The 57,415-nt window shown below is 64.8% G+C and carries 54 protein-coding genes and 1 pseudogene; 32 read left to right on the forward strand and 23 right to left on the reverse strand.

The window, feature by feature from the left end; translation table 11 throughout:
* The 4 genes and pseudogenes from IEY60_RS33835 to IEY60_RS33850 all read left to right on the forward strand — a co-directional run.
* Positions 1-150 (forward strand): annotated as a pseudogene (locus tag IEY60_RS33835) (IS5/IS1182 family transposase); the annotation flags it as partial.
* Positions 151-216: 66 nt separating this feature from the next.
* Positions 217-636, forward strand: coding sequence for a hypothetical protein (locus tag IEY60_RS33840; protein WP_189034628.1), 420 nt, complete (start codon positions 217-219; stop codon positions 634-636).
* Positions 637-694: 58 nt separating this feature from the next.
* Complete coding sequence (locus tag IEY60_RS33845) at positions 695-2,731, forward strand: hypothetical protein (RefSeq protein ID WP_189034629.1); 2,037 nt, start codon at positions 695-697, stop codon at positions 2,729-2,731.
* 73 nt (positions 2,732-2,804) lie between these two features.
* Positions 2,805-3,539: a transposase gene (locus IEY60_RS33850; protein ID WP_189034683.1), complete on the forward strand. Its 735-nt coding sequence runs from the start codon at positions 2,805-2,807 to the stop codon at positions 3,537-3,539.
* Positions 3,540-4,206: 667 nt separating this feature from the next.
* Here the strand turns inward: IEY60_RS33850 and IEY60_RS33855 are convergent.
* From IEY60_RS33855 to IEY60_RS33875, 5 genes are all read right to left on the reverse strand, one after another.
* Entirely contained in the window at positions 4,207-4,365 is a 159-nt protein-coding gene (locus tag IEY60_RS33855; RefSeq protein WP_229740364.1) for a hypothetical protein, read from the reverse strand.
* A gap of 3 nt (positions 4,366-4,368) precedes the next feature.
* A complete protein-coding gene (locus IEY60_RS33860; protein ID WP_189034630.1) occupies positions 4,369-5,283 on the reverse strand; it encodes a WD40/YVTN/BNR-like repeat-containing protein in 915 nt (304 codons plus the stop codon).
* 230 nt (positions 5,284-5,513) lie between these two features.
* Complete coding sequence (locus IEY60_RS33865) at positions 5,514-5,909, reverse strand: FAD-dependent oxidoreductase (protein WP_189034631.1); 396 nt, start codon at positions 5,907-5,909, stop codon at positions 5,514-5,516.
* 124 nt (positions 5,910-6,033) lie between these two features.
* Positions 6,034-7,905: an acyl-CoA synthetase gene (locus IEY60_RS33870; protein WP_189034632.1), complete on the reverse strand. Its 1,872-nt coding sequence runs from the start codon at positions 7,903-7,905 to the stop codon at positions 6,034-6,036.
* Entirely contained in the window at positions 7,902-8,768 is an 867-nt protein-coding gene (locus IEY60_RS33875) for a fumarylacetoacetate hydrolase family protein (RefSeq protein ID WP_189034633.1), read from the reverse strand. The genes IEY60_RS33870 and IEY60_RS33875 overlap by 4 nt, the downstream gene beginning before the upstream one ends.
* 101 nt (positions 8,769-8,869) lie before the next feature.
* On the opposite strand from IEY60_RS33875, the gene IEY60_RS33880 reads away from it, so the two are divergent.
* From IEY60_RS33880 to IEY60_RS33895, 4 genes are all read left to right on the forward strand, one after another.
* Positions 8,870-9,436 (forward strand): TetR/AcrR family transcriptional regulator, encoded by a 567-nt coding sequence (locus IEY60_RS33880; protein ID WP_189034634.1) that lies wholly within the window; start codon positions 8,870-8,872, stop codon positions 9,434-9,436.
* A 90-nt stretch (positions 9,437-9,526) separates the two neighbouring features.
* Positions 9,527-10,042 carry a VOC family protein gene (locus IEY60_RS33885; protein ID WP_189034635.1) on the forward strand — a complete coding sequence of 172 codons (516 nt, stop codon included), beginning with the start codon at positions 9,527-9,529 and terminating at the stop codon, positions 10,040-10,042.
* The gene (locus tag IEY60_RS33890) at positions 10,039-11,685 is read left to right on the forward strand and encodes an FAD-dependent monooxygenase (RefSeq protein ID WP_189034636.1); all 1,647 of its coding nucleotides are present in this window, start codon (positions 10,039-10,041) and stop codon (positions 11,683-11,685) included. Before IEY60_RS33885 ends, IEY60_RS33890 begins: the two co-directional genes overlap by 4 nt.
* Before the next feature lie 9 nt (positions 11,686-11,694).
* On the forward strand, positions 11,695-15,225 hold the full coding sequence (locus IEY60_RS33895) for an indolepyruvate ferredoxin oxidoreductase family protein (RefSeq protein ID WP_373291806.1): 3,531 nt from the start codon (positions 11,695-11,697) through the stop codon (positions 15,223-15,225).
* A 20-nt stretch (positions 15,226-15,245) separates the two neighbouring features.
* Here IEY60_RS33895 and IEY60_RS33900 read toward each other — a convergent pair whose 3' ends face one another.
* Positions 15,246-16,412 (reverse strand): MFS transporter, encoded by a 1,167-nt coding sequence (locus IEY60_RS33900; protein ID WP_373291807.1) that lies wholly within the window; start codon positions 16,410-16,412, stop codon positions 15,246-15,248.
* Positions 16,413-16,542: 130 nt separating this feature from the next.
* Here IEY60_RS33900 and IEY60_RS33905 point away from each other — a divergent pair, with 130 nt between their 5' ends.
* Both IEY60_RS33905 and IEY60_RS33910 read left to right on the forward strand, forming a co-directional pair.
* Positions 16,543-16,920 carry a MerR family transcriptional regulator gene (locus tag IEY60_RS33905; RefSeq protein ID WP_189034639.1) on the forward strand — a complete coding sequence of 126 codons (378 nt, stop codon included), beginning with the start codon at positions 16,543-16,545 and terminating at the stop codon, positions 16,918-16,920.
* Positions 16,921-16,956: 36 nt separating this feature from the next.
* Positions 16,957-17,796, forward strand: coding sequence for an alpha/beta fold hydrolase (locus IEY60_RS33910; protein ID WP_189034640.1), 840 nt, complete (start codon positions 16,957-16,959; stop codon positions 17,794-17,796).
* Between the two features lie 107 nt (positions 17,797-17,903).
* Here the strand turns inward: IEY60_RS33910 and IEY60_RS33915 are convergent, their stop codons facing one another.
* Positions 17,904-19,388, reverse strand: a complete 1,485-nt coding sequence (locus IEY60_RS33915) for an amidase (RefSeq protein ID WP_229740366.1) — start codon at positions 19,386-19,388, stop codon at positions 17,904-17,906.
* A gap of 266 nt (positions 19,389-19,654) precedes the next feature.
* Here IEY60_RS33915 and IEY60_RS33920 point away from each other — a divergent pair, with 266 nt between their 5' ends.
* Genes IEY60_RS33920 through IEY60_RS33930 form a run of 3 tightly spaced genes read left to right on the forward strand, consistent with a single transcriptional unit; the run spans position 19,655 to position 22,231 of the window.
* Positions 19,655-21,094, forward strand: a complete 1,440-nt coding sequence (locus IEY60_RS33920) for a UbiD family decarboxylase (RefSeq protein WP_189034641.1) — start codon at positions 19,655-19,657, stop codon at positions 21,092-21,094.
* 40 nt (positions 21,095-21,134) lie between these two features.
* Complete coding sequence (locus IEY60_RS33925; protein WP_229740367.1) at positions 21,135-21,605, forward strand: hypothetical protein; 471 nt, start codon at positions 21,135-21,137, stop codon at positions 21,603-21,605.
* Positions 21,602-22,231 (forward strand): non-oxidative hydroxyarylic acid decarboxylases subunit B, encoded by a 630-nt coding sequence (locus tag IEY60_RS33930; protein WP_189034643.1) that lies wholly within the window; start codon positions 21,602-21,604, stop codon positions 22,229-22,231. The genes IEY60_RS33925 and IEY60_RS33930 overlap by 4 nt, the downstream gene beginning before the upstream one ends.
* Here IEY60_RS33930 and IEY60_RS33935 read toward each other — a convergent pair whose 3' ends face one another.
* The 5 genes from IEY60_RS33935 to IEY60_RS33955 are packed head-to-tail and all read right to left on the reverse strand — an operon-like array spanning position 22,232 to position 26,063.
* The gene (locus tag IEY60_RS33935; RefSeq protein WP_189034644.1) at positions 22,232-23,128 is read right to left on the reverse strand and encodes a LysR family transcriptional regulator; all 897 of its coding nucleotides are present in this window, start codon (positions 23,126-23,128) and stop codon (positions 22,232-22,234) included.
* An 8-nt stretch (positions 23,129-23,136) separates the two neighbouring features.
* Positions 23,137-23,958, reverse strand: a complete 822-nt coding sequence (hcaB, locus tag IEY60_RS33940) for a 3-(cis-5,6-dihydroxycyclohexa-1,3-dien-1-yl)propanoate dehydrogenase (RefSeq protein ID WP_189034645.1) — start codon at positions 23,956-23,958, stop codon at positions 23,137-23,139.
* Positions 23,959-24,010: 52 nt separating this feature from the next.
* Positions 24,011-24,217 carry a dihydrodiol dehydrogenase gene (locus tag IEY60_RS33945; RefSeq protein WP_189034646.1) on the reverse strand — a complete coding sequence of 69 codons (207 nt, stop codon included), beginning with the start codon at positions 24,215-24,217 and terminating at the stop codon, positions 24,011-24,013.
* Complete coding sequence (locus IEY60_RS33950) at positions 24,214-24,747, reverse strand: 3-phenylpropionate/cinnamic acid dioxygenase subunit beta (protein WP_189034647.1); 534 nt, start codon at positions 24,745-24,747, stop codon at positions 24,214-24,216. Before IEY60_RS33950 ends, IEY60_RS33945 begins: the two co-directional genes overlap by 4 nt.
* Positions 24,744-26,063: an aromatic ring-hydroxylating oxygenase subunit alpha gene (locus IEY60_RS33955; RefSeq protein WP_229740368.1), complete on the reverse strand. Its 1,320-nt coding sequence runs from the start codon at positions 26,061-26,063 to the stop codon at positions 24,744-24,746. The genes IEY60_RS33950 and IEY60_RS33955 overlap by 4 nt, the downstream gene beginning before the upstream one ends.
* Before the next feature lie 289 nt (positions 26,064-26,352).
* On the opposite strand from IEY60_RS33955, the gene IEY60_RS33960 reads away from it, so the two are divergent.
* Complete coding sequence (locus IEY60_RS33960; protein ID WP_189034649.1) at positions 26,353-29,634, forward strand: protein kinase domain-containing protein; 3,282 nt, start codon at positions 26,353-26,355, stop codon at positions 29,632-29,634.
* On the opposite strand, the gene dmpG is transcribed toward IEY60_RS33960, so the two are convergent.
* The 8 genes from dmpG to IEY60_RS34000 all read right to left on the reverse strand — a co-directional run bounded on the left by dmpG (position 29,590) and on the right by IEY60_RS34000 (position 37,143).
* A complete protein-coding gene (dmpG, locus tag IEY60_RS33965) occupies positions 29,590-30,657 on the reverse strand; it encodes a 4-hydroxy-2-oxovalerate aldolase (protein WP_189034650.1) in 1,068 nt (355 codons plus the stop codon). The genes IEY60_RS33960 and dmpG overlap by 45 nt on opposite strands.
* Positions 30,654-31,568 (reverse strand): acetaldehyde dehydrogenase (acetylating), encoded by a 915-nt coding sequence (locus IEY60_RS33970; RefSeq protein WP_189034651.1) that lies wholly within the window; start codon positions 31,566-31,568, stop codon positions 30,654-30,656. The genes dmpG and IEY60_RS33970 overlap by 4 nt, the downstream gene beginning before the upstream one ends.
* Entirely contained in the window at positions 31,565-32,356 is a 792-nt protein-coding gene (locus tag IEY60_RS33975; RefSeq protein WP_189034652.1) for a 2-keto-4-pentenoate hydratase, read from the reverse strand. Before IEY60_RS33975 ends, IEY60_RS33970 begins: the two co-directional genes overlap by 4 nt.
* Positions 32,353-33,186 carry a carbon-nitrogen hydrolase family protein gene (locus IEY60_RS33980; RefSeq protein ID WP_189034653.1) on the reverse strand — a complete coding sequence of 278 codons (834 nt, stop codon included), beginning with the start codon at positions 33,184-33,186 and terminating at the stop codon, positions 32,353-32,355. The genes IEY60_RS33975 and IEY60_RS33980 overlap by 4 nt, the downstream gene beginning before the upstream one ends.
* Positions 33,183-34,379 carry an oxidoreductase gene (locus tag IEY60_RS33985; RefSeq protein ID WP_189034654.1) on the reverse strand — a complete coding sequence of 399 codons (1,197 nt, stop codon included), beginning with the start codon at positions 34,377-34,379 and terminating at the stop codon, positions 33,183-33,185. The genes IEY60_RS33980 and IEY60_RS33985 overlap by 4 nt, the downstream gene beginning before the upstream one ends.
* A 10-nt stretch (positions 34,380-34,389) precedes the next feature.
* Complete coding sequence (locus IEY60_RS33990; RefSeq protein ID WP_189034655.1) at positions 34,390-35,082, reverse strand: DUF2848 domain-containing protein; 693 nt, start codon at positions 35,080-35,082, stop codon at positions 34,390-34,392.
* Between the two features lie 48 nt (positions 35,083-35,130).
* Positions 35,131-35,991 (reverse strand): IclR family transcriptional regulator, encoded by an 861-nt coding sequence (locus tag IEY60_RS33995; RefSeq protein ID WP_189034656.1) that lies wholly within the window; start codon positions 35,989-35,991, stop codon positions 35,131-35,133.
* Between the two features lie 336 nt (positions 35,992-36,327).
* Positions 36,328-37,143, reverse strand: a complete 816-nt coding sequence (locus IEY60_RS34000) for a 2-keto-4-pentenoate hydratase (protein WP_229740370.1) — start codon at positions 37,141-37,143, stop codon at positions 36,328-36,330.
* A 215-nt stretch (positions 37,144-37,358) separates the two neighbouring features.
* Here IEY60_RS34000 and IEY60_RS34005 point away from each other — a divergent pair, with 215 nt between their 5' ends.
* The 11 genes from IEY60_RS34005 to IEY60_RS34055 all read left to right on the forward strand — a co-directional run bounded on the left by IEY60_RS34005 (position 37,359) and on the right by IEY60_RS34055 (position 47,024).
* The gene (locus IEY60_RS34005) at positions 37,359-38,120 is read left to right on the forward strand and encodes an alpha/beta fold hydrolase (RefSeq protein WP_189034657.1); all 762 of its coding nucleotides are present in this window, start codon (positions 37,359-37,361) and stop codon (positions 38,118-38,120) included.
* Positions 38,117-38,767 carry a pyroglutamyl-peptidase I gene (locus IEY60_RS34010; protein ID WP_189034658.1) on the forward strand — a complete coding sequence of 217 codons (651 nt, stop codon included), beginning with the start codon at positions 38,117-38,119 and terminating at the stop codon, positions 38,765-38,767. Before IEY60_RS34005 ends, IEY60_RS34010 begins: the two co-directional genes overlap by 4 nt.
* A 28-nt stretch (positions 38,768-38,795) precedes the next feature.
* Positions 38,796-39,641 carry an alpha/beta fold hydrolase gene (locus IEY60_RS34015; protein WP_229740371.1) on the forward strand — a complete coding sequence of 282 codons (846 nt, stop codon included), beginning with the start codon at positions 38,796-38,798 and terminating at the stop codon, positions 39,639-39,641.
* A 140-nt stretch (positions 39,642-39,781) separates the two neighbouring features.
* Positions 39,782-40,636, forward strand: a complete 855-nt coding sequence (locus tag IEY60_RS34020; protein ID WP_189034659.1) for a VOC family protein — start codon at positions 39,782-39,784, stop codon at positions 40,634-40,636.
* A 54-nt stretch (positions 40,637-40,690) separates the two neighbouring features.
* Complete coding sequence (locus tag IEY60_RS34025; protein WP_189034660.1) at positions 40,691-41,926, forward strand: NAD(P)/FAD-dependent oxidoreductase; 1,236 nt, start codon at positions 40,691-40,693, stop codon at positions 41,924-41,926.
* 14 nt (positions 41,927-41,940) lie between these two features.
* The gene (locus tag IEY60_RS34030) at positions 41,941-42,273 is read left to right on the forward strand and encodes a non-heme iron oxygenase ferredoxin subunit (RefSeq protein WP_189034661.1); all 333 of its coding nucleotides are present in this window, start codon (positions 41,941-41,943) and stop codon (positions 42,271-42,273) included.
* Between the two features lie 112 nt (positions 42,274-42,385).
* Complete coding sequence (locus tag IEY60_RS34035; RefSeq protein WP_189034662.1) at positions 42,386-43,684, forward strand: aromatic ring-hydroxylating dioxygenase subunit alpha; 1,299 nt, start codon at positions 42,386-42,388, stop codon at positions 43,682-43,684.
* Positions 43,681-44,253 carry an aromatic-ring-hydroxylating dioxygenase subunit beta gene (locus IEY60_RS34040; protein WP_189034663.1) on the forward strand — a complete coding sequence of 191 codons (573 nt, stop codon included), beginning with the start codon at positions 43,681-43,683 and terminating at the stop codon, positions 44,251-44,253. Before IEY60_RS34035 ends, IEY60_RS34040 begins: the two co-directional genes overlap by 4 nt.
* Before the next feature lie 72 nt (positions 44,254-44,325).
* Positions 44,326-45,498: an acyl-CoA dehydrogenase family protein gene (locus tag IEY60_RS34045; protein WP_189034664.1), complete on the forward strand. Its 1,173-nt coding sequence runs from the start codon at positions 44,326-44,328 to the stop codon at positions 45,496-45,498.
* A gap of 64 nt (positions 45,499-45,562) precedes the next feature.
* The gene (locus IEY60_RS34050) at positions 45,563-46,453 is read left to right on the forward strand and encodes a VOC family protein (protein WP_189034665.1); all 891 of its coding nucleotides are present in this window, start codon (positions 45,563-45,565) and stop codon (positions 46,451-46,453) included.
* A 10-nt stretch (positions 46,454-46,463) separates the two neighbouring features.
* Positions 46,464-47,024 carry an NADPH-dependent FMN reductase gene (locus IEY60_RS34055; protein WP_189034666.1) on the forward strand — a complete coding sequence of 187 codons (561 nt, stop codon included), beginning with the start codon at positions 46,464-46,466 and terminating at the stop codon, positions 47,022-47,024.
* 106 nt (positions 47,025-47,130) lie between these two features.
* On the opposite strand, the gene IEY60_RS34060 is transcribed toward IEY60_RS34055, so the two are convergent.
* A complete protein-coding gene (locus IEY60_RS34060; protein ID WP_189034667.1) occupies positions 47,131-47,931 on the reverse strand; it encodes an SDR family NAD(P)-dependent oxidoreductase in 801 nt (266 codons plus the stop codon).
* 193 nt (positions 47,932-48,124) lie between these two features.
* On the opposite strand from IEY60_RS34060, the gene IEY60_RS34065 reads away from it, so the two are divergent.
* The 3 genes from IEY60_RS34065 (at position 48,125) to IEY60_RS34075 (ending at position 50,569) form a co-directional block, all read left to right on the forward strand.
* Complete coding sequence (locus IEY60_RS34065) at positions 48,125-49,321, forward strand: aromatic ring-hydroxylating oxygenase subunit alpha (protein ID WP_189034668.1); 1,197 nt, start codon at positions 48,125-48,127, stop codon at positions 49,319-49,321.
* Positions 49,311-49,793, forward strand: coding sequence for an aromatic-ring-hydroxylating dioxygenase subunit beta (locus IEY60_RS34070; RefSeq protein WP_229740372.1), 483 nt, complete (start codon positions 49,311-49,313; stop codon positions 49,791-49,793). Before IEY60_RS34065 ends, IEY60_RS34070 begins: the two co-directional genes overlap by 11 nt.
* A 575-nt stretch (positions 49,794-50,368) precedes the next feature.
* Entirely contained in the window at positions 50,369-50,569 is a 201-nt protein-coding gene (locus tag IEY60_RS34075; protein ID WP_189034669.1) for a hypothetical protein, read from the forward strand.
* Positions 50,570-51,081: 512 nt separating this feature from the next.
* Here IEY60_RS34075 and IEY60_RS34080 read toward each other — a convergent pair.
* Positions 51,082-51,429 carry a histone-like nucleoid-structuring protein Lsr2 gene (locus IEY60_RS34080; RefSeq protein WP_189034670.1) on the reverse strand — a complete coding sequence of 116 codons (348 nt, stop codon included), beginning with the start codon at positions 51,427-51,429 and terminating at the stop codon, positions 51,082-51,084.
* 614 nt (positions 51,430-52,043) lie between these two features.
* Positions 52,044-52,556, reverse strand: coding sequence for an SMI1/KNR4 family protein (locus IEY60_RS34085; RefSeq protein ID WP_189034688.1), 513 nt, complete (start codon positions 52,554-52,556; stop codon positions 52,044-52,046).
* A 62-nt stretch (positions 52,557-52,618) separates the two neighbouring features.
* On the opposite strand from IEY60_RS34085, the gene IEY60_RS34090 reads away from it, so the two are divergent.
* From IEY60_RS34090 to IEY60_RS34105, 4 genes are all read left to right on the forward strand, one after another.
* Positions 52,619-53,074 (forward strand): DUF6283 family protein, encoded by a 456-nt coding sequence (locus tag IEY60_RS34090; RefSeq protein ID WP_189034689.1) that lies wholly within the window; start codon positions 52,619-52,621, stop codon positions 53,072-53,074.
* A gap of 543 nt (positions 53,075-53,617) precedes the next feature.
* The gene (locus tag IEY60_RS34095) at positions 53,618-54,118 is read left to right on the forward strand and encodes an integrase core domain-containing protein (RefSeq protein ID WP_268241507.1); all 501 of its coding nucleotides are present in this window, start codon (positions 53,618-53,620) and stop codon (positions 54,116-54,118) included.
* Between the two features lie 379 nt (positions 54,119-54,497).
* Positions 54,498-55,673: a 3-hydroxy-9,10-secoandrosta-1,3,5(10)-triene-9,17-dione monooxygenase oxygenase subunit gene (hsaA, locus tag IEY60_RS34100; RefSeq protein WP_189034672.1), complete on the forward strand. Its 1,176-nt coding sequence runs from the start codon at positions 54,498-54,500 to the stop codon at positions 55,671-55,673.
* 597 nt (positions 55,674-56,270) lie between these two features.
* On the forward strand, positions 56,271-57,194 hold the full coding sequence (locus tag IEY60_RS34105; protein WP_189034690.1) for an amidohydrolase family protein: 924 nt from the start codon (positions 56,271-56,273) through the stop codon (positions 57,192-57,194).
* The last annotated feature ends 221 nt before the right edge of the window (positions 57,195-57,415 follow it).

Below are 57,415 nucleotides of genomic sequence, written 5' to 3' on the forward strand. Positions count from 1 at the left end.
TCTCACCGTAAAGTCCGTGCCCGTGTCGAGCATGCCTTCGCCCGGATGAAGACCTGGAAGGTCCTACGCGACTGCCGCTTACGTGGTGACGGGGTGGGTGTCGCGATGGCTGGGGTAGCGACTCTGGCCAACCTCGCCCACGCTTATTGATTCCTGGCCGGTGGACCTCTCGCCGTCAACAACTCAGACTTACGGGACAACCCTTAGGCTTCCGCCATGGCAACCAAGGATCAGCAGGTCAGGCATGTGGCCGAGGGGACAGCACTCGGCGTGCTGGCTCATGGCATCGAAGCGGTGACCAGCGCGAAGTTGGAGTTCGAGCTGGCATTCGAGGCAGCCTGGCGGCGGTGGTCACGCGCTGGCGAGTTCCCCAGCATCAGCGGCCCCCACGCGGGCAACCTCTTTTGGCTCGGTGTTCAGAAGTCCGAACGGCGACAAGGCCCTCGTGCCGCCTGGGATACAGGCCAATGGTCAACTCCCTACGTGGTACTACGAGACTGGACGGTTGAGGAGTGCCTCGACCTCCACGCGGATGAGCTGGCGACGGTTGACGACTGGAAGGCGCTCGGACAGCTGTTCGTCGCCGGGTTTACCTTTGGGCATATCAGGTACGCCGAAGACGGCGTCGCACGATAGCCCCGTCGGGTGCCAAATCCGTTAGCTCCTTGCCGGACTCCGGCGCTACAGTCGGCGCATGACGCCTCGACTGGGTGGGTTCCCAGAGGAAGAAGCTTTCGGCACGGACCAGGTATGGCTTCCCGAGCAAGCCACTGGCAGACACGGAACAATTCGGTCATCTCTGCCGCCCGGGCCTGAACGAGAAGCGCTGCTGCAAGAGATCATGGCAGCGCTCAGGGAACAGGCCAGCGATCCAACCGCGCTGGTAGCCGAGCTTCGGGATCTTGTGGCGGGTAAGGATCTAACGCAGCTGATCAATGCCGTTGCGGTGCCTGCAAGCATGTCCCTCATCCCTGATGTTGACTCTGGTGCACTTGATGACGGCCCACATACATGGAACTGGGCTGCCAAGATCGAATACCTTATGGGAATTGCACTGTCCGTGGATAGTTCGGGGACCGAAGATTCTCTCCGCGCTGTCGTTGAGCAGGTCGTATCACTAGTTGGCGCTATCTTCGAGGCGGAAGAGGCTCGGATCTTTATTGATTCGATCGATGAAGCCGACGACGATGGAGCCGAACTTGGGTTCGCTCGTATGCAGCTGCAAATGGAGCACCTGTCCGATCGAATGCCTGGGTACGCGGTCCACATGGAGAAGGTCGATACCGAGGTTTTCAGTCGGCATCGTCAGTATTATATCGACGCTCTGGGATTCAACCCGGCCGACGTCATGCGAATAACTAGACAGCATTCACAAGCAGTACGAAAACGTTTTTACTCTGCGATGGCCTCTCTTCGAGCAAGCGTTGATGCGGGCGGCGAAGCGGATATATCGGCCGTTATTGATGGTTTGAATGCGGCAAGCATTTGGACTGCTGAGGCGGTTGCAGAGTCGACCGGTTCCGATGTCGGCGAGATTCGTGCCATGTTGGACTTCTTCTCTGCAACTTATGAATGCCAGCCGGATTTCCGTTTGCCTGGCGATGACAATATTGTACGCAGTCGGCCGTGTATCACTCTCGGCGAGGGACAGTATCTCGTCCCCGACCCATGGGCGTTGCCAGCTGCGCTTCATGACCGTTTGGCGACCGATCCTAAGACGGCAACCTATGACCCGGTCAAATACCATAGACATAGGCAGCTGGCGCACGAACGCCTGGTAGAAGCCGCGTTAGCGCGAATATTCGGCAAGGCGCATGTCCATGCAGGTCAGTACTACACTTCTACTGCTTACGGCGACGGTGAGATAGATGCTCTGGTCTCCGGGGAATGGCCATTAGTCGTGGAAGCCAAAGCGCACAGTTTGACTGAGGCTGGACGAAGAGGCAGGCGTGACAGGGTCCTGTCGCGAGTGGATGACATGCTCGGGAAGGCCCTAGATCAAACAGATCGAGCAACCACCTACATTCTCGACGAGGGTGGCCGAGAGTTCTCTTTGAAGAAAGGTGGCAAAATGCGTGAGATTTTGCCATCGACAGTTTCTGGTGTCACATCAATTGTCGTGACGTTCGAGCGCATGGATCCAATCGCGACGTATGGTGCAGCTATCGCCGGTTCGGCCAAGCGTCCGACGTGGGTTCTGGGCGTAGGTGACCTTCTTGTGGTCGCCGATCTCTTGCCGGATCCGGCAGCTTTCCATCACTATGCACGACTACGAGCAGCGATGGCTGACGATCGCGTAATTGCGGCCTGTGAGTCGGATGTTCTTGGCAGCTACTTCTATGACCGCGTGCAACCCCTACTTACCCAGGAGGGCGGTGACCAAGTTCTTCGTGTAGTCGGCTACGCCAGCGGGCAAATTAACCGGTACTATACGAATCTTGAAATGGGACTACCAGCCGCCGAAGCACCGACAACTGGCGTGCCTTCCGATATCGCCGTCGCACTGAGCGCCACCGTCGATAACGTAGGTTGGGCCGGATGCACTCAAGCGGTTATGTTGGCGGAACCGAGTACCTGGACCAAGTGGGGGCGCTTTACGCGCCGACACAAGGGTAAAGGGGAATTCAAGGCCACTGAAAGGCTGACCATTACGACGAGTGAGGACCAGTCGGCTGTCGAAGCCCTTGACGGCATTTCCCTGCTTCGTGTAGGTCGAGCGAATTCGGGCTAAGGGCTGTCCCGTAAATTGTTGAGCAGCAGTGGGTATCGTGTCTGCGGTGGTGATCTCGGCGGCTGATCCGGTGATGGTGGAGTTGTTCTCCGGGCTGCGGCCACGCACGTTCGCTCGCCTGATCACCCGGCTGCGGCGCGAAGGCGCCGACCAGCCGTTGCGGGGCCGGCCGTGGGGATTGTGTTTCGAGGACCGGGTGCTGCTGGTGGCCACGTATTGGCGGACGAATCTGACGATGCGGCAGCTCGCGGCGGTGTTCGGGGTGTCGAAGTCGTCCGCGGGCCGGGTGATCGAGGACCTGGGACATGTGTTGGCGCTACGACCCCGGGTCCGGTTCCCCCGTGGTGCGGTGCTGATCGTGGACGGCACTTTGGTCCCGACCCGGGACCACGAGGTAGCCGCGCCGAGCAAGAACTACCGGTACTCGACCAACCATCAGGTCGTCATCGACGCCGACACCGAACTCGTCGTCGCGCTCGGACGACCGTTGCCGGGCAACCGAAACGACTGCCGTGCCTGGACCGAGTCCGGTGCCGCCGAGGCATGCCGCAACACGGTAGTGATCGCCGACGGCGGCTACCAGGGAACCGGCCTGATCATCCCGCACCGCCGGGCACCCGGTGTCGAACTGCCGGAATGGAAACAGGCCCACAACAAGTCCCACCGCAAGGTCCGTGCCCGCGTCGAGCACGCCTTCGCCCGGATGAAGACCTGGAAGATCCTGCGGGACTGCCGTCTACGCGGTGACGGGGTCGTTGTCGCGATGGCCGGGGTAGCCACCCTGGCCAACCTCGGCCACACCCACTGACATGGGTGTATGGGCCGGGTCCGACGCGGCTATCCCGGACTTACGGGACAACCCTTAGATGTCGGATCACAGATGGTTCGGGGCTAGTGCCGATGCCGCGCAGTTGATGGTTTGGCACTGTTGTTGGCCGTTGAGTATTTCGACGGCGATGGTGGCGAACCTCGGGCCGAGAATCTCGCCTTCGGCGTGAACCAAGCAGAGCCGGGCACTGCCGGTCTGGGGGGAGTGTGCCCGCGGCGATGAGTTCGTCGGAGAGCCGGAACTCGCCAGCCCGCAACCGGCGAGGCCACGGCCAGCGTCGCCAAGCAGTGGATGTGGCCGGTGAGCGGTTCTCCGATCGGTTGTCCGGTGGATGCGTCCCACAGTCGTACGGTGCCGTCGAAGCCGGCGGAGGCCAGTCGCGCGCAGCCCGCCGCCGATGACCAGGACCTCGCCGGTGATCGTAGAAACGAACAATTCCCCTCAGGTAAATCGACAGATCATGCACGACGTCACCGGTATCGGGAACCGTCACGCGTCCTGCGTTACATGTCGCACCGGAGCAGACCGTCGTTTGCATTGAGGGGTGACCGATGGCCGCACCGACACCACACCGGCGGCCCTGCGCCTGCTGGCCCTGGGCGTGGGGTCGAGCTGCTGGAGCACTAGGTCCAGGCTCTTAGCCCGCCTATCTGCAAAGCATCCAGATGAGCTTCGATGCGCTTGTCGAGATCGAGCAGGTGCGCCAGGTCGCGTAGTGAGGGGCGTGCACGGCAAGGTCGCGCAGGCCGGCCAGAAAGGTGGCCTCCTCATTATGCTGGTCGATGACGATACTGAGGCTCGTCATCGATCAGTTTTCTGGGCAAACATGGCGCCGCCACGTGCCGCCGTCGAAACTGAGCACGCATTCGTCGCCTGCCACCCACAGCACGTCGGGCTTGGCATCGATGACGTAGTAGGACTTTTTGCCCCTCAGCGGCACCTTGGTCTCGCGCAGCTGCATGCCGTCGTACTCGAGCAGCTGGTCGGTTGCGGTCACGTAGAGCTTGCCGGCGAACTCAACCATGTTTCCCAACACTTCGGCGCACAGGTCGCGATCGCCGATATCTGTCCATCCCGCCTGCGCGCTGCCTCGTAGTAGGATCCCGCCGGACCCACCGATATACACCACACCATCGGCGGCGCAGTGCACGCAGTGAAGCGGCAGGTTGGTGGGTGTCACCGATGCCTGCCAGCCTTTGCCGTCCCAGTGCCAGATGGCGCCGCCATCGCCGACGGCATAGACGTCGTCGCGCGAGAACCCGTCAATGCCGTTTAGGCAGGCCGTGACCTCGTCCTCCAACGGAACATAGAGCCCCTGGTCGATGCGCTGCCAGACGCCCTTGCTTTGCCTCAATACCTGGTTCTGTGTGCCGCAGGCATACAGTTCGCCATCCACCTCGCAGAGGTCCATCAGGTAGACATTGTCGATGTCCAGCGTGGTGTCGGTGCTGGACTGCCCGGAGGGGTGTTCGCGGAGTAGCCCGGCCCGTCCGAGGTAACAGTAGTTGCCTTTCTGCTGCCCGCGCAGCGGTGCTCTCTGCAGAGCGCTGTAGACCACCTCGGGAATGTCGTAGACATGGAACCAGTCATCCTGTTCGATCATCATCACCCGGGTCGCGCTGGGCTCCGCACCCTCCAGATAGAGATGCCCGCCGAGCAGCGCCTGCTCCGGTCCGATCGCGACAATGTTGGTGAAGTAGAGGGCGGTTTCGCTCTTTGCCATGGTCCTGATCGTATGGGCGTCCTGCGGGGCTGGTGCGGAACATGCGGTTGTATGACTTTGCCCGCCGCGCCCGAGGCACGGAGGTTCGAAGTGTTGGTGCAGCCAGGTCCTTTTTCGGCTTGGCCTTCTAGATTGGTCGAGCTGGAGGGCGACGCACTCCTTCTCTTTTTCGTCAGGTCTCCGGGGGGGGGGGGGCTCAGCGCGCCTCCTGGGGTCATCAGGCACGAGAGCTACTTCTTGGCCGGCGGTCCGGACGTGCAGTGGCTGTCCATGTCGGTCGCCAAGAGCTTCATCTCCGCGCTCATCGGTATCGCCGCCTCGGTCGACGCCCAGCTCACCGCACCGCTCCAGGTGATTAGGCCGTGCAACGGCGGTCTCGTGGTCACGGCGCGTAGAGCTCCGAGCGCCCGGGTGCGCGCGTCGTGATCGCGTGCTTCCAATGGCTGCTCCGCTGCCGATCCGTGCGAGCTCAGCCAGCCGAACGCCGAATCCGTCACCGGTGGCCGCGACCGTTTTGCGGTGAGAATCACGACGGTATGGCCACGGCGCACCAGCTCGTCAGCCACCGCCGCCCCCAGCACGCCGGAGCCGATCACTGCGACGGGCGAGGTGTTGCCGCGTACCATCCGTCTACCTCCCGTTTCCTGCAATCGAGATCGATTATTCGCGAAAGACTTTCGGTTAGGGCGCGGACGCGGTCGTCGGAGATATCGCCTGCCGCGTGAGCTCGTTCGTGGAAGATGCGTTCCTTTATTTCGATGCTCGATCGACGACAGACGAGAAGGAGTACGCGCGGAGCCGTTCGGTCAGTGCGCGGATGCGGTCGTCGGATGGGCTGTCTGCCAAGTGGACTCGGGCATGTATCCGTCCGTTTTCCGTCGAGACGTCGATGTCACCGCAGGTTTGGGCGGCGAGCATTTCTTGGGCCACGACGCGATTCACCGCATCGAGGACCAGCGGGATCTTGTGGACCTTGCCGACCGCGGTGACCGGTATCTCGGCGATGGTGTGGAGGAATTTCGGGGCCGCAGCCGGCTCGGGAGCGTGTGTGGCGGCCCAGGCAATGAGTTCCGTCGACTGAGCTACCGCACCGGCACGGAGAACAACGTAGGCCGCCGGGACCTCGCCGGAATGGCTGTCCGGGCGTGCGACCACCGCGGCGGCTTCGATGTCGGGATGCGTGAGCAGCGACTCCTCGACCAGGCGCGCATCGATGTTGTGCCCCCCGCGGATGATCACGTCACGCGCCCGTCCGCTCAGGGTGACGAAGCCATCGGCGTCGACTCGGCCGAGGTCTCCGGTGATCAGCCAATCGTCGATTACGATTCCGGTGGGGTCCGGCACCGCACCGGCGGGTCCCGCGCGCAGATATCCAGGAGTGACACTCGGGCCCCGGATCGCGAGCACGCCGACTTCCGCCAGCTCGCAGTCGCCGGCCGGTCTGCCGTGTTCGTCGACACGTACCGACTTGATGTGCTGGTAGGGCAATCGGATACCGATCGCTCCGGGCTTGCTGCCGGACATCGGCGCGAGAACGCTGACACAGGTAGCCTCGGTGAGCCCGTATCCCTCGAGCATCGGTACACCGGTCATGGATTCGAAGGTTGCCCTGACGCCACTGGGAAGTGGTGCGGCGCCGACGATTCCGGCCCGCAGGCTGGAGATGTCCACGCCGTGCGGCACCCCCGGCAATGTCGCGTAGACAGTGGGAACCGCGGAAAAGGTCGTTACCCGGTAGTGCGCCACGATCCGCCAGAAGTCGGCCATGGCCGCCTTGTCCCGGTATCCGAGTGGACCCAGTGACACCACGGACCGACCTGTGAAGAACGGTGTGAGTGCGGCTACGTGGACCGCGTTGACATGGAACAGCGGCAACCCGGTGAGTATGACGGCGTCACCGGTGAATACCGGGTGCTGCGCAAGGGTCCACGCCAGGTAGACCTGGTTCGCGTGCGTATGGACGGCGACTTTGGGGGTGCCGGTGGTGCCGCCGGTGTGGAAATATGCGGCCGGATCCGACGCCGTGGGCCGTCGGTCGAAGGCGAGCTCGTCAGGTTGAGTACGGGTCAGGTCGTCGAAGTCCCCGACCCAGGCGGCCGGTGGTTCGTCGACCCCGCCGCCGACGGAGACCACCGCGAGCCCAGGTAGTGCCGCGGCTACCGTGCAAGCTTTGCGCCACAGGTCCGCATCGATATCTGGTGCGGGAGCGAGGAGTACGCGAGCATCGGTGAGCCTGAAGATGTCGATGATGTGCTCGGTGGCCAGCATCGGGTTGACCGGGTTGGCGATGCCGAGCACCTGCGCGCCGAAGAACGCGGAATAGGTCGACCCGGTGTTGGGCAACATCAGGCCGACCACGCCGCCGGGCTCGACGCCCAACGCGGCGAACAGGTTCGCTGCCCGGTTGATCCGACGCAAGAGTTCATCGTAGGACCATGTTTCGGACCGGTCCCAGTGCTGCCCACCGGCCAGCAGACGTAGGGCGGGGTCGTTGGGGTTGTGGCGCGCGGTACGTGAGATCAGGTCGTAGGTGCTGCTCGGCAGGCCTCGGTCGGCGAGCGGGACCGACTCGATGCGAGCGAGTTCCGCGATGGCGGCCGCCACGTCAGGCTGCGGGTTCACGCGCGGACCACCCGGTTGGCGAGCACGCCGATGCCTTCGATATCGACTTCGACCAGGTCGCCCGCGCGCAGATAGCTGTCGGTGAACACGCCGGCGCCGCGGGGTGTGCCGGTGCAGATCACGTCTCCGGGTTCGAGGGTCTGATAGCGGGACAGGTATGCGATCAGTTCCGGAATGGCGTGGATGAAGCCGGTGGTTCTGTCGTCTTGGCGGACCGTTCCGTTCACCCGGGTCCGGACGGCCAGATCGGGTGTCTCGGAGAATTCGTCGGCGGTGACCAGGCAGGGGCCGAGCGGTTTGAAGGTGTCGAAGCTCTTGGCCACGCCAATCGAGGCGGTCGGATCGCCGGTCATCGCACGGCGTTGGATATCGCGTGCGGAAACATCGTTCACGGCGGTCAAACCGGCTACATGGCTCCATGCCCGGTCGATGGTCACCTCGCGCGCGACTGTGCCGATAACGACAGCTACCTCGGCTTCGTAGTCGACATGGTCCCCGGCGACGCGGGGCAGCACGATCGGGTCGGTAGGGCCGGTGACCGCGGAACCGGCGGCGACTTGCAGGTTCGGTTCCTTCGGCAGCGTGACGTCGGACTTTCCGAGCGCGGCCAGCATCTCGAGTGCCTCGGTGGCATGGCTGCCGTAGTTCAATCCCACGATCAGCACCTTGCCGGGGCGCGCGACCGGCGATCGCAAGATCGTCGCGTCGATCGGCTGTTCGCGAAGCACCGGTGCTGTGCGCGCGGCTTCGATCCCCGGACCGCGCAACAGGGCGCCGACATCGGGGTATGGCAAGTCGAGTATTGCGAGCATGCCCGTCCGGTCTTCGCGAGCGAGCCCGCTGCTGGTGGCGTAGAGACGCATGTCGAACCTCCTTGTTCGCCGGTACTGCACCGGCCGTTCTCTTGATTTACAGTTAAGAGCATGTCTTAGCTTGCAGTCAAGAGCGGGTTTAGAGTGGCGTCATGCCCAAGAATCGCCAGGAGATCCCCAAGTCCGAACGTCAGGCTGACGTGGTTGCGCAGGCTCGCGAGCTGTTTGTGGCCGGCGGCTATCGGGGGACGAGTGTGGCCGCGGTCGGCCGAGCTGTTGGCATCGCGCCCGCGGCGGTGCATTGGTATTTCCCGACCAAAGACGACCTTTTCGCGGCGGTGATCGCGTCCATCTTCGGTGAGGCGCGCGCGGAGGTGGAGGCTGACTCGGCGTTGGCGGGCGATCCGCGCGCGGAGCTCATCGCCCTGCTGGTGCGGATGGAGCCCTACCGTGGACTGCATCGCGTCGCCTATGAGCGCATGGAGGAAACCGAAGCGCTGCGCTCGATCTATGAGGAGATGCTGGACTGGCTGGAGGGGCGGCTGTTCGCTGCGATCTCGGAGCGGGTCGGTAGCGATGCCGATCTCGCCTCGATCGCCGATCTCGCTCACGTGCTCTTCGAGGGTTTGCTGGTCAGTGTGCGGCGACTGGACCGCCGGCCCGGCAAATTGGTGGATCTGCTGATCGCGGCCCTGGTCGCGGTCGTCGAGGTGAGTTGATCGCGATCTCTTGACTTTCATTCATGAGCGGGCCTAGCTTCTCTTGTATCCCATTCAAGAGATGTTCTCGGCTCAAAGGAGAGTCCGCTCATGGCATCACCCGCGAAGCTCGCTCATGTCGTCCTGCGCACCGGTCGGCTACCGGAGATGGTGGACTGGTACGTGCAGGTCCTCGAAGGTCGCCTGGTCTTCGGCAACGACATGTTGGCGTTCGTGACCTACGACGAGGAGCATCATCGCGTTGCCTTCCTGGCGACCGGTGCGACCGAGCGGCCGACCGATGCGCATTCGGGTCTGCATCACGTCGCCTTCACCTACGACTCGCTCGATGATCTGCTCGCCACCTATCAGCGACTGAAGGACGTCGGGGTACAACCGTTCTGGACGATCAACCACGGTCCGACCACCTCGATGTACTACGAGGACCCCGACGGGAACCACATCGAACTGCAGATCGACAACTTCAGCACCGATGCGGAACTGGACGAGTTCTTCGAATCGGGTGCTTTTGCCGCCAATCCCATCGGTGTCGCCTTCGACGCCGATGAACTGGTCGCCCGTTTCGCCGCGGGCGAGCCGCTCGCCGATCTGGTGCGCCGGCCGTGAGCGCGCCCGAACAGACGCCGGTGCTCATCGTCGGCGCGGGCCCGGTAGGCCTCGCCACGGCATATGTGCTGGGGCGCCACAGCATTCCGAGTGTCGTCTGCGAACGATACGGCGCGGTCAACCCGCATCCACGCGCGCATGTGGTCAACACGCGATCCATGGAATTGTTGCGAGCGTGGGGTATCGCCGACGCGGTGACCGGCGATGCGGTGGCGCCGGAGTGGATGCTCAACATCGTCTGGAAGCAGACATTGGCCGCTCCCGCGCTCGGCCGGATCAATCTGGCCGAGGACGACCCGGCGCGAATCCTGCGGCGTGCCAGCGCCTCTCCCGAGATGATCACCTCCTGCGCGCAGGACAGGGTCCAGCAGCGACTACTCGACGCACTCCGGGCCCAAGGCTTGGCCGACATCCGGTTCGAGACGCCGGTCGTCGATGTCACCGACGCCGGAGACCACGTCGAGGTGGTCGTCGAATCGGGCGGTTCGCCGGAAACCCTGCACGCACAGTATGTCGTCGCGGCCGATGGGGCCGCCGGTACTCTGCGCGAGGACCTCGGCATCGGGATGGAGGGTCTGTCCGAGCTGGGTCGGCAATTGACCATCTACTTTCACGCGGACCTCTCACCGTGGACCGAACATGATCCGGCCGTGCTGATCTGGATGATCAACGCCGACTCGCCCGGCGTCTTCATCGGAATGGACGGCAAACACCGCTGGACGCTGAACCGGCCGTTCGATCCCCGCACGGAGTCGCTGTCGGACTACACTCCGCAGCGCTGCATCGACCTGATTCGTACCGCCGTGGGCAGTGCGGACCTCGACGTCGACATCCGATCGGTCCGGCCGTGGACGCTGGCGGCTCGCACCGCGGCGAGCTATCGCCGGGGCAGGGTTCTGCTGGCTGGTGACAGCGCCCATCAGTTCCCACCGACCGGCGGACTCGGCATGAACACCGGCCTGGCCGACGCCGACAATCTCGGCTGGAAACTCGCCGCGGTGCTGGGTGGCTGGGCGCCGGATTCGCTGCTCGACAGCTATGAGGAGGAGCGGCGTGCCGTCGCGGTCAGCAATACCGAGCACAGTGTCGCCAATGCGGTGAAGATGGTCGATGCCGGGATCGGGCCACTGACCGTCGAGATCGCCCGGCGATTGGACAGCGCAGATCAGGGCATCGCGCAGCGTGAGCGTGACCGGCTGGCCGCCGCGATCCCGCAACATCGAGCACATTTCGACGATCTCGGCCAGGAACTGGCCTACGTGTACAGCACAGAACCTGTCGTCGACGACCCGATCGTCACCGCCGTCGTCGGCGCCCGGCTGCCGCACGTGTGGACCACCCACGACGACACCACGGTCTCCACTCTCGACCTGCTCGGGCCGTGGTTCACCATGATCGCGGCCGGATCTTGCTGGGAGACAGCGCTGTCCGAGGTCTCCGGAGGAGTGCCGATCCGGGTCTTCGTCATCGGGCGCGACCTCGACTTCGACGCCGAGCGTCTCGGCATCGGCACGTGCGGCGCCGTCCTGGTGCGACCGGACGGTCACATCGCCTGGCTGACCGACCACGCCTCCGACGCACCGGCCGCCGGCCTCGCCGCCGCGCTCCGGACCGCGTGCGGCGCTGCCGAATCCCGTTCCTGACCCGCCGCCGTGACTTCGCAGAAAGCCATCGACATGACCAATCAGAAGGCACCGGTCGCGCTGTCGGACCGGTACACCAAACTGTCCGGTGCCGTGCATCTCACCGGCATCCAAGCGCTCGCGCGTCTACCGCTGGAACTACGCCGTGCCGATCTGCGCGCAGGTCGGCGAACAGCCGCCTTCATCTCCGGATACGAAGGCTCGCCGTTGGCCGGCTATGACACCGAACTCGCCCGCAACGCAGCACTGCTCGACGAACACGACATCGTGTTCCGCCCGGGCGTGAACGAGGAACTGGCGGCGACCGCGGTCCAGGGCACTCAGCTGGCGGCCACTCAACACGACAAGCGCGTCGACGGCGTCATCGCACTCTGGTACGGCAAGTCGCCGGGCCTGGATCGGGCATCCGACGCCATCCGGCACGCGAACATGATGGGCACACACCACGAAGGAGGCGTGCTAGCCCTCGTCGGTGACGACCCGGCGGCGAAGTCGTCGACAGTGCCCGGCGCGTCCGAGGGGCTGCTCGCCGATCTCGGCCTGCCGATTCTGTACCCGGCGGATCCACAGGAGGCCTTGGACTTCGGGCTGCACGGTGTCGCGATGTCACGGGCCTGCGGACTCTGGGTGGCGATGAAGATCGCGACCAATGTCGCGGACGGATCGGGGACGGTGGATCTGGACCCCGACCGAGTCCAGCCCCTCGTTCCCGACCTGACCGTCGACGGCGCCGTCTACCGGCACGAAGTGACCGCGCACGTGCTGCAGCCGACCCTCGGTACGCTCGAACGCAGCCGTGAGGGCGCTCGACTCGAGATCGCGCGGCGATACGCCGTGGCGAACGACCTCAACCGGATCACCCACAGCGGCGTCGGTGACCGGTTGGGGATCGTCGCGTCGGGCAAGACCTACCTCGATGTCCGCCAGGCCTTGCGTTCGCTCGGTCTCGACGATGCCGAGCTGGCGCGCTGCGGAATACGCCTGCTGCGCCTGGGAATGATCCATCCGCTCGAGCCGACCGTGGTCCAGCGATTCGCCGAGGACCTGGGTGAGATCATCGTGATCGAAGAGAAGCGACCCTTCATCGAAACCGCGGTCAAGGATGTGCTCTACGGACGCCCCGGTGCTCCCGTGATCACCGGCAAACGACAGCCCGACGGCGCCGTGTTCGTTCCTGTCGACGGCGAACTCGACCCCGACATCATCGCGGCGAAACTCGCCGCCCGCCTGACCCAGATCGGCGGCTTCCCCTCGGTGGCGCCATGGGGGGCACGCCGTCGCACCGGGATCGGCCCGCGCGCATTGCCGTTGGTCACCAGGACGCCGTACTTCTGCTCCGGCTGCCCACACAACATCTCCACGAAAACGCCCGAGGGATCGACTGTCGGCGCGGGCATCGGATGCCACGGCATGGTGACACTGATGAGCCCGGCGCAGGTCGGCTCCGTCACCGGCCTCACCCAGATGGGCGGTGAAGGCGCGCAATGGATCGGCATGGAACCGTTTCTCGCACGCACTCACCTGATCCAGAACCTCGGCGACGGCACCTTCCACCACTCCGGCAGCCTCGCCATCCGCGCGGCCATCGCCGCAGGTGCCAATATCACCTATAAACTGCTCTACAACTCCGCGGTGGCGATGACCGGCGGCCAGCAAGCGGTCGGTGTCATGTCGGTCCCGGCGATCTGCGCGGCGATGCGCGCCGAAGGCGTCGCGCAGATCATCGTGACGACCGACGAACCGCGAAAATACCGAAAGATAGCACTGCCCAAGAGAGTTCAGGTCTGGCATCGCGACCGCCTCATCGAGGCCCAGGAAACGCTGGCCGGAACATCCGGTGTCACGCTGCTCATCCACGATCAGGAATGCGCCACCGAACTGCGGCGCAAGCGCAAGCGTGGTCTCGCGCCGAAACCCTTGGAGCGCATCGTGATCAACGAACGGGTCTGCGAGGGCTGCGGCGACTGCGGACAGAAGTCGAACTGCCTGTCCGTGCAACCGTTCGACACCGAATTCGGCCGCAAGACCCGGATCGACCAGTCCTCCTGCAACATTGATCGCTCCTGCCTGGCCGGTGACTGCCCGTCCTTCCTCAGCGTCGTGCCCGCGCCGGGCCGCCGCACACAAGTCGCGCTCACCGGCCCGGCCGACCTTCCCACCCCGCCCCGAAACATCCACGGCGTCCACACCACCCGGATCGCCGGCGTCGGCGGATCCGGCATCGTGACCTTGGCGCAGCTGCTCAGCACCGCGGCCACCCTGGGTGGACTGCGGGTGCGGGCACTCGATCAGACCGGACTCGCGCAGAAGGGCGGGGCCGTCGTCTCCGACATCACCGTCTCCCACGAGCCGATCGAACAGGGCAGCAAGGCGATCGCTGGCGAGTGCGACCTTTATCTCGGGTGCGACCTGCTCGTCGCGGCCGATCCGCGCTACCTCGCCGCCGCCGATCCCGAGCGAACGGCCGCGGTGATCTCCACCAGCGAAGTCCCGACCGGGCAGATGGTCACCGACCCGACGGTCTCGTTTCCCGCCCCCGGACCGATTCAGGACACGATCCGGGCGACCACGACCGACGCCTTCTTCCTCGATGCGCGAAGCGCGTCCGTCGCATTGCTCGGTGCTGATCAATTTGCCAATCTTCTCCTCGCCGGCGCAGCTGTCCAGTCCGGTGGGTTGCCACTGGCACCGGCGGACATCGAAGAAGCCATCGTCCTCAACGGTATTCAGGCCGAAGCGAATACGGCGGCTTTCCGATTCGGCCGACTCGCTGTTGCCGACCCGTCGGCCTTCGCCGCAGCGGTGGCAAAGGCCAGCGGGCCGAGCGAGGCGCCTCGACCACGGTCGCTGGCAGCCGAGGGTCTCATCGCCGCCGTAGCGGCCGAACCCACCTCGGAACTCCACCGCATCCTCAGCATCCGGATTCCTGATCTGATCGAGTACCAGAACGTCTCCTACGCAAGGCAATACAGCACGTTCGTCGAGCGAGTGGCGCGCGTCGAGGGAGCACGGATTCCCGGCTCGTCGGCGCTGACCGAGTCCGTCGCGCGCAATCTGTACAAGCTCATGGCCTACAAAGACGAATACGAGGTCGCCCGCCTGTCACTGGACGCCGAGGTCCACACGGCTATCGAAGCGGAATTCGGCCCCGGTGCGCGTGTTTCCTATCGGCTGCATCCTCCGGTGTTGCGCGCTATGGGTATGAAGGACAAGCTCGAACTCGGGCCGTGGTTCCGTCCGGTGTACAAGGGACTGATCGGCATGCGCCGCCTGCGTGGTACGAAGCTGGACCCCTTCGGTATCGCTTCCGTGCGCAGAACCGAACGCGCGCTGATCACTGAGTATCGGGCCGTGATCTGCGATCTCCTCGAGGCTTTGCGAACCGATACCCTCCCGCTGGCGCTCGAGATCGCGGAACTGCCGGATATGGTCCGCGGCTACGAGACGATCAAAGTCGCGAACATCGACAGGTACCGTGCTGCAGTTGCCGAGCTCCTCACCCGATTCCGGAATCTTTCGGATGAGGCGGCTACACCGTGACGATTCGCCTACTGAACTGATCACAGTGCTGCGTGTGACCGCTCGGCTCGTCGTGCGCGAGAAGGAAATCCGTCACGCGCAGCGGTCACTGTGATCGACAGAGCGGTGAGCGCCAGCGCCAGGCTCCACCACGGCAGCGCAGCGGTTCCAGCGGAGAGCAGGACTCCGCCCATCATGGCTCCGGCGGCGATCGCGACGTTCCACGACGTCACGATCAGCGACTGGGCCACGTCGCCGGCGGCGCCGACGGCCTCGGCGGACGCGGTCTGCAGGAGTGTTGCGGCGCCGCCGAAGCCGAGGCCCCAGACCACCGCTGCCACGAACACCAACGGCGGGACCGATGCCAACAACCCGAGCACGAGGGCGGCCGCGCCGAAGCAGACGTTCGCGGCGATCATCAGGCCGCGCAGGTGACGATCGATGAGGACCCCGGTGACGAGAATGCTGACGAGCGAGGCGATCCCGAAAGCGAGCAGCACCGCATCGACTCGCGCGCCCATGCCCAGTGGAGCGAGGAAGGGCGCGATGTAGGTGTACAGGATGTTGTGCGCCAACACGAACGTCAGTGTCACTGCCAGTACGGGTGCGACTCCGCGGACCCGCAGCACGCGCCGCAGTGGCGTGCGCTCCGAGTGGGCAGCACCTGGAATCGGTGGCACCGCCGCGATCACCCCGGCGATCAACGCCAGACTCAGCAGTGTCATCGCTCCGAATGTCCAGCGCCATCCGATGATCCCGGCGACGAAGGTGCCTGCGGGGACGCCGATCGACAGCGCCACCGGTGTGCCCGCCATCGCGATCGCCATCGCCCTACCTCTCTGGTGGGCAGGCACCATCCGTCGTGCATACCCGGCGAGCAGCGCCCACAGTAGCCCGGCAGCTATGCCCGCGATCAGCCGCGCGACCATCGTGGCGTGGTAGTCGGTGGAGACCGCGGTGACAGCGTTGGCAGCAGCGAACCCGGCGATGGCGAGTGTCAACAGCCGTCGTCTCGGCCATCCCGCGGTCATCGCGGTCAGCGGCACGGCCGTGAGGGTCGATCCGATCGCATAGATCGTGACGGTCTGTCCGGCGATGGATTCGCCGACGCCGAGATCGGCGCTCATCGCGGGGAGAATCCCGGCGGGGAGCGCCTCGGTCATGATGGTGAGGAATCCGCCGCAGGCCAGGGCGATCAGGCCTGGCATCGGCAGTTTTCGGTGGTGTTGACGAGGCTCGACTGATTGTGTCGCTTGTGTCATCGGCCTATCGTCAAAGATTGACATCAATGAGAAGGTCAAGGTCTGGTGGGCCAGATCGGGGAGTGAGGGTGGTCATATGCGTATCGGTGAGCTGTCGAAACTGACGGACACTCCAACGCGGTCTCTGCGGTACTACGAGGAGCAGGGCCTGATCGTGCCGAACCGTCGGGACAACGGGTATCGCGACTACGACGACTACCTCGTCGACCGCGTGATCCAGATCCGCGGTCTGCTCGATGCCGGCCTACCCACCCGCATAATCAAGCAAATTCTGCCCTGCCTGGACAAGCCGCGCGCCATCCACTTCGCCGATGCCACCCCCGAGATGCTCGTTACCTTGCAACGGGAACGCGACCAGATGACCCGACGCATCGAGTGCCTCATCCGCAACCGCGACGCGATCGACAGCTACTTCGACGCGGTGAAGGCGTTGTCCTCGTCACAGCACGATTGACCTTGCCGTAAGTGTGAAGGTTCTACGTTCTGCGGCATGACCATTTCCGAAATCTGGCACACCGACTCGGGGCAGGGCACCCCGGTGGTTCTGATCCACGGATACACCGTCGATCACCGCGTGCTGCTTCCGCTCGAAGCCGCGTTCGCCGAGCGGCCGGGGTTCCGCAGGATCTACCTGGATCTCCCCGGACACGGCAACAGCCCACGGGTGGCGGGCGCGACCAGTGCGAACACCGTGGTGGAAGCCGTGATCGACAATATTCGCCGACTCGTGGGCGATCAGCGGTTCGCCGTCGTCGGACAGTCCTTCGGCGGTCAGATCGCTCGGGCCGTGACCGCGGCGTTCGGCGAGCAGGTCCTGGGAATGGCACTGCTCGTGCCGGTCGTCCGATGGGGAGACGACCGAACGCTTCCCGGTGTGACGACGCTGAGCCGCGACGACGACTTCCTGGCCGGGCTCCCCTCCGACGAGCGCGAGCTGTTCGCACTGGTGATGGCGCACCTGGACGAAACCCGCTGGAAGCAGTTCCGTGAGTACATCCTTCCGGGCTGGCATGTGCACGACCGGGCCGCGGCGGCCGAACTGGAGGCGGCATTCCTGCTCCCCGAGTCCCCGGAGTCCGCCGTTGCGCCGCACCGTGGCCGCCACCTGGTCGTCACCACCCGTCGCGACGCACTCGTCGGCTGGCGCGATCAGCTCGCCTTGCTGGACCACTACCCGCGGATGACCGCCGCGATCCTCGACGACGCCGGGCACAATCCTCAGGTCGAGGCGCCGCGTGCCACCGCGGCCCTCGTCGCCGAGTGGCTCGACGCGCTCGATGACGAGGAATCCGCCGGCGCCAGTACCGGGTTCGAGCCTGCCGCCACCTGACGGCGGTTCCGGTCATCCGGATGCTGCACGGCAACGCCGAAGATACTCGTAGAGAAAGACACCGCCGCTCACCGCCGCGCTGCGGTGAGCGGCCGGGTGACGGCGGCTCAGAATCCCGGCGGACGGCGGAACCCGCCGATCACTTCCGCGAGGAGCCGCACGAACTGCACCGCGGTGCGGTCGTGCAGATACGGCGCGATGACCTGGATGCCGACCGGCAGCCCGTCCCGAGTCGCCCCGACCGGCGCCACTGCCGCGGGGAGATGGTTGAGCGAGGACGGCGCCACCCACCTGAGCATCTCGTGATATGGCCGGTCGGTGCCGTCGACCTGCAGCGTTCGGACCGACCAGCTGGGATCGGGTCGATGGTCGTGCGGGAAGGCTGCGGTGGGGCTCACCGGACAGATGAGCACGTCGACGTCGCCGAAGAACTCGGCCCAGCGGCGGCGGGAGTGTTGCCGACGTTCATCGAGTGCGTGCCAGTCGCGGAAGCGGATCGTCAGGTCGGAGGCGAATCCACCTGCGGCGCCTTCGGCCGCGGTGAGCTCCACGAGCCCGGCATACGACTCGTCCGGCTCGATCAACCCGCTCTGCGCCACCAGCAACGGGTAATACAGAGCCATCGTCTCTTCGAGCCCGACCGGTCCCTTGCCCTCGACCACGACGGCGCCTTCTCCGCGCACCGCCTCCAGAACCGACTGCATGATGTCGACCAATTCACCGTCGAGGGGGCAGAAAAGGTCATCGAGCCACGCCGCGACCCGGAACTCCCGCAGGGTATTCGACCTGGCGGCCGGCAGATCAAGTCGCCATCCCGGGGCGTTTTCCCGGTCTGCTCCCGCGAGGACATCGAGACCTAGATCGAGATCGTCGGCGTGTCTGCCGAGCGGGCCCAGCACTGCCATGTCGAACTCCGCCAGCGATCCGGGAGCATGTCCGGATACGCTCCCGTGCCTCGGCACGATTCCGTAGGACGGGCGCAAGCCGTACACGCCGCAGAAATGGGCGGGCACTCGAATCGAACCCGCCGTGTCACCGCCCAGTTCGAGACCGGTCAACCCCGCGGCAAGGGCCGCGGCGGAGCCGCCGGACGAACCGCCAGGACCGCGCGACGGATCCCACGGATTGTTCGTGGTTCCGTACACCTCGTTGTAGGTCTGCCAGTCCCTGGCGTCGGCCGGCAGGTTGGACTTGCCGAACACGACAGCTCCCGCGTTCTTGAGCCGTGCGACCGATTCTGCATCGCTGGTCGAGACGTGATGCCCCCAGCGCGTCGAACCTCCGGTGGTCCGCATTCCCGCGACCTCGAGGCTGTCCTTGACTGTCACCGGAACACCGTGCAGGGGGCCGAGCGGCTCGCCTCGGGAGACCGCGCGGTCAGCGTCGGATGCCGCGGCTCGCGCGCCCTCCTCGTCCCGGGCGACGATGGCGTTCACCTGCGGACCGAATCGCCGCAGCCGGTCGAGGTAGTGGTCGAGCAGCTCGACGCTCGACACTTCCTTTGCGGCGATGGCGGCGGCGAGCTCGGCTGCGGAGCGAAATGCTGGATCGGAAATGAGAACCTCCAGGAAAGCCTGAATCAGGGCGATCACACGCCGCCCGGATAGCGCCGTCCATTTTCGCCGAACGTTGGTTCGGTCACCAGCACGGAGTTCCGTCAGGCGGAACGTTCTCCGGAAACTGCCCAGATCTCGCGGCGGATCGCTGCGCAATCATCCGAAAACCAGATGGTGGAAAGCAGAAACTTCTATTGGACTCGGGCTTCTTCGGGCAGCAAAGTTGAGGAGGAACGCAAAACTAATCGAGAAAGGGGATAGGGCCTCGATGTCGAGGGATATCGAGACCTTGTAACTTCGCTATGACTGTGTTTCGTGATCTACGGCATTACATCGACAATCTCACCGATCACCTGGGCGACGATGAGGTGCGTGTGGTCGACGGCGCGCATTGGGACCTCGAAATCGGTGGCATCACAGAACTGGTCGCCGAGAAAGAAGGGCCCGCTTTGTTGTTCGACAACATTCCCGGATATCCGACGGGTTATCGGGTCTTCACGAACTTCATGGGCACCGCGCAGCGGTGCGCCGTCGCGCTCGGTTTGCCCGCGGACACGTCGAAGATGGAGATCATCCGCGCGTGGAAGGATCTCAGCAAGCGAATCGAGCCGATTCCGCCGGTCGTGGTGACGTCGGGAGCGGTACTCGAAAACGTCATGGAGGGAGCCGCAGTCGATCTGACTGCCTTCCCCACGCCGCGCTGGCACGACGGTGACGGCGGCCGCTACATCGGCACCGCCTGCATGGTCATCACTCGCGATCCGGACTCGGGATGGGTGAACATCGGCACCTATCGAGCGTGCGTGCAGGGCAAGGACCGGCTGTCGCTGTGGATGCTGGGCAACCGGCATGCGCGCGCGATCGCGAAGAAGTACTGGGACCGCGGTGAGGCGTGCCCGATCGCTGTTGTCGTCGGATCGGACCCGATTCTGTCCACGGTCGCCGCAATCGCCGCGCCCGAGGGGGTTTCGGAGTACGACGTGGCCGGTGGGTTGCGTGGCGAGGCGGTCGAGGTGCTGTATGCACCCGGAACCGATCTGCCGATTCCCGCGCACGCCGAGATCGTCATCCAGGGCGAGATGCCTCCGGTCGAGGAGGAGTCGGTGCTGGAAGGTCCCTTCGGGGAGTGGACGGGCTATTTCACGCATGCCGGCCAGGAGACGGTGGTGCGAGTCAACCGGATCATGCACCGAGATGCGCCGATCATTCTCGGTGCGCCACCGATGATTCCGACGGTACCCGCCGGCGACCAGTCGGTGCCGCTGTATTCCGCGTCGGTCACCTGGGATCATCTGGAAGCGTCGGGAGTACAGAACATCCGTGGCGTATGGGCGTACGCGCGCCAGTTGATGATGGTGATCTCTGTCGAGCAGACCGGCGCGGGCGATGCGATGCACGCGCTGCTGGCGGCGGCCGGGCGAAAGCGGACCGGTGGCATGGAGCGCTACTTCGTCGTGGTCGACGAGGACATCGATATCACTGACATCAATCACGTGCTCTGGGCGATATTCACGCGGGTCGATCCGTCCGAGTCGATGCACATCCTGCGGGCCCCGACCACCGCGATCGACCCGCGATTGTCACCGGCCAAGCGCGCCGCCGGGGATATGTCGATGGGGATCGTCCTCATCGATGCTTGCAAACCGTTCGCATGGAAGGACGACTACCCCCGCTCGAACCGTTTCGACGAGCCGTACCGCGCCGAGATCCGCGAGAAGTGGAAGGCATCGCTGACGCTGTAGGGCAGGCAGATACCGAGTCGAACGGAAAGGCGTGACCTTCATGACCATCCCCATCGAGATCAGCGCGCTCCTGCGCGGATTTCCTCCTACCGGCGTGCAAGAGCAGGCCTTTCCGTTCCTCTCGGTCGACGAGAACGGATTCCCGCACAGTGCCCTGCTGTCGCGTTCGGAGCTCGAGCCCGCCGCTGACGGCGAAACACTGTTGGCGGCGGTGGCCGGCCGCAGAACGCGGACGAACCTGCGGCGCTCGGGTACCGCCGCATTGATCGCGGTCGACGGCTCGGTGTGCCACCACGTGAAACTCCGCCTGGTCGGCTCGCCCATCGACGACTACATCCTCGGCTGCGAGTTCGCGATGGTCGAGCACACCCGTGACGACCTCGGGATTCCCTTGCAGGCATTGATGTTCCGTACCTCGGCGGAGCTCGCCGTCCAGGAGAACTGGTCTCGTAGTGCGGACATGTTCACTCGCCTGCTCGACGCCAGAGCCACCAGGGAGGGACGGCGATGACCGGGTCGGCAAGGCGCATCATCGTCGGCATCACCGGCGCCAGCGGCGCACCCTTCGCGGTGCGGGTGCTGCAGATGCTGCGCGAAATACCCGAGATCGAAACGCATCTGGTGATGAGCGCCTGGGCGCGGACCAATATCGAGATGGAGACGCCCTACAGCGTGCGCGAGGTCGCGGAGCTGGGCGACGTCAGCTACAAGCTGGGGGAGCAGGGTGCGGCGATCTCCTCGGGATCGTTCCGAACGGAGGGGATGATCGTCGTGCCATGCAGCATGCGAACTCTCGCGGCCATCCGGCACGGACACGCGGACAATCTCGTGTGCCGTGCCGCCGATGTCGTACTCAAAGAGCACCGCCGCTTGGTCGTGGTGCCACGAGAGATGCCGCTCAACGAGATCCACCTCGAGAACATGCTCGGGTTGAGCCGGATGGGCGCACGCCTCGTGCCGCCGATGCCCGCCTTCTACAACCGGCCCGAGACCATCGACGACATCGTCGACCACGTCGCGACGCGGATCCTCGATCAGTTCGACCTCGATGCGCCACAGGCGAAGCGGTGGCGTGGTCTGGATGTGGCGCGGCACGAGCGGGTCGCGGCGACAGTCGGCTTACGGGCCTCCGAGTAGCTATGACGCGGCCGGTCGCTGCGCGGCGAGCGCGGTAGTGTGCGCGACAAAAGCCCGCGTCGCGCGACTGGCCGCGCCGTCACGCCAGATGATGCCGAGACGCCCCAGCGGCAGCTCCGGCACCGCCACCCCGACGACCCGATCATTGTGGGACAGCGCCGAGTGCGGGACCACGGCGACGCCGAGCCCCTTCTCCACCATTCGGACGAGCATGTCGGGACTTCCAGCCTCGAACGCAATGCGTGCCCGAACGCCGGCACGGGCCAGCGTCTGGTCCAGCTGGCAGCGCAGTCCGGACCCTTCGGGCAGTGCGATCAAGGGGCGTTCGCCGAGGAAATTCAGGGGGAGATCGGCGCGGTGCGCGAAGGGGTCGGCGGGGGTGACCACCGCGACGACTCGTTCATTGTGTAATTCACGCGTGCGCACACCGGCGGGTGTCGAGTCGTTGAGGCTGGTGAACGCGACGTCGAGGGCGCCCTCGGAAACGCGTCGTTTGAGTGCCGCCGCGGTGTCCTCGACCAGCGATATGTCGACGCCGCGATGTATGCGTTGGAACGAGGCGAGGACCTCCGGCAGATCGATACTGTGGGGTGAGAACGGACTGACACTGCCGACCGCCACATGCCCGCGGATCAATCCGGTGAGCGCATCGATCGATTCCCGCGCAGCGGCGAGAGCGTCCATCACCGCGCGGGCATGCGGCAGTAGTGCGGCACCGGCGGCGGTCAGTCTGACCGCTCGCGGCCCTCGGTCGAAAAGTTGTTGTCCCAGTTCGCGTTCCAGTGCCTTGATGTGCACGCTGATGCCGGACTGGGCGACATGGACGTGCTGAGCGGCACCGGTGAAGGTGCCTGCCTCAGCAACGGCGATGAAGTAGTGCAGATGACGCAGATCCATGGGTGAGTTCAGGACGTCAGTTCGCCGCCGAGCGGGACCAAACCGCGGCTATGCAGCCCGCCGTCGGAATGGATGACGCAACCGGTGACCGATGTCGTGCGTTCCTTGGACGCCAAGTACACATACGCCCAGGCGTGATCGGTGGGTTGCGACGCGACCTGCAACGGGTTGGTCTGGCGAATGAGTTCGGGCAGGTCGGCCATATCGGCCAGGCGGATGTCGCCGGAATCCATGGCCTCGAGGCCACGTAACTGCGTGACGGTTCCGCCGGGGGCGACCGCGTTGACCCTGATGTTCGGGGCCAGCTCGAAGGAGAGCTGGGAGAGCAGTCCACGAACCGCGAATTTGGAGCCGGTGTAGAGCGGACCACCACCGCCGGGAAGAAAGCCGGCGTTGGAGATGGTCAGCACCACGTTGCCTTGTGTTTTGGACAGCTCGGGCAAGGCGGCCTTGACCGCCAACAGCGAACCCTTCACGTTGATGTCGAACATCTCGCTGAACGCCGCGTCGATGCGGTCCTCGGCCAAGCTTTCCAGCGACACGAAGTAGTCGAAAATGCCCGCGACAGTGACCAGCACATCCAGTTTGCCGAAGCGTTCGACTGTGTCGGCGACAGCTCGCTTGTGGTCGTCGAGACTGCGGACGTCACCACCGGTGGCCCAGACGTTTCCGCCGGGCAGCGCTCGGAGCTCGGCCACCGCCTCGTCCGAGCGATCGAGCACCCCGACCCGGGCCCCTTCCTCCACGAACCGCTCCACCACGGCCCGCCCGATCCCGGTGCCACCACCGGTGATCAGCACGACTTTCCCGGTCAGCCAACCTTCACTCATATCTCTCCTCCTCGAACTTCCGGCCGCCTCGGGCGGGCCGAAAGAATAAGCGTCACAACGTCGCCGGGCCGATCGAGCCCTCGAGCATGCGGGTGAACACCTCGGTGCTCTGCCAGGTCAGGGCTTCGAGCACGACGGGATCCACCCGAATGCTGGTACCTCGCCGCGGCGAGATGATCTCGAGCCGCTCACCGTTGCCGGTGGCGACGATCCGCAGGATCACGTCGGCGAACTCATTGCTCAGTCGCAGCGGCGTCACAGAAAGATCCCGAGGTTCGCCGTCACCAGCGTGGTGTGTGCCAAGTGCACTGTGCGCGCGGCCAGTCGCCAGCCCTCGGCGGTGTCGTGCAGAATGTCGAACCGTTCCCCGACGATGAGATCGGATTCGACACCGTCGCCCTGGGCTCGGAAGCACAGGAAGTTGCTTCGCACATCGTATTTCCCGGCGATGTCGAGCGCGTCGACGCGAACATTCGTCACGAGGCGCTGGGTGCGTGACGGCGGATCTTCCGCGTAGGCATGCTCGGTGTAGAGCCGGGACACCCGCATCTTCATCGACGCGTAGTTGTCCTTCATGTGGAATCCGGTGGGCGAGAACTCGAGATTGCGTGCTTCCGGGCCGCGGGTCACCCGGATGGGCATCACATACACCAGCTCCTCCGACAGGCATCCCAGCCACCGGTCGAATTCCCGATGATCCAGGTATTCCGCTTCGCGGAAGAGGAACTCGGCGCATTCCGCGGTAATGTCGCGGGGCGTGCCGGTCGTCGATGCGATGCTAACGGTCACTGTCCGTCCTCCCGGTTTTCGGCGTGGTCCGCGGTGGAGACTTCGCGTAGCCAGCGGCGGTAGAAGGCGCGTTGCGGCGCCTCGCCGAGTGCGGTGGTGGTGGCCCGGCCGGGGAACGCCCAGGAGGTGTCCTCGGCGTAGTCGCTCATACCGTCGAGGCCGAGCTGAAAGTTGAAACGCATGCCGCTCTTGCGCGCGAAGACCGACTTTCCTGCCGTCGGAGGTCCGCCCCAGACGACCGTGTCGTCCTGCTCGAGGATGCCGGCCGGGCCGTGCATACTGAGCGCGGCGACGTAGGCGTCCTCGTTGAATCCGTCCGGCGCGCTGTTCCAGCCCAAGGTCCAGTTCCAGTTCACAATGGTGTCGGGCCCCGAGGGTTGCAACTGACGCAGGTAGGTGAACACCGTGGGCGGTGCGTCCGGGTGCGGTGAGGCGGGCACGCGGACCAATCCGAGATTGGGGAAGATGAGAAATGTCGTCGCCGAGTGGTTGTCGACGAAGAGTTGCTGGTCGGGCGCGAGTCGATCGAGCTGGAAGGTGTCGGCGACCTCCGGCGGGAAACCGGAGCGATGCCACGGCGGGGGGAGGAAGCCGTCGTTGATGATCATCCCGTGGCCTTCGTCGAAGTAGACGTGCCGCGATCCCGCCTGTGGGCCTGCGCCGCCCGCCTCGATGTTGGGGAACATGCCGACCTCTTCCGCCGAACGATGCAGGGACGGAACGTGATACGCGTCCGCCATGAAGTTCTCGGCGCCGGACTTCCAATTCGCCGGGACCCGCCAGCGATGCGGTTCACCGATGGCCCGCATGCCCTGGTCGTTGAGTCCGAGCAGCGCGTCCAAGTACCACCGCATCCCGCCGAGGTAGTCGTCCAGGGTCGGCGCGTCCGGATCGAGTGAGGCGAAGATCAGGCCGTGCACCGAGTCCACATGGGGAGCTGCCGCGAGTCCCCATGCGGCGGCGTCGAGCTTCTTGTACGCCTTCTTGCGATAGGGGGCGCCGCTCCAGTCCCCATTGTTCTTGAACACCCACGAGTGATACGGGCAACGGAAATGTGAACTGTTGCCTTTCTCCACTCGGCAGACCGGGCTACCGCGGTGCGTGCATTTGTTGAACAGCACACGGATCTGCCCGTCCTCGTCACGCACGACGATGAACTGGTCCTGACCGATGTTGCGGAGTACGTAGTCGCCCGGCATCGGAATCTCCGATTCGTGCGCGACGAAACACCAGCATCGGGCGAAGATCCGGTCCAGCTCGTAGGAATAGAGTTCTGGATCGTTGAAGATCCGCGGTGAAACAATGCCCTGTTCCAAGTCTCGATCGAACGTACGGAGGAACTCTGCGGCAGACGACGAAGTCTGGATTGATCGGCCGGAATCCGGCTTACTGAATTGATCGAACACCTGAAAGCTCCTCATGATGCGCCAAGTGGATTTCTCGGTAAGTTACGACCCGAAATCGGGCGGGCCAAGAGTCGTGGTCCGGCTGCCGGAACGTCGGTCGAGGCGGTCGGGAACTGGTGCCCGGGGCGCTAGGTCTGCGGATAGACTCGAACCAGCGCGGCCCGACCGCGAACGTCCGCGACAGAGCTACGCCATGGCCATGACCGATCCGTTCGCTACGCAGAGTGACCGGCCTCCAGATTTCAGCACGGAACTGGAAGGCACCGGCCTCGACGAGCCACGCGAGATCGGCCGGGGTGGCTTCGGGGTGGTGTACCGGTGCAGGCAGTCGGCATTACACCGCGAAGTTGCCGTGAAAGTCCTGACCGCGTTGGGGCCGGAAGCATCGAATATCGACCGGTTCCGGCGGGAGCAGTACGTGATGGGGGCACTGTCGGGCCACCCCAACATCGTCCACATCCTCGAGGTCGGCACCACTGCCAGTGGCCACCCGTACCTGGTGATGCCTTATCACTCGCACGGCTCGGTCGAGGATCTCCTTCGCCGTGCCGGACGCGTCGGGCTCGATGACGCGATCGGCATCGCTGTCAAGCTGGCCGGTGCCCTGGAGACTGCGCACCGCGCCGACATTCTGCACCGCGACATCAAGCCGGGGAATGTGTTGATCAGTGACTACGGCGAGCCCCAGCTCACCGACTTCGGCATCGCCCACATCCGAGGTGGCTTCGAGACCTCCGCCGGCGTGGTCACGGGTTCGCCTGCGTTCACCGCTCCCGAGGTGTTGGGCTTCGGGCGCGCTTCGGTATCTTCGGACGTGTATGGTCTCGGCGCGACACTGTTCTGCATGCTCACCGGGCATGCCGCGTTCGAGCGCAGACCGGGCGAGCAAGTCGTCGCGCAGTTCCTGCGCATCGCCGCCGAGCCGTTGCCCGCATTACGTCCCGAGGGCATCCCCGACGATCTGTGCGATGCTGTCGCGGCGAGCATGTCCCGTGATCCCGGCGACCGCCCGCAGTCCGCCGCCGAATTCGGCGAGTTGCTCCGCGGTATCCAGCGCGCCCACGGGCGCCCAGCCCCGGATATGACGCTTCGCCCCACGTCGACCGAGGGGCTATCGTCGACAGCTTCAGTACTCCCTACGAATGACCGAGGTGACATGATGGCCGATGTCCCGGCGCTGCAGGCCATCCCCGGCCTGCCGCTCGACATCACCCGCCTCGTCGGCCGGGATGCCGAGTCCACCGAAGTTCGCCGACTGCTTGCTCATTCGAGGCTGGTCACGCTGACGGGCATCGGCGGCGTCGGCAAGACACGGCTCGCGGTAGATGTGGCGCGCAAGGCCGCGCGCGGTCTATCCGACGGAGCGGTACTGGTCGAGTTGGCGGAGGTCGCCGATCCCGCCCTGGTGGCTCTGACGGTGGCCCAGGCGGTGGGGGCCGCGACCCATCAGCCCGATGTCGGTGCCACCCTGATCGACTACCTCCGAACCCGCGAACTCCTCCTCGTTCTCGACAATTGCGAGCACCTGCTCGACGAGTGCGCGCGGTTGGCCCGAAACCTGCTATCGGCTTGCACCGATCTGCGGATTCTCGTCACCAGCCGGGAATCGCTGCGCGTCGGCGGCGAGCACGTATTCGAGGTACGGGCGTTGTCGGTCTCCCGTGCGGGGCCGGATTCGTCGAACCCTCGAGATCTACGACCCGACGCGGTCACGTTGTTCGCCGAGAGAGCGTCGGCGGCGGCGCCCGGGTTCCGGATCACCGCTGACAATGCCAAGACAGTCGAGGAGCTGTGCCGCCGACTCGATGGGTTGCCGTTGGCGATCGAACTCGCGGCGGGCCGCATGCGGGCATTGTCGCCACGGGAGCTGCTCGATCGGCTCGACGACCGCTACCTGTTGCTCAGCACGGGCGAGCGCTCCGCCGCGCCGCGCCATCAATCGCTGTGGGCGACACTGGACTGGAGCTACGACCTGTGCTCGGATCGCGAACGGCTGTTGTGGGAGCGGCTGGCGGTTTTCACCGGGGCAGTGCATTTGCAGGCGGCCGAATGTATCTGCAGCGGAGAGGATCTGCCCCGAGAAGTGGTCGTCGACTGCATCTCGGCACTCGTGGACAAGTCGATTCTGACTCAGCAATCGGCCGGTGGCAGGCCGACCTATCGCATGCTCGAGACGGTACGTGAGTACGGACTGCGGAAGCTGGCCGCCCATCCCGGTGAAGCTGCGACCCTCGGGCGCTATCGGCGCTACTACCAGCGTCTCGCACGAGAATTCGACGAGACATGGTTCGGTCCGGACCAGGAACAATCGGTCGACCGGATGCGCGGCGAACAGGCGAATCTGCGTGCCGTGCTCGACGCGTTGCTGTCCGACGCCGACGACGACGGAAGAGCCGCACTCGGCATGGCCGCGTCGCTGTTCTGGTACTGGCTGGCATGTGGTCTGCAACGCGAAGGACGGCACTGGCTGGATCGCGTGCTCGCTCACAGCGACATCCCGAGCTCGGAGCGCGCCGCGGCTCTGTGGTCGAACGGCTATCTGGCGGTGGCGGAAGGCAAACCCGACGTCGCCCTGGAGCTGCTCCGGCACAGCGAGGTCTTGGCGCGCGAGCTGGGCGACACCACCAATCTCGCCCACGCGACACATCTTCGCGGCGTCGCCGAACACAATCTCGGTGACGTGACGTTGGGCATGGCGCTCATCGAACAGGGTACGGCGTTGGAAGCCGAGACGGGCCCTACCCTGCTGCACATTCTCGCCCTCGAACATCTCGGCTGGGCCTACTGCCGGCGGCAGGAACCGGATCGGGCGCTCGAAGTGTTGGAGCAGTGCCGAACCGCTCTCGTCGCGCGGGGTGAGCGCTGGCTACTGTCCTGGATCTACACGTTCCTCGGTCTGGCGCACTGGATGCGCGGCGAGTTCGCCCAGGCGGGCGAGCAGCTTCGAGAAGCGCTCGCGGGCAAGCGCCCTTTCAACGACGCGCTCGGCATCGCGGTGGTCATGGAGATCCTGTCCTGGGTCGCCGCGGAGGATGGCGATGCCGACCGTTCGGCGCGGCTCATGGGCGCTGTGCGGCGGGTATGGGAGCCGCTGGGCACCTACCAGGGCGGATTCGAACTGCGCACGTGGAGTGACCGAACCGAAGACGTAGTACGAACTGCGTTGGGTGACAACGTATTCAACGCCGCATTCGCTGAGGGTGGACGAATGAGCACCGATTCCGCGGTCGGCTACGCGTTGGGGGAGACACCGCCGGCCGAGGAAAGGCCCTCGACCGGCGATGCGGTCATCGCGACGCTGACAGCACGCGAGACACAGGTCGCGCGGATGCTGGCGGAAGGCTTGACGAACCGGCAGATCGCCCAGAAATTGGTGATCGCTCAGCGGACCGTGGAGACCCACATCGAGCACATCTTCACCAAGCTCGGCGTGAACTCACGCACCCAGGTCGCGGTGCTGTTCGCTCGTCAGCAACGCTGAATCCCGCCCGCTCCGTTCGGCGGCCATCCGCAGGGCGAGATCGATGATCATGTCCTCCTGACCGCCCACATACCCGTGTTCGCCGACGGCTCGCAGAATTTCGTGCGCCGGAACGCCGTAGCGCTGCTCCGCCGCCTCGGCGTGCAACAGGAAGCTCGAGTACACGCCCGAATGGCCCTGCACGATCGAAGACCGGTCCGCCCACGGCAACCTGGTGATGAACGGTAGCGCGATCTCGGCGGCAGCGGCCAGGACGCTGTTCAGGTCGAGTCCGGTGCGCACCCCCATTTTGTCGAAAGCCGCGACCAGCACTTCGGTCGGTGAGTTGCCGGCGCCGGCACCGAGCGCGCACAGTGTGCCGTCGATTTGGCGTGCCCCCGCCTGATACGCGGCCAGCGAATTCGCCACACCCAAGCTGAGATTCTGATGACCGTGCAGCCCGACCTCGGCATCGGTACCGAGTTCGGCGACCAGTGCTTGGACTCTGGCGCGCGCCTCGTCGGGCAACAGCGCACCCGCCGAGTCCACCACATAGACACACTGACAACCCGCGTCGACCATGATCCGAGCTTGCGTCGCGAGTTCCTCGGGCGGAATGCGGTGCGAGAGCATGAGAAAGCCGACGGTCTCCATCCCGAGATCTCGCGCCGCACCGAAATGCTGGACGGACACGTCCGCTTCGGTGCAGTGGGTCGCGACGCGAGCCACGCGTGCTCCCGCGTCGAAGGCACGCCGCAGGTCGGTGATCGTGCCGACGCCGGGCAGGATCAGGACCGCGATCGCCGCCTGACGCGCCTCGGCGACGGCTGCGGCGACCAGAGCGATGTCATCGGTGCCGGAAAAGCCGTAGTTGAAGCTGGATCCGCCCAGCCCGTCACCGTGACTGACCTCGATCACCCGCACACCGGCTGCATCGAGCGCCCGTACGACGTCGCGGACCTGGTCGGGGGTGAACTGATGCCGCATGGCATGACTGCCGTCGCGCAGGGTGGTGTCGGTGATACGCACGTCGATGTCGTTCATGCTCGTCCCCCGGTTCGCGCGGCGAGCTTGCGCTCGGCGAGTACTTCACCGGTGCGCGCGGCCGCCGCGGTCATGATGTCGAGATTGCCCGCCCACGGCGGTAGGTAGTCGCCGCGACCACGGACCTCGAGGAAGACGGCCACCCGTGCCTGGTCGCGCCATTCCGGGCGTGGCCGGTCGAACTGGGGGTCGGATTTCAGCGTGTACCCCGGGACGTATCGCTGGACCTCGGTGACCATCTCGTGGATGGATGCGGTGATCGCGTCGGTGTCGGCATCGGGGTCGATCGCGCAGAACACGGTGTCGCGCATGATCATCGGTGGCTCCACCGGGTTGAGGATGATGATCGCCTTGCCCGCGCGTGCGCCACCGACCACCTCGATCGCCTGTGCCGTGGTCTCGGTGAACTCGTCGATGTTGGCCCTCGTGCCCGGGCCGGCCGAGCGGGAGGCGATCGAGGCGACGATCTCGGCATAGGGCACAGGGGCGACCCGGGAGACGGCGTGCACGATGGGAATCGTGGCCTGTCCACCGCAGGTGATCATGTTGATGTTGGGTGCGTCCGACTGCGTTTCCAGGTTCACCGCCGGGCAGGCGAAGACGCCGACAGCGGCGGGGGTGAGGTCCACCGCAGCGATGCCGTGCTCGGCGTAGCGGGGCGCGTTGGCGGCGTGCGCACCGGCCGAGGTGGCTTCGAAGACGATGTCCGGCAGCTCGTTTCGGCCCAGTAGCCAGTCGACGCCGCCCGCCGAAGCCTCGACGCCTGCCTTGCGCGCGCGCTCGAGCCCATCGGAGGCGGGATCGACGCCTACCATCGCGATGACGTCGATCGAGGCGCTGTGGCGAAGCTTCGCCAGCAGGTCGGTCCCGATGTTGCCGGGCCCGACGATCGCGGCCGTGACCTTGTTCATGACAGATCCTTCCCGAATGTTGCGGTGACGGTGCCGATGCCACCGAATTCCGCACTGAAGGTGTCGCCGTCTGCGATCGGATAGGCGGCGGTGAGCGAACCCGCGAGAACGACGTGGCCCGCCTCCAGTGTCACGCCGAGCGGGCCGACCGTATTGGCGAGCCAGACAAGGGAATTCAGCGGTGATCCGGAGACGGCGGCGCCCGCCCCGGTGTCGATGATCTTGCCGTTGTGGCGCAGGACGCAGCCGGTGAGGCGTAGGTCGGTCGCGAAGGGTTCGCCGTAGGTGCTGCCGAGTACGACGCCGCCGGAGGAGGCGTTGTCGGCCACCGTGTCGATCAGGGTGATCTTCCAGTCCTGGATGCGCGAATCGATGATCTCGAGCGCTGGAACGATGTACTGGACGGCGGCGGCGGCCTCGGCGGCAGTGACGCCGGGTCCGCGCAGCGGTGCGCCGAGCACGAAGGCGATCTCGGGTTCGATCCTGGGTTGTTGGAAGCGCGCCAGGTCGATCGGCTGGTCTTCGAGATGGAACATGGTATCGAGCAGGTGCCCGTAGTCCGGTTGATCGACGCCCAGCTGGCGCTGGATGGCAGCTGCGGTGAGGCCGACCTTGTGGCCTTTCACCGTCGCACCGCGTTCGGTCCAGTACTTCACCTGGGCGAGCTGGATCGCGTAGGCATCGGTGAGGTCGAGGTCGGGGATCTGCTCGCTGAGTGGTTCGATCGACCAGCCTTGATAGGCGGTGAGAAGGGCGTTTGCGGCCTGTTGCCGAACTTCTGTGCTCATGTCGGAGTCTCATCTGTTCTGAAGGCGTGCGAAGCACGGTTGGCCAATACACCGGTCGCCGCGCGTGCGCGAAGCGGCACGGCGGTGTCGACGTCGACAACGAGCAGGCCCGGTGCGGCATCGAGCTCGCCGTAAACGCGACCGAAGGGGTCCACGATCAGCGAATGTCCTATTCCCGTCGGTGCGCTCGGGTCGACAGCGACACCGACGCCGGCCGGGTCTGCCTGGTCACAGCCGAGCACCCACGCTCCGGCGTCGAGGGCGCGCGCACGTACCAGCACCTCCCACTGCGCCGCTTTGCCTTCGCCGGCGCCCCACGATGTCGGCAGCAGGATCGCGCTCGCGCCGCTGTCGGCCAAACGTTGGAACAACGGGGGGAATCGAATGTCGTAGCAGGTGGCGACGCCGAGGACGACGTCGTTCACGGTGACGGTCACGCAGTCGCTGCCGGGGGCCACCGTCGCGGATTCGCGATAGCCGAAGGCGTCGTAGAGATGGATCTTGTCGTAGCCGAGGTGGTAGCCGCGCCCGGTGAGCAGCACCGTGTTCCGCACCCGGGTCCCCGCCGGGGTGAACATGCCGACCGCTATCAGGACGTCGTGTGCCTGAGCCAGCTCGGCTACGGCCTGTGCCCATGGCCCGTCGAGCGGTTGGGCGACGTCGGCCAGGCGGACGCCGAAATGCGCCATGGTGGCCTCGGGAAAGACGACCACTTGTGCACCGGATTCGGCGGCGTGTCGCACCCAGTCCCGCAGGAGCGAAAGGTTGTGTGCCGGATCAGCGGTGGACGTGATCTGACACAGGGCGATTCGGACTCCGGTCGCGCTCACGGGCGGCCGTCCTGTCCGGCGCGCGGGATCCAGCCCGGTCTGCTCAGCAGGTAGCGCACCATGGGTTGGGGGATGGTCAGTACGGTTTCGATGTCGTCGGCGTCTTCTGGCAGCTGCGTCCGAATCTGGTGGTGCGCACCAGCTTTCAGCTTGTCGACCCACTCCGGGTCGATGAGCGCCGCGCGGCCCACCGCCAGGAGGTCGGCGCCGGACCCGAGTGCTTCGCGGGCGTCGGAGAGTGTTCTGATGCCACCGCTGGCGACGACTGCGCTGCGCCCGGCGACCGCCGCGGCGATCGCCCCGATCGGATTGCGCGCCTCCACCCTGGCCCGGGTTTTCGTCCAATCCCGGTCCTCCGGCTGCGGCGAGTTCGCGCGGAAGTCATCCATCGAAACGTGCATGTAGTCGACACCGGACGCCGCGAGCCGATCGGCGAGAACAGTCGAGTCGTCGAGGCTGTAACCGCCGGGTTCGGATTCGAAGGGCGTGATGCGGAATCCGACGGTGATGTCGCTGCCGACGGCGTCGCGCACGGCGTCGGCCACCGCGAGCGGAAAGCGGGTTCGCTCCTCGGGCCCACCTCCCCACCGGTCGGTGCGCTGGTTGGCTCGCGGTGACAAGAACTGGTGGATCAGATAGTGGTTCGCGCCATGGATCTCGATACCGTCGAACCCCGCGCGAACCCCGAGTGCGGCCGCGCGGCCGAATGCCGCCAGCAGCTCGTCGATCTCGCGCGCTGTCAGCTCCCGGGGTGTGGCGGCGTTCGGTCGCGCCGACGGGAGGGGTGATGGGCCCCGAATTCCTCTGGGCCCGACCAGATTCGGCAGGGCGATCCGCCCGCCGTCGTAGATCTGCAGTATGCCCAGCCCGCCGTCGCCGCGAATCGCCCCCGCGACGGCGCTCAGACTGTCCAGGTGCGCGCCGTCGCAAGCGCCGATGCCTTGCCACGAGCGGCCGTCGGGGTGCACATAGGCACACGAGGTGATCGCGGCACCGAACTCGGCGGCGCCTCGTCGGGCGAGGTAGTTCAGTTCGGCTTCGGTGACCGATCCGCCGGGATCGGAGGCGTTGGTCGTCATCGGTGCCAACATGAACCGATTGCTCAGTGTCAGACCGGATGCGAGTCGTAGGGGTGTCCAGGGGTCGGCGGCTTCTTGCACAGCATCTCCTGCGGGGAGGGAATCGTCGGTCATGTCGAAGTGGTCAATCGACGGGAGGCGGCATCAGCCGGACCGAGTACGACAAGGAGATCGACCGGCCCGTGTGCGGATCGCCGAGTGTGACGCTCCAGCCGGTGCCGAACTGATCGACGTCGCCGCGCATCGGGATCGTTCCCGACATCAACACGGTGCCGGGGTTCAGCAGTCCGCGGGTGCGCAGTTCCTCTGCCCAGTACATCGGGGTGAGGAGTTCGGCGAGGGTGCCCTGCTGGATCAGCTGGGGTCCGGCGACGGTCGTCACCTCCGCGCTGAGGGTGAGGTCGTCGATGCGGTCGGCCACGTCGACGAGCCGCCATGCCTGGCGGGCCAGGACATCCGGGGCCGCCTGTTTGCTCCACGCGACGCCGTGCTGTTCCAGGTGCCGGTCGGTGTGGTCGCAGGCCGCGGTCACCAACAGATCCCGGGGATCCTCGCCGGCGACCACAAGTGCCCACTCGGCCTCACCGGAGGTCCGTCGGTGCTGGACTGGTACCTCGTCGACCTGCGTCGCCAGGTAGGGCGCAATCGGATAGATGCAGGGAATCCTGGTGGGTGCGGGCACGCCCAGCTCGGCCAGTTCGGCGACGTGGGCGGCGACGTCGGCTTGGCTTCGCCCGGCGTATCCGGCGTTGAGCAGGGTATCGACCGTCACCGTGACCTGCTCGTGGTCGGGCAGGTCGAAGGTCAGGTGGGTCATCGGGGTCCTCACTGTTCGCGTGGCCGACCACGCATTCGGATGTGGATTTCACTGCCCCAGGTGCCGCTGCCAGCTTGCTTGCTGGGCGAGCTTGGCGATTCCGGCGGCTGCCGCGCGGATCGCTGGGGTGGCATTCGTAGGTTGAAAGCGCTGCACCGGTCCGGAAATAGAAATGGCAGCGACGATCGCGCCGGACCAGTTCTGGACCGGCGCGGCGATACACGTCAGCCCCGGCCTGGTTTCCTGCCGGTCGTAAGCGATACCGACCCGGCGAATGGCCGCAAGCTCGTGGGCGAGCTGCGTCGGTGACGCGATACTCGACGACGTCGCGGGCCGGAGGTTGTCCGCCACCCGGGCGATGATGCCCGCGGTGCTGAACGCGAGTATCGCCTTGCCCACCGCGGTGTTGGTCGCGGGCAGTCGAGCGCCGACGCGCGCGGGAGAATCGACGCAATTGTGGCCGTGAATCTTGTCGACGTACAGAACGTCCTCACCCGCCAGAACGCAGAGATTGACCGTCTCATGGGTCATTTCGTACAGATCGAGCAGATGGGGCAGCGCTACCCGGCGCAGATCCTGGGTATCCGGCTGTGCGGCGAGCGCAGCCAGTTCGTTCAGCCGGCCCCCGGGTGAGTATTCGGTGCCGCGTTTGGTGACCATTTCCCATTCGACGAGAACCGACAGCAGGCGGTGCGCGGTCGACTTCGGCAATTGCGCCCGGCGAGCGATTTCGGAGACGCCCATGGTCGGGTGCTGTGGTGTGAAACTGCTCAGTAGCGCGAGGGCCTTGGCCACCGAGGTCGACGGGTCGCGCTCCGGACGATCTCGGGGATCGATCACCTGGATACTCGCGCTACGGGGGACCGGGCGAGCGTGCCGCGCCGATACGGCGGGGTGGGGAATCGTCATGGTTGCCTCTCGGTCGCCAATTCCGACCGTCGAGTCGGTGGCTGGACTGTCACGGAGTTGCGACTCGCTGGTCGCGTACAGGTCGGTGGCCCTGGCGCTGCGCGGCCGTTCCCGAGAGTCACCGGACTCGAACCATCCTCATCGGGTTCCGCAGTGGGTCTGAACTGGGCCGACAGTCCCTACTGTGAATTCGGAGCTGGCGCCGGGTGCGGCATCCGACCTGTTCTTCGATGCTATTTGCGCCGGAAAACCGGCACATCGGGAGAAATCCCGAGAGGCTACCTATTTACCGCTGGGTGAACGTCGGGCAACCACGCAGAGACCTGGTCGGAGCGCTCAGCACCGTAGGTCGACGGACCCCAGGTGGGTGAAATGCGCGGTGATCGTCGCGCCGCGCCGGGCGGCCACCGCGTCGGTCATCCCGCCTGTCATCACGACCCAGCCCGCTTCGATCGCATGTCCGCGTTTGGCGAGCGCGTTGGCTGCCATGGCCAGGGCTTCTGCCGGATGTCCCTGGACGGACGCGCCGACTCCGGTTGCGGCGAGATGCCCGTCGACCTCCAGCAGACAGGCCTCCAGCGGAAGATTCAACGACGCCGGATCTGCGCCGATCGGCCCGGTCAGGTAGTAGGCGGACGAGGCGTTGTCGGCGATCACGTCCGGCAGGGTGAACTTGAAATCGAGGTATCGGCTGTCGATGACCTCGAGGCTCGCGTACACGCGATCGACGGCGGCCAACGCGGACGCGGCGGTGACTCCGGGACCGGTGAGCCGCCGTCCCATGACGAAGGTGATCTCGGGCTCTACGCGAGGGTGGATGAGCAAGTCCTGGGGGAGGGCGTCACCACTCGGTAGCGTCATCGCGTCGGTGAGCCACGCGGTCAACGGCGCGGTCACTCCCATCTGTCGCTGTTTGGCCGGAGAGGTCAGCCCGAGTTTGATACCGATGACTGTTTCGCCGCGCTCGATTCGCTGGCTCAGCGCCTCATCTTGAATCCGATACGCCGCGTCGATATCCAGTTCCGGATAGTCGTCGGTGAGCGGACCACGCGCGGCGCGCTGTTCTTCGGCGCGCAACAGTTCGCCCGCGATCGAATCGATCGCCTGCAATGGTCCGGTGGCCCAGCCCGGCCCGCTCGGTTCTGGCTTCATGCTTCTCGCTCCTGACATCGTGGTAGGCAGCGATCACCCTGCCCGGCGCGGCACAGCGTGAGAATATTCGCGGTCCGCCGACTGGAACATCCCGCACTGTTCCGCCGATCGCCGGGCCGGTTTGCCGTCCTGTGGAACACGACCGTTGTTTGTCGCTGCCCCGGCCGCGAATCTGCTGTCTCGACAAGCAGCGCTGGAGCGGAAGGAATTCACCCATGGCCACATTGGCTGTCGACGGTGTCGAGATCTACTACGAAGAGCACGGCCAGGGTGAGCCCTTGCTGCTCGTGCACGGCGCCGCGGCGTCCGGACGCTGGTTCGGCGACCTCATCCCGCAGCTGGCCCGTTCCTACCGGGTCATCGTGCCCGACTTGCGTGGGCTGGGCCGCAGCCAGCGGGTGGCGCCGCTGACCCGGCCGCAGATATGGATCCAGGATCTGTGGCGGCTGCTCGACGAACTCGGGCTCGACCGGGTCGACCTCGCGGGGGTCTCGCTCGGCTCACGAGTCGTGGGGCGGATGGCGCTCGACAACCCCTCTCGGGTCAGGACATTGACGGTCGACGCACCGATCATCGGACTGAGTACGAGCGGGAACACCTCGCTCAACACGGTGTTCACCGAGGTCGATCCCGACGGTGCGCAGGCCCGCGAGTGGCAGAGCCTGCACGGCGACGACTGGCGAACGGCCGTCGACTTCTACGCCAAGACCCGCATCGGTCCGCAATTCCAGGAGTTCTTCACCCTGCGCCCGCATCTGGCCGACCTCGCCGTGCCGACGCTGGTGTGCCGCGGGGATCTCGACGACCCGATCCACCCGGTGGACGACGCGTTCATCTGGCACAAGCAGGCGCCGCGCACCGAGCTGTACATCGCGCCCGGTCTGACACAGTCATCGGTCATGCTGGAACGCTCCGAGCGGTTCGTCGCCGAATTCGCGGCGTTCCAGGCGCGATACCTGGCGGCGACGACAGCGTGAACCGGGTACTCCTCACCGGATTCGGGGCCTATGCCGACGAAGCGGACAATCCGAGCGGCGCGATCGCGCGACGGTTGGACGGGCAGCGGATCGACGGCTTCGACGTGTCCGGCGCGGTAGTGCCGGTCGACACCGAGCAGATCCGGCCCGCGCTGAGCGCGGCCATCGAATTCACGCGGCCCGACGTCGTCATCCTCACCGGTGTCGCTCCCGGCCGCACGGCGCCGGCGTTGGAACGCGTTGCGATCAATGTGCGCGACTTCCCGATTCCCGACATCGCAGGCCGGACCCCCATCGATGAGCCCGTAGTCACCGATGCGCCGGCGGCGTATTTCACCACGCTGCCGGTGAAGGCCATCGTCGACGCCTGGCGCCGGGTGGGTATTCCCGGATACGTCTCCCAGACCGCCGGTACCTACCTGTGCAATCAGGTGTTCTACCTCGCCCGGCATCTGCTGCGTGAATCCACGGCCCGCGTCGGGATGCTGCACATCCCGGCGACTCCGCCGCGAGCCGCCGCTGTCGCGATGCCGCCCATCCCGTCGATGGCGATCGACCACCTAGAAGAAGCTGTCCGACTGGCTATTTCGATCGCGGCGCGACACGAAGGGCCCGATCTGAGCATCGGCGGCGGCGCGATCAGTTGAGACGTGTGGACCTCAGAGGAGAACTCGAATGATGGAACTATCCGAACAATCGAGTAGTCGAACCGTGGAGTCGGACGGCAGCACCGTCCATTTCCACGATGTCGGAACGGGGCCGCCGCTGGTCATTCAGCAGGCATTCGGACCGCTTCCCGGCACGACGGCCTGGCTGACCTACCATCGGATTCTCGCGGATCTGGCGGTCGATCACCGCTGCATCCTGGTGGACTACCCCAATTTCGGACGCAGTTCGGCCCGCGAATTCCACGAGCCAGTGCACGACCTGTATGTGCGGAACACCCTGGCGGTGCTCGACGAACTCGGGCTCGACGCGGTGTCCGTGCTCGGGGTGTCCACGGGTGGCACGGTCGCCCTGGACATGGCGATGACCGCACCCGACCGGGTCTCGCGACTGATCGTGGGTGGCTGCAGCGCGTCCACCGGCGGTGACCCCTATCTGCTCGCCCCCGCGCCCAGCGAAGTGGGGCGGTTGTTCGACGAATGTCAGTCGCGCCCAGCCGATCTCGATCGGATCGCCCGGTTGCTGAAGGCCATCGTGTTCGACCCGGAACTGATCGACGACGACCTGGTCGAGCGACTGTACGCCTGGCGGCTACGCGAGCCCGAGCACGCCGAGGCATGGTCGCGATCCACCATCGTGGCGCGCAGCAATCTGGCTGCCCTCGCGCGGATCACCGTGCCGACGCTGATCGTGCACGGTCGATCGGACCGAATGGTGCCGTTGGAGGGTGCCTTGATGCTGCTGGGCTACTTGCCGAGCGCAGATCTCGTCGTCTTGAACAACTGCGGGCACTGGCCACCGTTCGAGCGGCCGCACCAGTTCGTGACCGCCGTGCGGGCCTTTCTCGCGGCCTGACCGCCTGTGCGACCAGTCCCCGCGTTCCGGCAGATGGATCGGTGGCGTTGTCGCGACCGGCCCCCTGACCCCAAGCTGCACAACCAGATCGACATCGGAACTGGTTCCGATCGACTCATCCCGGAAGGCAACACGCCACTATGACTGAAGTTGTCGGGCTCGGCTACCTGGGCCTCAACGCAACGGACCTGGACGCCTGGCGCTCGTACGGCACCGGCGTGCTCGGCCTGCAAGACGTCTCCGCCGACGATCAGACCGTCCTGCTCCGTGCCGACGAGCGTGGCTGGAGATTCGCGATCCACCAGGGCGAGGTCGGCGAGGTGGCTTACGTCGGCTGGGAGGTCGCCAACAGCGCGCAGCTCGACGCGCTCGGTCGTCGATTGGCCGCCGCGGGAGTGGCGGTGATCCACGATCCCGACTGCGCCGCGGCTCGTGGCGTCGAAGGACTACTGCGCTGCACCGACTCCGACGGACACCGTCTCGAGTTCTTCTACGGCGCCCTTGTCCCGAAGGACCCCTTTGTCTCGCCGCGCGGAATCCGGTTCGTCACCGGCGATCTCGGCCTTGGCCACGTCTTCTTCTTTGTCACCGACCTGGCGCAGGCCAAGCGGTTCTACCTCGATGTGCTCGGGTTCCGGCTCAGCGACACCATCGAGTTCACCGGGCGCAAGGTGCACTTCCTGCATGTCAATCCCCGCCACCACAGCCTGGCCTTCGTGGAGAACGACAAGTACGCGCCCGCCCTCGGTCACTTCATGCTCGAAGTGACCGACATCGACGACGTCGGACGCACCCTCGACGAGGTCGACGCGCGCGGGGTGCCGCTGACCGAGACCCTGGGCCGCCATACCAACGATCTGGCGATCTCGTTCTTCATGAAGAACCCCTCCGGATCCGAGGTCGAGTACGGCTACGACGGTCGGCTCGTCGACGACGCGACCTGGCGGGTGTCGAACTACGACTCGACCAGCCTGTGGGGTCATCACCGTGATTGACGAACGGCGTCCGACCGCGTGCGAGAGGCACCCCGAGATGATCGAGACAGCGAAATGACCGAAACCTACGTCGTGGTGGGTGCGAGTTTGGCCGGCGCCCGTGCGGCCGAGACATTGCGTGCCGAGGGGTTCGACGGCCGCGTCGTCCTTATCGGCGCCGAGCACCACCTGCCCTATGACCGTCCGCCGCTGTCGAAGGAAGTGGTGCTGGGACACAAAGAGCCGGCGGAGACGTTGATCCATCCGGCCCGGTTCTACTCCGACAACAACATCGAGCTGCTGCTGGGCTACCGGGCGACTCGCATCGACACCCACGGCCGCCGGGTGGAGTTCAAGGGCGGGGTGTCGCTGGCGGCCGACAAGGTGCTGCTGTGCACGGGAACCTCGCCGCGACGACCCGATATCGCGGGGCTCGACCTGGACGGCGTGTATTTCCTGCGGACGGTGGACGACTCGGTGGCCATTCGCGACCGCCTGCGTGCGGGCAGTTCAGTCGTCATCGTCGGCGGGGGACTGATCGGAATGGAGCTTGCGGCGGCGGCGGTGGCGGCGGGCAGCGAGGTCACGGTTCTCGAGCGCGACTCCGGCCTTCTGCGCCGAGCCCTCGGCGCACCGATCGGAGATCGCTTGGCGCAGTGGCATTCCGGGCGAGGGGTGCGCATCAGGACGAACGCGGAGGTCGCCCGCATCGAAGGTGACAGTCATGTCCGCCGGGTACACACCACGGATGGGTTCGTCGCCGACGCCGATCTGGTGATCATCGGGATCGGGGTCGTTCCGGCGATCGATGTGGTCGCCGACGGCACGTTCGAGATCGACAACGGCATCGTCGTCGACGAGTTCTGCGAAACCTCGGTGCCCGGGGTGTACGCCGCCGGGGACGTCGCCAATCAACCCGACCGGATCGCCGGCGAACGGGTTCGGCTCGAGCACTGGCAGAACGCGCAGAACCAGGGCATCGCCGCGGCCCGCGCGATGGTGGGTCGCGGCGAACCGTATCGCGAAGTGCCGTGGTTCTGGTCCGATCAGGGCGAGACCAGCATTTCGGGCGCGGGTCATCGGCGCGCGACCGACCAGCTCGTCTGGCGCGGGGACCCGGAGTCGCTGGACTTCACCGTGTTCCATCTGCACCGGAGAGTGCTCGTCGGCGTTGTGGGGGTCAATCGACGACGTGAGGTCCGCATGGCGATGAACCTCATCGAAAGAAAAGTGTGCCCGGATCCGGCGTTGCTGTCCGATCCGGCAGTCGACATCCGCCACATCGGCGACGGTCCGCGACCCGCGGCGTAGAACAGGAGGACGAAATGACAGTGACGGAGAAGTCGGAGAACCTGGTCCGGGTGTGCGCGGTCGAGGAACTGGCCCCGGGGAATGTGACCCGGGTGAATCTGCAGCCGCCCATCGCGGTGTACAACATCGAAGGCGAGTTTTATGCGACCGCCGATTGGTGCTCGCACGACAAGTCTTCGCTCGCCGACGAGGGATTCATCGAGAACGGCGAAATCGAATGCGGGTGGCATTTCGCCAAGTTCTGCATCAAGACCGGTGCGGTCACCGCGCCGCCCGCGGCGGCGCCGCTGACGAAGTACGAGGTCCAGGTGGTCGATGGGGCCGTATACGTTCTGGTAGAGGGCTGAATCCGCGTTCCGCCGCCCAGAACGAGCCCATCGACTACGCCTCCGTGTGCTGATTAGCTTGCAGCGCAGACGATACCGATCAGATGAATCGGATGAAAGAAGGGAGATAATCATGGCTATCGACGCCGATTATCTGCATTCGCTGGTGGACTGGAAACAGGGCAGAATCGGGCCCGAGATATTCGTCAGCGACGAGATCTACAAACTGGAACAGGAACGAATCTTCGGACGTTCCTGGCTGTTCCTCGCCCACGACAGCATGATTCCGAATCCGCACGACTTCTACGCCACCTACATGGGTAGCGACCCGGTGCTGGTCGTGCGGCAGCCCGACGGCGGCATCAAGGCGTTCCTGAACGTCTGTCGGCATCGGGGTATGCGAGTGTGCCGGGCGGAGGAGGGCAACGCCCGCTCGTTCATGTGCACCTATCACGGCTGGACCTACGACAGCGCGGGCAAGCTGGCCGGTGTCCCCAACCTCGAAGACGCGTACTTCAACAAACTCTCCCTCGAGGACAACGGCCTGGTCCAGGTCGCACAGGTGGACAGCTACAAGGGCTTGATCTTCGGCAACTTCGACGCCGCGGCGCCGGGGCTCGACGAATACCTGGGTGATCTGAAGTACTACATCGACGGCTGGGTCGACCACGCCGCCGGTGGCATCGAAGTGCTCCCCGGCGCGATCAAATGGACGATCAACGCGAACTGGAAGCTGGCGGCGGAGCAATTCGCCGGTGACACCTACCATGCCACGACGAGTCACCTGTCGTCGCTGCTGGCGTTCGGTCCCGGGTTCGACGCCAAGGACGGCGCGCACGTCTCCCTGCGCGAAGGACACGGGGAGAGCTTCCTGTTCGAGCGCCACACCCGCTTCGCCGACGATCCGCTCGGGCAATACAACGAGAAGAAGCGTCAGATCGCTCGCGAACGGGTAGGCGATCGCGCCGACATGGTCGCCAACTTCAACGCCTTCCCGAACTTCTCGGGTCTGCCCGGCTCGGCCAACTTCCGGGTCTGGCATCCCAAGGGCCCCAACAAGTTCGAGATCTGGTCGTACACCGTGGTGGAAAAGGACGCGCCGCCGGAGGCCAAGCGAGCCCAGCAGATCTCGGCGTCGTTCACCGAAGGCGCCGCCGGTGTCGTCGAGACCGACGACGGCGAGAACTGGGGCATGATCGGCGGTATCCTCGAACACGGCCATCAGGCACGGAAGATGGCGTGGAACTACGAAATGGGCCTGGGCACCGGCCGGGACCACCCGGAGTTCCCGGGTGAGTACTACGACTCGTTCTTCGGTGAAGCCGGTCAACGCGGCTTCTACCGGCGGTGGCTGGAGTTCATGACCACCGAGGCATGGCCGGCGATTCCCTCGGCAGTCACGGCAACCAATGATGCGAGCGTGGCGCGATGACCGTGGAAGAGATCGTCACCTTCACCGCGGCCGGTGAACAGGAACGGATGCTGCTCCAGTATCGGGTCGAACAGTTCCTCTACCGCGAGGCGCAGTTGCTCGACCACTGGCAGTGGGGCGCATGGCTGGAGTTGTTCGCCGAGGACATCTTGTATTGGATGCCGGTACGCAAGAACCGGCTTCGTCGCCAGCGCGATCAGGACGAAGTGCCCGAAGGCATCGAGGTCGCCCATTTCTACGACAACATCGATTCGTTGCGGATGCGGGTGAACCAGATGCATTCCGGAACGCACTGGGCTGAGGATCCGCCGTCGCGGTGCCGGCATCTGATCTCGAACGTGATCGTCACCCCTCGTACCGGACACGACGCCGCCGCCGAATCGGCTGAGTACGACGTGTCGTCGAATTTTCTGCTCTATCGCAACCGTCTCGAATCCGAAACCGATATCTGGGCAGGCGAACGGCGCGATCTGCTCCGCGTCACGCGCAGCGGTTTCGAGATCGCGAAGCGAACCATCCTGCTGGATCAGAACGTCGTGCAGTCGAAGAACCTGAGTGTGCTGTTCTAGCTGATCTCTCCGCGCGCGACTCGTCGCGAACCAACCCACCGCGGCCTCCCGGCCCGAAGGAGATGAATTGTCATGGTAGTAACCGATATCGGTGGTTCCACCGACCTGGAGCTGCATGAGACGCTCGTCGCGCGCGCGCGAGCCATTGCACCGCAGATCCGGGAGCGCGCGGCGATCACGGAGGCGTTGCGCGCGGTTCCGCGCGACTCGATCGACGAGATCGTGGCCGCGGGGCTGGGTGGTCGAATTCTCGCGCCGCGCAAGTACGGCGGTGACGAACTCTCGCTCGACACCATGTACGAGGTGTCGGTGGAGCTCGGCCGGGCGTGTGCGTCTACGGCGTGGTGCGCCGCGCTGCTTCCGCACGACGCTCACATGGTCGGCTTCTTCCCGGCACCGGCGCAGGAGGCGGTCTGGGCCGAGGGGCCGGACACGAACGTCGCCGCCTCGCTGGCCCCAGCAGCGACAGTGGACAAGGTCGACGGTGGCTATCGGCTGACCGGCAGGCACGGATTCGCCAGCGGCGTCGATCACGCCTCCTGGGTGATCGTCAGCGGCCTGATCAAGGAAGGCGGGCGGCCCGCGAATCACCACTTCCTCGTCGCGCCGGGTGACTACTCGATCGAGGACGACTGGTACGCCGCCGGCATGCGCGGAACCGGCAGCAAGACGATCGTCGTCGAGGACATCTTCGTGCCCGAGGACTTCGTGCTGCCTGCGGCCGCACTGGTGGCGGGGGAGGGCCCGGGTAGCGTCTCGAATCCGGGCCCGCTCTATCGACAGCCCCTCGCACTGCACGCCGGGCTGACCTTCCTCGGCCCAATGGTGGGGACGGCGCTGGACGCCAACGACCACTTCCTCGAGTGGGCGCGCGGGCGAGCGCTGACCGCGGGTTCGGAGGTAGTCCAGGAGGCTGTCGCCAGGACGGCGGCCGATCTCGCGTCGGCCCAGTCGACGATCCGGCGAATCCTGCAGGTGGCGAGGACATCCGAGCGCCTCGAGATCGCCGATCGTGCCGAAATCCTGCGGGACTACAACCGGGTGGCCGAGCTGCTCGTGGGTTCGGTCGATCGGCTGTTCGCGCTCAGCGGCACCTCCGGGTTCAAGGAGTCGAGCCCGATGCAGCAGCGGTGGCGCGATATCCACATGATGGCCAGTCATGTCTCGTTCACCCGCGCCAACCTCCAGCACTACGGCCGCATCGTGCTCGGCCTCGAACGCGACCCGAAGCTCGTCGTGTTCTGAGGCCCGCCATGCCGGCACTTCACCAAATCCCCCTTAATCAAGGCCTCAGGAAAGAAGAAGATCCATGGCCGCTGTGAGTCAGCTCAGCTACGTCGTCGGGACATCCAGTGATGTGCCGGGGTGGAAGAAGTACGCGACGGAAGTCCTAGGGCTGGAGGTCTCGCGCGACAGCGAAGACAACCTGCTCTACGTTCGTGCCGACGACCGTCACCACCGCATCGGTGTTCGCGCCGGTCACGACGACGATGTCGCGTATGTCGGATGGGATGTCCCGTCGAAAGCCGCACTCGAGTCCGCTGCCGCTCAGCTCGATGCCGCAGGCATCGCGGTGACCACCGGCACGCCCGAAGAAGCAGCCGATCGACGAGTCATGGAATTCGTCCACTTCGTGTGCCCGTACTCGGGAGTCCGCATGGAGCTCGTCCTCGGACACGAGAAGGTATTCCTGCCCAAGTTCCGGCCCGCCCGCGACCTGGCCGGGTTCAACATGGGCGAGGCGGGAATGGGCCACGTCGTGCTCTATGCCGAGGACATCCTCGGCGCGGCCGAATTCTATTCTCGAGTACTGGGTTTCGGTGTGAGCGACTTCGCCCATATTCCGAAGGTGGGGCCGTTCGCGGTCTTTCTGCACTGCAATGCCCGCCATCACTCGCTGGCGTTCATGCACATCCCCGGGGCGCCACGAAAAATTCAGCATGTCATGTTCGAGACCGTCACCATGGACGACGTCGGCCACAGCTATGACCTGTGTCTGGATCGGGGCATCACCTCGACCTCGACCGGGCGGCACCACAACGATCATGTCTTCTCGTTCTACTTTCAGAATCCTTCCGGGTGGCATTTCGAGTACGGTTGGGGGCCGCGGACCGTCGATCCCGAGACCTGGACCGCCGAAAACTACTTGCTGGGGCCGGGTTTCGCGTGGGGGCACGACGGCCTCATGAAGATGGTCTGAGGAGTCGGCAGTGCAGCCATTCATCGTCGGTCTCGGCGGAACCGTGCGAGCGCAGTCGTCGACAGAGTCGGCCTTGCGTATCGCGCTGGATGCCGCGAAGGACAACGGCGCGCGGACCGAACTCTTCGGTGGCAGTGCGCTCGCGCGTCTGCCGATGTACGACCCGGACAGTCCGAAAGTCGAAGAGGCGCAGCGGCTGGTCGACGCGCTCCGGCGCGCGGACGGGGTGATCATCGCCTCGCCGGGATACCACGGCTCCGTCTCGGGCCTGGTCAAGAACGCGCTGGACTACGTCGAAGACCTTCGTGAGGACGACAATCCGTACCTGTCGGGCCGTGCGGTCGGCTGTGTCACGACGGCGTACGGCTGGCAGGCGGCGGTGACCACGCTGCAGACGCTGCGCAGCATCGTCCACGCATTGCGTGGGTGGCCGACACCGCTGGGTGCGGCGATCAATTCGGCGTCGACCCGCGTCGCGTACGGGCAGCAGACCGATGAACAGGTCGCCTTTCAGCTCACCACAGTGGGGCGAGAAGTCTGTGCCGCGCGGGATACCGCGCGCACGCCGTAACCCACAATCCAGCGGTCGTGCCCCGGGCACAGCATCCTCGCAGTACAGAGTCGCCCTGGTCCTCGCAAGTCGAGGGCCAGGGCGATTCGCGTCCACGCGGGCAGGCCTACGCGTCTTCGAAGATGGCGAAATGCTTTCCGGCGGTGAGCCCGCCGTCGACAGCCAATACCGCCCCGGTGATATAGCTCGCCGCGTCGGAGGCGAGGAAGACCGCGGGTCGAGCGATTTCCGCCGGCTCGGCGAAGCGCTTCATCGGGCACAATCCGTCGATCATGGAGTCGTGACCGGGTACCCGGTCAAGGTACTCCCGGATGCGGGGAGTCATGGTGCTCCCTGGGCAGATCGCATTGACCCGGATGCTGTCCGCGGCGTAGTCCATCGCCATGTTCTTGGTCAGGAGCAGTACTCCGCCCTTGGCAGCGCTATAGGCGGCGCACCGATTCTCGGCGAGCAGGCCCGCGGTGGACGAGACATTGACGATGCTCCCGCCGCCGGCTCGGCGAAGCTCGGGAATCACCGCCTTCGAGCAGCGATACACGGAGGTCAGGTTGATATCGATCATTCGGTACCAATCCGTGTCGTCCATCTCGTCGACGCGCCTGGGCAAGCTGGCGCCCGCCACATTGAACAGCGCGTCGACCCGACCGTAACTGTCGAGCGCGGCCGCCACGGCCTGCGACATCGCGTCCGGAGCGGTGACGTCAACAGTCGCCCATACAGATTCGCCGCGAGCCTGTCGGATCGACCGGGCTGTGGCTTCGGCCGAGTCGGCGTGCAGGTCCGCGGCGACGACGATGCCGCCTTGCGCTGCCCATTCCAGCGCGATCGCCCGCCCGATGCCCGCGCCGGCGGCGGTAACAATCGCTGTTCGTCCGGACAATGGCAATTCCGGAATAGAAGTCAACATGTCAACTCGGCCTTTCCATCATGTGGCACAATAATTTTCGGGTTTCAGGGGTTGACCCGGAGTGGATGAAATCATAGTATTTCCGACAACGGCAATGGAATTGTTCTGAGCGCCGGAATCATCGTGACGGATCGGCTGTGGCCCGCTGAGCGCACCGGCGACCGTCGGAATAATAGATGCGGAGGCAACTCGCATGGTGAATGCCACCGACAGGGATACTGCGACCGAGTACGAGCAGGTTCGTGCTTCGATCGCTGCCCGGTTCACCAACCCCCTCGATCTACCCAAAGAGATATTCTCGGATACTTCGGTGTATCGAGAGGAGCTGGACCGGATTTTCTACGGTCCGTACTGGCACCCGGTCGCGCATCGCGCGGAATTGGGCGAGGTGAACAGCTTCAAGACAACATGGCTCGGCGAAGTCCCGATCCTCGTCAGTCGAGGGGCCGACGACCGGATCCGCGCCTTTGTGAACACGTGCACACACCGTGGAACACTACTCGAGCAGCGCGCGGTCGGGGTTGCGGAAGAGTTTCAGTGCCCATACCATCGCTGGCTGTTCAACAGTGGTGGCGAGTTCTGCGGGGCGCCGGGGGAGCGGGAGTTCCGTTCCGATTTCGATCGGAAGGATTACGCGCTCCCCGAGCTGAGAGTTTCCGAGATCGCCGGTTTGATATTCGTCACCAGGCACCCGGACACTCCACTGCTGGAGGCCTTCCTGGGTGAGTGCGCCGACCCGGTGCGTGACTGCTTGCTCGACGACGGCGAGCTCACGCTGCTCGGCTACCAGAAGGTCGTCTACAAGACCAACTGGAAGACCTACTTCGACAACGACTTCTACCATGCGCCGCTGTTGCACACGGGATTTCGAATTCTCGGCTGGCAGGGCGGCAAAGGCGATGTTCGGATCACCCAGCCTACCGGTCACTTCTCGGTGGGCTACCAAAGTACGCCGTACGTCGACAACGGATATCTGGCGGATCCGAGCGTCGTCCAATTCCGCGGAACAGATGACCGCGCACGGGTGGTGGCGCTACGCCCGGTCACGGTGCTCACCAAGCACGTCGACACCATCAATATCCGATTCGCGCGTCCGCGCGGTGTCGACCGCACGGAGGTCAGCTACGCGTTCTTCGGACACGTCAGCGACACCGACGAGTACCGCGCGCACCGTGTCCGTCAAGCATCGAACCTGTTGGGCCCCAGTGGATTCATCACCATCGAGGACGCCGCCGTGTTCAACCGCCAGCAGATGACCGCCACCGACGGCACCCTGGCGCGGTTCGTCAAGGGCGTCGACGGATGTCCAGAAGACGCCACTCAGAACGACGAGATCGGCAACACCGTCGGCTGGGCCAACTACCGGAAGGTGATGGGTTTTGATCACTGAGACTGCCACCGATATGCGCGCTGTCGACGACCTGCTCGGCCGATACGCCGAAGTCCTCGACGACCAGGACTGGCAACGGTGGCCCGACCTGTTCGCCGACGAATGCTCCTACACCGTGCACACTCTCGACAACCTCGCGCTCGGACTGCCGTTGGCCTACATGTACGACGACAATCGCGCCCGGGTGCTGGACCGCATCAAGTTCATCACCGAGGTGTGGGCGGGAACCATCGAGCCTTATCGAACTCGGCACGTTACGCAACGAACGCGAGCATTGCCCGCTGGCGACGGCCGATGGAACATCCGCTCGAACTTCCAGGTGAGTTACTCCGAGAACGACGTGCTGTCCGGGATGTTGGCCACCGGGTACTACGAGGACGTCGTCGAGATCTCTGACGACAGAGCTCGGTTCGTCAGTCGCGCGGTGCGTCTGGACAGCATGCCGGCGCGGTATCTGGTGTATCCGCTGTAAGGGAGGCGGCGCGGTGAGCATTCCGGACCAAGGCGGCCCCACTCGAACAACCCGGGTATTGCGGATCTGCGCGTTCGTTGAGCGGGAGCGGTTCTCTCGAGCTCAGGCGGGAGTTGTGGTCGCACGAGGAGCCCGGATCCGCATCGACACGCGCACTCTTCTGGCGCGAGTCACGCGGGCCGCACCTCTCGGCGTTCAGGGATTCTGGTTGTCTCGGGTGGACCTGGCGTCCCGCCACCGCGACGAGCACACCGGACAAGCCGGGGACTTCGCGGCGGATTCCACGCCCAGTGCCGCCGAACCGTCCCATGCGCGGAGGAGGACCGCATTGTTGTCGTTCTGACTCCCCTGTGAACGAAATCGGGTAGTTCCCTGATGACCACGCCAGCACCCTTCGATCCCGAACCCATGGGCCATGACCGTAACGATGCCCATGGACCCATCCACTTCGACGTCGCGGCGACGACGTTGTTGATGGTCACCGAGCACTGCTGTATCGAGCGCTGCTATCTGCGGGAAACCCGAGCGATGGCAATGGGCTACCCACTGGGCATGCCGAGTGGGGGCCCGCGATAATGGTGACCGTCATCGGGATCTCACTCGCGCAGCTGGCGATCTTCTTCACCACCGCTTGGATGTTGAGCATCGCGAAGCAGACATCCGTCCGCCATCGCATCGCGCGCTTCTATCGCCGCTGGGTGGTCATCTTGCTCGAGGCCGCAGATAGGCCGAACGACCCAGACACCTGCCCAGCTGATCGCCACCTCAGCACATGATCGGACTGGCGTTGGGCCGGCGCACGGGCACTGAGATCACCTGGGTCTTCGATCAGGCGGTCAAGGCTCACCAGAAGCGGGTGGATGCGGGGCGTCCGGCCCGTGGGACCTGGCCGGGCTATGTGAGAGCGTGGTTGTGTGGCGGCCGCTGGTGCTCGGGCCACAATCGTGCGAGCACCTACCGGGGCGTGGCGCGTAGGGGCCTCTGACGCGGAGACAGCGCGCCAGTGTCGCGGGCAGCTCCGACTCGCTGCGATCGTTGGGTCGGTCGGAGTGTGAATGCCCGGATCCACGCCGAGCTCACACAGGTGACATCCCCGAGATTCGGTCGATGCGCCGCGTCGCGCAGTCGGCGCATCCCGGTCCGAGGTCGACATGTCAGCTCGGAGCCTTCGACCGGACCTTTGGCTCCTTGCCTCGGTCATCCTCACTACTGCCAGGCGGGGCTGCGGTGAGGGTGACAGGACGCCGTCGACAGGTTCGAGTTGGGAGTGGCGGGGCCGTTCGGTCGGCTAGGCCACGGCTTTGTTGTAGGCCTCGACGACTTCGGCGGCGATGCGGCCGCGTGCGGAGACTTTGTGGCCGTTCTTGGCTGCCCAAGCTCGGATCGCGGTGAGGTCGTTGCGGTTTCGGGTGGGTGTGGCCGGTGCAGGAGTGTTGCGGCTGGTCGATTTGGCTGTGCGGCCGGTTTTGCGTGCGTGCCCGACCCACTGGGCCAGGTTGTCGCGGAGCTTGGTGGCGTTGCTGTCGGAGAGGTCGATTTCGTAGAGGGCGCCATCGATGCCGAAGGTGACTGTCTCGCTAGCGGGGGTGGTGCCGTCGATGTCGTCGACGATATTGACTACCACTTTGCGTGCCATGCGGGTGTTCCTGTCTGATCGATGAATTGGCCGACACTGCCGCCCGGATCTAGGAGGCTGCATGAATGACTATCTCACGCCCGGACTTTGCGCGGAGACCGCGGTTTCGGCGATCGACGTACGACGGAGTGCGTGGGTCGAAATCCAGCTGCGGAGCTACGTCGGGAGACAGAGCTGCGCTGTTTGCGGTTAGGCGACCGTCTCGGTGACGGCTCGAAGCGAACTACGCGCCGCGATTTGGTGATTTGTGAGTCCGCCTGGTTCGGAAGATCCGAGGGGGTCGTGATCCAATATGCCCCAGCACCAGGGCGAATTCGAGGTGAATGTGGAGACTCGACTGACAGGTCGTCGAGGGGCACCGTGGACTGGTCCGCACCTGCGATGGCACAGCCGACGTCGAACGTACGGGAGAGCGGCCCGGCTTTTGTGGCGGTAGCTCAGCGCGAGCTCCCACGGCCTGCCGGTGCGCCTATTCCGTATATCACTTCCTCAAGCATGACGGGAACCCGTACTGGCACCACGTCGATGGCAGGGAACCGGGTCTACACCGGTCTCGCAGACGTGGGTCCACGAGCCCCGCTACGACCAACATGTCGGCGAGGACGCGCGACAGGTCAAGGTAGGTCCCAGTCCAACACGCCGTCCTCGACAATCGGAATCCAGCCACGACATGGCCGCTGCCCCTCCAGTGACGACACGACGTCGTCGAGCGCAGAGCGCAACGACGGCCACAGCCGAACGCATTGATCGGCGGCGTCGCCCGCGAAATGTCCCACGCCACCGTGGTGGCGGCCGTGGCGGGTGTCGAGGAACAACAACTCACCCGATCCGTTCTCGGCGAACGGAATGTAGGCGCTGATGTAATGAAAAGTCGTCGTCCCGGCCGGTTCTGCCGCCAGGTAGCCGAACTCCTCACTCCAGCTCGCCCAGGTTCTCGTCATCGATTCCCACCAAGAGGCAACCCGGTCGATCGGCAGCGGAACGAACCCGGGAACCACCTGCACCACCGGTTTGTGGTCGGGACTGCCGTTGTGCAGACCGAACCAACAGTGCAGCGCCGCGGGCCACTGCCGGCTGGTGCGGGCTTGAGCTACAGCGAGCTGTTCGGGCGTAGCCGGCGGGGTGATCGCCGCCGCCGTTTTCGGGGCGTGCCGCTCACACCAACCCGCAACCGGCCCATCCCTGTTCGATACTCACCCGTGTCACTCCCGCGCCGCGGCCTTGTGTGAGTTGTCCGTACCGGCGTGACGTTCCCAGTGGAGTGAGGGATTTCGGCGAGTACGAAAAGCTGCGTGCCTATGGCGGTGACATGGGTGTGCAGGCGCCTCACTTGTTCCAGTGTCACCAGACCGCCGCGGACTCGAGTGTGCGGCGGATGTGTGCCGGGTGGGTGGGTGGTCATGGTGGTGGTGAGTTGTTGGCGTTGCGCCTGGCGCTGATTCAGGCGCGGATCAGCCTGCACACGTTCGATCAGGCGCAGGGCTACGAGTCGCCGGTGGCGTTGTTCGCCTCACGTGGGGAGGCTGCCGAGCATGGCCAGCGCGACATCGACGAGCCCGGGCTGGACGCTGTGTTGGCGATCCGGAAGGTTGCTCGAACGCGTAGTGACCTGAGCATGGCCGATTCTGATAGCTCGGACGCATGAAAATAGTCGGCGACTGGTAGCTGAGTCGGTTCGTTGACTCAAGTGGCACGTCCCCAGTAGCTGAGTCCACCCTGATCTAGAGTCCTGTGGCCCGGTATCGGGCCGGAAGGATTATGAAACACAGGGCTGGCCGGAATAAGCATTCCGCTGAGGACGTCGTGCGCAAGCTGCGCCGCGCGGACGAGCTCGCTGCCGCGGGCAAGACCAACGACGAGCTCGCTGCCGACCTCGAGGTGTCGACCGCGACGTAGTACGACTGGCGCCGCTCCTACGGCGGCATGGACGTCGACGCCGCGAAGGAGCTGCGGGAGTTGCGTGAACAGAACAGCCGACTCAAGCGGCTGCTCGCCGACGCCGAACTCGAGAAGGACGCCCGCCGTGCCTGGGCGGCGCTGCGGTTCGACGAGCACCGCGAGGTGAACAAGAAGAAGGTGCATCGCGAGTGGAGAAGGAGGAAGGCCTGCAGCGGCGGGTCCACAGCGCCCGCAAACCGGGCCGGCCTCTCGTCGTGCCCAACGGTCGAGGCCGATTGCCCCGAAGGTGGTGTGGGCACTGGACTTCCAGTTCGATTCCACCATCGACGGCAAGTCGGTGAAGATCGCATCGATGCTCGACGAGCACACCCGCGAATCGCTGCTGAACATCGTCGAGCGGTCGATCACCGCCGAGCGGCTCACCCGCGAGTTGGAGGCTTGTTTCGTCGCGGCGGGCGGTCCACCGATGGTGCTGCGGATGGACAACGGGCCGGAGTTCATTTCCCAAGCATTGCAATCGTTTTGCGCCGGTCGGGTTGGGTTGTCGTACATCCCTCCGGGGACGTCGTGGAACAACGCCTACATCGAGTCGTTCAACAACCGCCTGCGGCGGGAGTGCCTCGATCGCAACCACTGGACGAACCTGCTCGAGGCCCGTGTCGTCATCGGTGACTTCAAGCACGAGCACAACACGCGCCATCGTCACTCGGGCCTGGGCTACCTGACCCCGGTCGAGTGCGCTGCCCGATGCAGCTACCGACACCATCCCGTGGCATGCGAGATCGACTGAGATCGGTACCAATCACACCTGGCTCTGGATCCGGGTGGATCGACTATCGGGGACCTGCCACTCAGTCGAATATGAGACTTCCAATCAAGCCCACACGCGGCCTGAACCTCTACGCCCCGCTAGACATCTGGAATTCTGCAGTCCCGCCCGTGATAGAGGAGTCAGCGTCTCACGCGGGACCTGCCACTCTCCGACACTGTTCCAACATCCAGAACACTTCACTTGGCACCTCTTCACTCAGGCCGTATTTTACTTGAAATCGCGCTCGGCACACCGTGCGGAGATGTCGCGTGTTCGACAAGTCGACCACACCGAATCCGGCTGACGAATTCAGACATCACACGCAACCGCGGAGTGGAACCTGTTGCACACAACTTCTATGAAGGAGCAATCTATGCACGATCAGGTGCTCGACGGCATTCATGAGCTGCTCCCGACCCTGCGGGCTCGAGCCCAGGAAGCCGAGGACAATCGCAGGGTCCCCGACGACTCGATCAAGGAGATCCGCGAGACCGGCTTCTTCCGAATGCTTCAGCCTAGCCGCTACGGCGGAATGGAGTCGGGCCTCGTTCCCTTCTACTCGGCAGTCAAGCTGATTGCGAGTGCGTGCGGTTCTACTGGGTGGATTAGTTCTGTTCTTGGTGCCCACACCTGGCATCTAGCCAACTTTCCCGAGCAGGCCCAGGACGATTTCTGGGCGAAGAATCCCGATGCCCTGCTCTCCTCCGCCTACCCCCCGATGGGCCGTGCGACCGCCGTGAAAGGTGGCTATCTACTCAGCGGAACGTGGGGCTTCTCCTCCGGATCAGCCTACTCAGCGGGCGCCATTCTAGGTGCGCTGATTCTAGGCGAGGATGGGAAGCCAATCGACAACGTAGCGATGGCGGTGCCGGCCGACGAGTACATCATCGAGGACGTCTGGCACACTGTCGGCCTGCGCGGCACTGGCAGCAACAACATCATCGTCGACAATGTGTTCGTGCCCGAACACCGGGTGTTGAGCTCTGCAGACTCCTTCCGATGTGTATGCCCTGGTCAATCCATCAACTCGAATCCTCTATACCGCGTTCCGCTGTACTCTCTTATGAGCTCCACCATCGCAGCACCGTTGATCGGTATGGCGACCGGAGCCTACGACGCGCACGTGACACACCAGAAGGAGCGAGTCCGAACCTACGGCGGCACGAAGGCCAAGGACGATCCATTCACCAAAGTCAGGGTGGCGCAGGCTGCCAGTGAAATCGACGCCGCCTGGCTACAGTTGACAACCAACATCTCTGAAATCGAGGCAGCCGCGGAGTCCGGGACAGTTACGATGTCGTTGCGTGCCAAAGTGCGTCGCGACCAGGTGCGCGCCTCCGAACGGGCAATCTATGCCATCGATCGTCTCTTCGAGAACTCAGGTGCATCCGCGATCGCAACCGGCACGCCGATCCAGCGCTTCTGGCGGGATGCACATTCTGCCCGCGTCCACGTCGCCAACGACCCAGAAGCAGCGCTCGCAATGTACGGAGACCAGGAGTTCGGGGTCTCGATAGACGGTGGGATGCTCTGATGACACAACCACCCCGAGCGCGGGAGTGCCTACCGCTACCGCCATAGAACCGCCTGTATTCTGCAACGTTTTGGGACTCCTGCGCCGAAATCCCGTCAGCTATCGTTCGAGAACGTCAACCCTGTCGGACCATCTCTGTCCGTCTCTGTGCTGTCCTTGGACTGCCATTGCATCGTCTGTTCTATCCGGCAAAGGTCTCAAGTCATGGGGCGCAATCGAGTGTGCCCGAGCGGTTCAGCGCAAATATGCTCGTCGAGAATCGATGCGAATCAGCTCGACTTGGGAAAGCCCAGACACGGACAAGTCGCAAATCCCACTAGACGTCAACACCCGTCGCTCCCAGTACTCGGCGGACCACGCGCTGGTTCGAACGGCGGCTCCCTCTGCCGAAGCAAATCGAGCAACATGCGATCTGCTCGCGTGAGTGGCGTCCTGCCTCACCTGGGAAATCTGTGCACGTTTCTGATTGCGGGGTACAACGATCAGTTGTTTCGGCGAGCTCTTCGGGTTCGCTTCACAGACCGGCTGGCGTTTCCGCTCATGAGAGCAAGCTCAGAAATCAAACCCATAACTAGCTATTCGTTGGGAGAATCACCAATGTCGCGCATAGACGTACACCAGCACCTGGTCCCGCCCAACTATCGCCGCGTGCTCGATGGACGTGGAATGGCATGGCCGGTACCCGACTGGAGTCCAAGCAGCGCGATCGCAATGATGGATCGGCGCTCCATCTCTACAGGAGTCTTATCGCTAAGCGCGCCCGGCGTTCATTTCGGGAACGATGCCAAGTCCCGCAAACTTGCTCGCGAAGTAAACCATTATCAAGCAGAGTTGGTGAAGGATCGGCCAGATCGATTCGGACACTTTGCCGTATTGCCCCTGCCTGACATCGACGGAGCAATCGCCGAAGCAATCTACGCACTGGACGAGCTGAATGCTGACGGCATCGTTTTACTATCCAATATTAATGGCCGATATCTTGGCGAGGAGGAGTTCGAACCACTATGGGACGAAATCAACTCACGCTCTGCGGTAGTGTTTGTTCATCCCACTGAACCGCCCATCGAGATGCTTCCCGGACTCCCCGGTCCTGTTCTCGACTTCCCATTTGACACCACTCGGACCGCCGTACACATGACCATAAATGGAGTCATGAGCCGGTATGAAAGAATGAAGGTTATTCTCTCGCACGCGGGAGGATTCCTGCCATACGCCGCTTACCGGTTCGCTGAGGTTGCACCGATATTCAATCCGGACACAACTCGGGAGCGCATTCTGACTGATCTGAAGCGGTTCTACTTCGATACAGCAATGTCCTCGACGCCGTCAGCGCTCCCCTCCTTGCTGGCGTTCGCCTCACCAGGTCACGTCCTCTACGGCAGCGACTTCCCTTTTGCTCCGGAGGAATTGGGTGTCGAATTCGATTTCTGGCTCGACACCTACCACGATTGGCGACCTGGCCAACTTGATTCGGTCAATCGCGGAAGCGCTGAAGCCCTATTCTCGAGAATGTGCAATTAGCTTCCGAAGTCAGGGAAAGCCCCGACGTGGCGCGAGAATCTGAGCCGAATCCATCTGCGGTGGACCACCCGAATCCGGGAGCGATCGATTCCGAAGTGATGCCGGTAAGAGTGCCGACATCGATCCAGGCCGATTGAATGAAGACGAACTGCATTCACCATGGCAGAAGGACTTACCTGCGTGGACTCCCAGGGGGGGGGCATCAAAGCGGATTCGAAACC

The sequence above is a fragment of the Nocardia rhizosphaerihabitans genome, from assembly GCF_014646295.1.
In the GTDB taxonomy this organism is placed as follows: domain Bacteria; phylum Actinomycetota; class Actinomycetes; order Mycobacteriales; family Mycobacteriaceae; genus Nocardia; species Nocardia rhizosphaerihabitans.

Coding starts and splice junctions, on each gene's coding strand:
- IEY60_RS33840 (WP_189034628.1), top strand. CDS start 217: ATGGCAACCAAGGATCAGCAGGTCAGGCATGTGGCCGAGGGGACAGCA.
- IEY60_RS33845 (WP_189034629.1), top strand. CDS start 695: ATGACGCCTCGACTGGGTGGGTTCCCAGAGGAAGAAGCTTTCGGCACG.
- IEY60_RS33850 (WP_189034683.1), top strand. CDS start 2,805: ATGGTGGAGTTGTTCTCCGGGCTGCGGCCACGCACGTTCGCTCGCCTG.
- IEY60_RS33855 (WP_229740364.1), bottom strand. CDS start 4,365: ATGACGAGCCTCAGTATCGTCATCGACCAGCATAATGAGGAGGCCACC.
- IEY60_RS33860 (WP_189034630.1), bottom strand. CDS start 5,283: ATGGCAAAGAGCGAAACCGCCCTCTACTTCACCAACATTGTCGCGATC.
- IEY60_RS33865 (WP_189034631.1), bottom strand. CDS start 5,909: ATGGTACGCGGCAACACCTCGCCCGTCGCAGTGATCGGCTCCGGCGTG.
- IEY60_RS33875 (WP_189034633.1), bottom strand. CDS start 8,768: ATGCGTCTCTACGCCACCAGCAGCGGGCTCGCTCGCGAAGACCGGACG.
- IEY60_RS33880 (WP_189034634.1), top strand. CDS start 8,870: ATGCCCAAGAATCGCCAGGAGATCCCCAAGTCCGAACGTCAGGCTGAC.
- IEY60_RS33885 (WP_189034635.1), top strand. CDS start 9,527: ATGGCATCACCCGCGAAGCTCGCTCATGTCGTCCTGCGCACCGGTCGG.
- IEY60_RS33900 (WP_373291807.1), bottom strand. CDS start 16,412: ATGCCAGGCCTGATCGCCCTGGCCTGCGGCGGATTCCTCACCATCATG.
- IEY60_RS33905 (WP_189034639.1), top strand. CDS start 16,543: ATGCGTATCGGTGAGCTGTCGAAACTGACGGACACTCCAACGCGGTCT.
- IEY60_RS33910 (WP_189034640.1), top strand. CDS start 16,957: ATGACCATTTCCGAAATCTGGCACACCGACTCGGGGCAGGGCACCCCG.
- IEY60_RS33920 (WP_189034641.1), top strand. CDS start 19,655: ATGACTGTGTTTCGTGATCTACGGCATTACATCGACAATCTCACCGAT.
- IEY60_RS33925 (WP_229740367.1), top strand. CDS start 21,135: ATGACCATCCCCATCGAGATCAGCGCGCTCCTGCGCGGATTTCCTCCT.
- IEY60_RS33930 (WP_189034643.1), top strand. CDS start 21,602: ATGACCGGGTCGGCAAGGCGCATCATCGTCGGCATCACCGGCGCCAGC.
- IEY60_RS33935 (WP_189034644.1), bottom strand. CDS start 23,128: ATGGATCTGCGTCATCTGCACTACTTCATCGCCGTTGCTGAGGCAGGC.
- hcaB (WP_189034645.1), bottom strand. CDS start 23,958: ATGAGTGAAGGTTGGCTGACCGGGAAAGTCGTGCTGATCACCGGTGGT.
- IEY60_RS33960 (WP_189034649.1), top strand. CDS start 26,353: ATGACCGATCCGTTCGCTACGCAGAGTGACCGGCCTCCAGATTTCAGC.
- dmpG (WP_189034650.1), bottom strand. CDS start 30,657: ATGAACGACATCGACGTGCGTATCACCGACACCACCCTGCGCGACGGC.
- IEY60_RS33970 (WP_189034651.1), bottom strand. CDS start 31,568: ATGAACAAGGTCACGGCCGCGATCGTCGGGCCCGGCAACATCGGGACC.
- IEY60_RS33975 (WP_189034652.1), bottom strand. CDS start 32,356: ATGAGCACAGAAGTTCGGCAACAGGCCGCAAACGCCCTTCTCACCGCC.
- IEY60_RS33985 (WP_189034654.1), bottom strand. CDS start 34,379: ATGACCGACGATTCCCTCCCCGCAGGAGATGCTGTGCAAGAAGCCGCC.
- IEY60_RS33990 (WP_189034655.1), bottom strand. CDS start 35,082: ATGACCCACCTGACCTTCGACCTGCCCGACCACGAGCAGGTCACGGTG.
- IEY60_RS33995 (WP_189034656.1), bottom strand. CDS start 35,991: ATGACGATTCCCCACCCCGCCGTATCGGCGCGGCACGCTCGCCCGGTC.
- IEY60_RS34000 (WP_229740370.1), bottom strand. CDS start 37,143: ATGAAGCCAGAACCGAGCGGGCCGGGCTGGGCCACCGGACCATTGCAG.
- IEY60_RS34005 (WP_189034657.1), top strand. CDS start 37,359: ATGGCCACATTGGCTGTCGACGGTGTCGAGATCTACTACGAAGAGCAC.
- IEY60_RS34015 (WP_229740371.1), top strand. CDS start 38,796: ATGATGGAACTATCCGAACAATCGAGTAGTCGAACCGTGGAGTCGGAC.
- IEY60_RS34020 (WP_189034659.1), top strand. CDS start 39,782: ATGACTGAAGTTGTCGGGCTCGGCTACCTGGGCCTCAACGCAACGGAC.
- IEY60_RS34025 (WP_189034660.1), top strand. CDS start 40,691: ATGACCGAAACCTACGTCGTGGTGGGTGCGAGTTTGGCCGGCGCCCGT.
- IEY60_RS34030 (WP_189034661.1), top strand. CDS start 41,941: ATGACAGTGACGGAGAAGTCGGAGAACCTGGTCCGGGTGTGCGCGGTC.
- IEY60_RS34035 (WP_189034662.1), top strand. CDS start 42,386: ATGGCTATCGACGCCGATTATCTGCATTCGCTGGTGGACTGGAAACAG.
- IEY60_RS34040 (WP_189034663.1), top strand. CDS start 43,681: ATGACCGTGGAAGAGATCGTCACCTTCACCGCGGCCGGTGAACAGGAA.
- IEY60_RS34045 (WP_189034664.1), top strand. CDS start 44,326: ATGGTAGTAACCGATATCGGTGGTTCCACCGACCTGGAGCTGCATGAG.
- IEY60_RS34050 (WP_189034665.1), top strand. CDS start 45,563: ATGGCCGCTGTGAGTCAGCTCAGCTACGTCGTCGGGACATCCAGTGAT.
- IEY60_RS34060 (WP_189034667.1), bottom strand. CDS start 47,931: ATGTTGACTTCTATTCCGGAATTGCCATTGTCCGGACGAACAGCGATT.
- IEY60_RS34065 (WP_189034668.1), top strand. CDS start 48,125: ATGGTGAATGCCACCGACAGGGATACTGCGACCGAGTACGAGCAGGTT.
- IEY60_RS34075 (WP_189034669.1), top strand. CDS start 50,369: ATGGTGACCGTCATCGGGATCTCACTCGCGCAGCTGGCGATCTTCTTC.
- IEY60_RS34080 (WP_189034670.1), bottom strand. CDS start 51,429: ATGGCACGCAAAGTGGTAGTCAATATCGTCGACGACATCGACGGCACC.
- hsaA (WP_189034672.1), top strand. CDS start 54,498: ATGAAGGAGCAATCTATGCACGATCAGGTGCTCGACGGCATTCATGAG.
- IEY60_RS34105 (WP_189034690.1), top strand. CDS start 56,271: ATGTCGCGCATAGACGTACACCAGCACCTGGTCCCGCCCAACTATCGC.